Origin of the sequence: Parvibaculum sp. (assembly GCF_045863935.1) — a bacterium.
Classification (GTDB): Bacteria; Pseudomonadota; Alphaproteobacteria; order Parvibaculales; family Parvibaculaceae; genus Parvibaculum.
Genome location: NZ_BTVP01000023.1, coordinates 1 through 55,179, shown reverse-complemented (window position 1 = coordinate 55,179; position 55,179 = coordinate 1). Strand labels below are relative to the sequence as shown.

Here is a 55,179-nt window from a genome sequence, read left to right as displayed (position 1 = left end):
ACGCAGCGCACGGCGTTGGTGATCATGGCGCCGGTGAGCGTGAGACCGTCGTCCGGCCGCGCTTGATAGGTGCCGCGCGCGAAGCCGAATTCGAGGAGTGTTCCGTAGAGGAGGTCGCCCGCAAAATCTCCAGTGAAAGGCCGGCCGGTGCGATTTGCACCTTGCACGCCGGGGGCGAGCCCGACGATGAGCAGGCGGGCTTTCGCGTCACCAAAAGAGGGGACGGGCGCGTTGAACCAGTCCGGATGCGCGACATCGTTCGCCTCGCGATAGGCGACGAGCCGGGGGCAGAGCGGACAGTCGAGCGGCGCTTCGGCTTCGAGAGAAACGGGCACGAGGCGATCAGGCGCGAGCTGGACGTTCGAGTTCGTCGTCGTCCTCTTCTTCATCGTCATAATCGTAGCCGTCATCGTCGTTTCGGATCGGCGCGGCCGGGCGGTCCGCGTGGTTGCGGCCTATCGTGTCGCGAAGCGTTTCGAGGTCGATGAATTGGTCGGCCTGCCGCCGCAACTCGTCGGCAATCATGGGGGGCTGGCTGCGCATGGTCGAAACCACGGTCACGCGCTTGCCGCGGCGCTGCACGGCGTCAACCAGACGGCGGAAGTCACCATCCCCGGAAAAGAGAATCATGTGATCGAGCTTGTCGGCGATTTCGAGGGCATCGATTGCGAGTTCGATGTCCATGTTGCCCTTGATACGGCGGCGGCCGGTCGCGTCCGTGAATTCCTTGGCCGGTTTGGTCACGACGGCGTAGCCATTGTAGTCGAGCCAGTCGATCAGGGGACGGAGCGGCGAATATTCCTGATCGTCGAGGAGGGCGGTGTAGTAAAAGGCGCGGATCAGCGTACCTTTGCCGCGGAAGTGGGTGAGGAGCCGCTTGTAATCGATGTCGAAACCAAGACCACGGGCGGCCGAGTAAAGATTTGCACCGTCGATAAACAGCGCTATGCGCTCATGCGGATAGAAAATCATTGGTGAACTCCCGAAGCCCCCGGGACCCTTATGCCATAAAATATGCCGCGCTTGCCCAGCAGGAGCGGCGAAAGAGGAATACGACCGAAGCCCATGATTCCGCAAGTTTATGGCTGTTTTACAGACAAGGCAGCACGTGGCCGGGAGAGACCATGGCCAGCCGAATCCTGATCGCGCTCGGCGGCAACCTCCCAACCGTCCAGGGCCCTCCCGCCGACACGCTGCGGGCGGCGCTCGCCATGATGCCGGCCTTCGGGATCAAGGTCGTTGCGGTGGCGCCATTCTACAGGACGCCGGCGCTCGCGAGTTATATACAACCGGATTATGTGAATTCCGTGGCGGTTGTCGAAGCGGCGGACCCTCCAAGAGCCCTGCTCGACAAGCTGCACAGGCTGGAGGCGTATTTCGGCCGGGTCCGGCGGGAGCGCTGGGGGCCACGGCCGCTCGACCTCGATCTGCTGGATTTCCGCGGCAAAGTCATTGTTCCGACAGGCCCGACCGGGCGCGAGGCCGGGGCAGGGCCTCTGCCGCTCGCGCTGCCTCATCCAGGTATTTCGGGGCGGGCGTTCGTGTTGTTGCCGCTCCGGGATGTGGCGCCGGACTGGCGCCATCCCGTGACGGGGCGGAGTGTGGGGGACCTGATCGCGGCGCTGCCTGAGGGGGAAGTCCGGGCGGTCCGGCGGGCGGAGAGCTGAAATCGTCGCAGTTTGGCGCGTAAGAGCCTGTTCCGGCTTGCTTTCTACCTTTCGAACCCCTACATACAGGCCAAATCTTGATCCTGCATACCGGAGTTTCGAATGGCCCGCGTGACCGTTGAAGATTGCGTCGACAAGGTGCCCAACCGATTTGAGCTGGTTCTGCTCTCGGCGCACCGCGCGCGCGCCATGTCGGCTGGCGCTGAGCTTACTGTCGACCGCGACAACGACAAGAACCCGGTCGTGGCGCTCCGTGAGATCGCCGATAAGACGATTTTGCCGGAAGATCTTCGCGAAGACCTGATCGGCAGCCTGCAAAGCCGTGTCGAAACGGAAGAGCCGGAAGTCGAAAACATGCAGCTTCTGATGGCCGGCGAGGCGTCTGTCGAAGTGCAGGATACCTTCGGTTCTTCGGAAGAGGGCGGTGACCGCATGAGCGAAGAGGAGCTTCTGCGCGCGATTCAGAGCCAGATCGACTCGCCGCAGCAGAAGTCGGCCGACGCGGACGACATGGACGGGGAAGACTGAGGAAGGGCGAAGATAGGCCGGGAACGCGGCCCCAGGCCCAGACGTCATTCGGTTTCAAGCGCCGCCCGGCCGCAAGGTGAGGGGCGGCGCTTTTCGTTTGGGCGACGTTAGGAAGTTTGCAAGAGAGGACGCAGGAGAATTTCAGGCATGTTGCGTCAGTATGAGCTCGTCGATCGCGTGCTCGGCTACGATCCGAAAGCGGACGAAGCCCTGATCAACCGTGCCTATGTCTATGCCATGAAGCAGCATGGCAGCCAGAAGCGTGCCAGCGGCGATCCCTACTTCTCCCATCCGATCGAAGTGGCCGGCATCCTGACCGACCTGAAGCTCGATACCGCGACTATCGTGACGGCGCTGCTGCACGACACGATCGAGGATACGGGCTCGACCATGGACGAGCTTACGAAGCTCTTCGGGTCGCAGGTCGCCGGACTCGTGGACGGGGTGACGAAGCTCACGCGCATCGAACTCACCTCCGAACGTTCGAAGCAGGCAGAGAATTTCCGCAAGTTCCTGCTCGCGATGTCGAACGACATCCGGGTGTTGCTGGTGAAGCTTGCCGACCGGCTTCACAACATGCGCACGCTCCATTTCATTTCCTCGGCGGAAAAGCGGCAGCGCATCGCACTCGAGACGATGGAAATCTATGCGCCGCTTGCGGGCCGCATGGGTATCCAGGAAATTCGCGAAGAGCTCGAGGACCTTGCATTCAAGGAACTCAATCCGGAGGCGCGCGAGGCGCTCATCAAGCGGCTCAACGAGTTCCGCGAGGCGAGCGGAGACTCGGTCAAGAAGATCGCGAAGGAAATCCAGACGAAGCTCGAAGAGGGCGGCCTTTCCTGCCAGGTGCTCGGTCGAGAAAAGCGCCCCTATTCGATGTGGCGCAAGATGGAGCGGCGCGCGATTTCGCTCGAACAGCTCTCAGATATTTTCGGTTTCCGTGTCATCGTGAACGAGGTGCCGGACTGTTATACGGCCGTCGGTATTCTCCACACCAACTGGCCGATGGTGCCGGGCCGCTTCAAGGACTACATCTCGACGCCGAAGGCGAACGGATATCGTTCGATCCACACGACGATGATCGGGCCGCAGAAGAAGCGCGCCGAGGTGCAGGTACGCACCCGCAAGATGCATGAGGTTGCCGAATACGGCATCGCCGCGCACTGGATCTACAAGGAAAGCGGGGCGGGCGCCGACGCGTCGGGCGAGTTCGCGGCGACGTTCCACTGGCTTCGTCAGCTCATAGAAATGCTGGAGCACGGCGCCTCGCCGGAAGAGTTTCTGGAGCACACGAAACTCCAGATGTATTCCGACCAGGTCTTCTGCTTCACGCCGAACGGCCTTCTCATCACCCTGCCGCGCGGAGCAACGCCGATCGACTTTGCCTATGCGGTGCATACCGATGTCGGCGACACCTGCGTCGGCAGCAAGATCAATGGCCGCCACATGCCGCTTCGCACGCGCCTTGAAAACGGCGACGAGGTGGAGATCATCCGCTCGCAGGCGCAGCGTCCGTCTCCCGCATGGGAAGCCTTCGTTGCGACGGGGAAGGCGCGCTCCGCGATCCGCCGTTCGATCCGCGCGACGAAGCAGGCCGAGTTCAGCCGTCTCGGGCGCCAGATCGTGAAGAGCGCTTTCGATGCGGCGGGCAAGGATGCGAGCGATACCATCCTCGAACGCGCGCTCGGGCCGCTCCGGAAGCCCGACCTCGACGAGCTGATGGCGGCGGTCGGCGACGGGACGCTGAGCGCGCAGCAGGTGATGCAGACCGTCTACCCGACGGAGCAATCGCTGAAGAATGGGCGCAAGCGGACGATCAAGGGCAATGGCAAGGACGTGCAGGATAGCGCCGTGCGCGTGACCGGCAGGGCTGCGGGCCTGGCGATCCGTTTCGCGCCCGACATGTTCCCGCTGCCCGGCGAGCGCATCGTCGGCATCATGATGCCCGGCGAGGGGATCACCATCTACCCGATCGATACACCGGCACTCGAGGAATTCGACGGCGACACGACCCGCTGGATCGACGCCACCTGGGATATCGATCCCGAGCACCCGCAGACCTTTCCCGCGCGCTTGCGGGTCACGGCGAAAAACGAGGTGGGTTCACTCGGACATATCGCCACGTTGATCGCCGACTATGGCAGCAATATTTCGAACCTGTCTCTTGCGCAGCGCGACATGGATTTCTACGACATCCAGATCGACCTCGAGGTCAGGGACCTGAAGCATTTGACGCGCATCATGTCCGCACTGAACGGGCTTTCATGCGTCAATACCGTCATCCGTCCGCGGCGCTGAATGCCGTCCGTTCCATTCGATTTGAAGCCGGTGAAGAAAGATATGGATCAAGAAAAGGTTCTGAAGGAATTCGAGAAGGCGGGGGCGCTGCTTCGTGGCCATTTCATTCTGTCATCGGGGCTCCATAGCCCGGTTTTCCTCCAGAAGGCGCTCGTCTTCATGAACCCGGCGCGGACGGCGAAGCTTTGCAAGGAGCTTGCTGCGAAGATCCGCGAAGAAGTCGACGGCCCCATCGATGCCATTGTTTCGCCCGCTGTGGGTGGAATTATCCCCGGCTATGAGACGGCACGGCATATGAAGGTGCCGGCAATGTATGTCGAGCGGGAGAATGGCGAGTTTGCGCTGCGGCGCGGTTTCGAGCTCAAGAAGGGTATGCGGGTGGTGATGGTCGAGGACATCGTGACGACCGGGCTTTCGTCGCGCGAGTGCATCGAGGCGATCCGGAAGACGGGCGCCAGGGTCGCCGCCGCCGCCTGCCTTATCGACCGCTCCGGCGGCAAGGCGAAGGTTGGTGTGAAGCTCATCTCGCTGGCACGGATCGCCATCCCGGCCTACCCGGCAGACAAGCTGCCGAAAGATCTCGCGGCGCTGCCGGCTACCAAGCCGGGCAGCCGTCATCTGGCTTGAGAAGGAGCGCCCATATTTGTTTCGCCGCCGAGTTGAGCTGCATCCACTCGAGAAACTGAAGGAGTTCTTCTGGCCCCGTTCGGGCTGGAAGCGCACGTTCCAGTATGGGTGGCGGCGTGTGTGGCGGCTCTCGGGCACGCCGCACGCGATTGCGCTCGGCGTTTCGGCGGGGGCTTTCGCGTCCTGTACGCCGTTTTTCGGTTTCCACATCCTGATCGCGATGATGGTTGCCTGGGTGCTCCGCGGCAACCTGATCGCGAGCGCGATCGGTACCTTCATCGGCAATCCGCTGACCTTTCCGGCAATCTGGTTCGTCGTCTACGAGACCGGCCGCTACATGATGGGAACGCCGGCGCCCGCCGATCCGGACATCGCGGAGACGCTGCAGGCAGCACATGCCACCGACATGATCCTGCCATTCATCGTGCCGCTGACGATTGGCGCAATTCCTGTCGGGATCGTGTTCGGATGTATTTCCTATGTGGTTGCGCGGAGCGGCGTGGAGGCCTATCAGGCGCAAAGACGCAAGCTGCTGGCCGAGCGGGTACTGTTGCGCGGCGGTAATGTCGGCGTGCAGGCTGCGCCGGAACATCTGGGCGAACCGGCGACGCCGGACATTTCACGGGGGGATGCTGCATGAGCGGATATCTGAGGCTCGGCGTCAATATCGATCACGTGGCGACGATCCGGAACGCGCGGGGCGGCGAGCATCCCGATCCCGTGCGGGCGGCGAAGGTTGCGGCGGCGGCGGGCGCCGACGGCATCACGGCCCATCTGCGCGAGGACCGGCGGCACATTCGCGACGCGGATATCGAACGGCTGATGGCGGAAGTGGGCCTGCCGCTCAATCTCGAAATGGCGGCGACGCCCGAGATGCTCAACATTGCGCTTCGGCATTGCCCGCACGCCTGCTGCATCGTGCCGGAGCGGCGCGAGGAAGTGACGACAGAGGGCGGGCTCGATGCGGCCGGGCTCCACAACCAGTTGAAGCCCATCGTGGAACGGCTCGGCGAAGCGGGTATCCGCGTATCGCTTTTCATCAACGCGGAGCGGCGCCAGCTCGAAGCGGCGAAGTCGCTTGGGGCGCCCGTGGTGGAACTTCATACCGGCGCTTATTGCGATGTGGCCTTCGCGCGCGAAAATGCAAAGCGCGACGCGGAACTCGCGCGGCTTGCAAACGCAGCGAGAGACGGCGCCGCGCTCGGCCTTGAAGTTCATGCGGGCCATGGGCTTACATTCGACACGGTGGCGCCGGTTGCGGCGATGCCTGAACTTGCCGAACTCAATATCGGCCACTTCCTCATCGGCGAGGCGATCTTCACTGGCCTCGATGCGAGCATCCGGCGGATGCGCGCGACGATGGACGAGGCGAGGGGCGCCGCCGCGAGGCAGGATACGAAAGACCGCGCATGATCATCGGTATCGGCAACGACCTCATCGACATCAGGCGGGTTCAGAAAACGCTCGATCGCTTCGGCGACCGCTTTGTGGAGCGGATATTCACCGATGTCGAGCGAAGGAAATCCGAAGCACGGCGGATGCGCGCGGCCTCCTATGCGAAGCGTTTCGCGGCCAAGGAGGCCTGCTCGAAGGCGCTCGGCACCGGCTTCCGGCGCGGGGTCTTCTGGCGCGACATGGGCGTCGTCAATATTCGGGGCGGGCAGCCGACCATGGCGCTTACGGGCGGCGCGCTGCTGCGGCTCAACGAGATTACGCCGGCGGGCATGGAAGCCGTCATCCACGTGACGATTACCGACGACCATCCGCTGGCACAGGCTTTCGTGATCATTTCGGCCGTCCCGAAGGTCTGAGGCGCGAGGAGAGACGGAGCGGCGGATTGTGGTAAGGTCCGCCGTTTTTTGAGGAGCCGCCGCGATGAGCAGGAGTTGGAAGATGGCGATGAGCGAAAACGCTAAAAAGCTGAGCAGCAGTTCCTGGGCCGAAAATGCCCGGACGATTGCCTATGCTTTGCTGATCGCGCTTTTGATACGGGCGTTCCTGTTCCAGCCCTTTTTCATTCCGTCGAGCTCAATGGAATCGACATTGCTGATCGGCGACTACCTGTTCGTCGCGAAATACAGCTATGGCTATTCGAAGCACTCGCTGCCCTTCTCGCCGCCGCTGTTCAGCGGGCGCGTCATTGGCATGCAGCCGGAGCGCGGCGATGTGGTGGTGTTCAAGCAGCCGATCGACAACCACACCGATTTCATCAAGCGTGTCATAGGCTTACCTGGCGACACGGTGCAGATGAGAGACAGCGTTCTCTATCTCAACGGCAAGCCCGTGCCGCGTGTACGCGTCGACGATTTCATCTATCGCGACCCGACGGGGAATGTCCGCCGCATCCCGCAATACCGCGAAACGCTGCCGAACGGCGTCTCCTACATCACGCTCGACATGATCCGCGACAGCGTGTGGGACAACACCGGACCATATGTCGTGCCGCAGGGCCACTACTTCATGATGGGCGACAATCGCGATAACTCGAGCGACAGTCGTGTAGCGGATTCAGTGGGTTACGTGCCGTTCGAGAACCTGGTCGGCAAGGCGGAGATCATCTTCTTCTCCGCCAACGGGAGCGCGTCGTTCTGGCAATTCTGGAAATGGCCCTGGGCCATCCGCTGGGACCGGATGGGCAAATGGGTGGACTGAGCGCCAAACTCGGAAAGAAATTAGGTCATGATTTCAAGGAGTTGGGCCTTCTTTCCCAGGCACTGACCCATCCGAGCGCGGAGGGGCCGAATTACCAGCGCTTCGAATTCCTGGGCGACCGTGTGCTCGGCCTCGTGATCGCGGACTGGCTGGTGCGCGAATTTCCGCATGCGGACGAAGGCGAATTAGCCATCAGATTCAATGCCCTGGTGCGCAAGGAGGCGTGCGCGGAGGTGGCCTCGCGGCTCGATCTCGGCAGGTTCATCACCATGGGTGCGGGCGAGGAGAAAGCCGGCGGAAGGCAGAAACCCGCCATTCTCGGCGATGCCTGCGAGGCGATGATCGCGGCACTCTATCTTGATGGCGGGATCGAGGCGGCGCGGCGGCTGATTGAACGGGAATGGTCGCATCTCCTTGAAAAATCAGGGAAAATCCAGCAGGACGCGAAGACGGCCTTGCAGGAATGGGCACAGGCCCGCGGCAAACCCGTGCCGAGCTACACTCTGATTGCCCGGACGGGCCCGGACCACGCCCCGGAATTCACGGTGGAAGTCAGCGCAGGCGGCGCCAAGCCATTGAAGGCGCAGGGAAGTTCGAAGCGGCAGGCGGAGCAGGCGGCGGCGCAGGCGATGCTGGAAGAGCTTGGCGTCTGGCCCGAACGGGGATAAGTCCGGCCGGCTGTCATCGAAATGTCATTGAAACGTCACATGAACCACGAAGCGGAAAATATGGAATCGAAAGCGGGGATAAGCCGGTGCGGCTTCGTCGCCATCATCGGCGCGCCGAATGCGGGGAAATCCACGCTGCTCAACCAGCTCGTCGGATCGAAGGTCGCGATCGTCACCCACAAGGTGCAGACGACGCGGGCGCGCATCCGCGGCATCGCCATGGAAGGCGACACGCAGATCGTCTTCGTGGACACGCCCGGCATCTTCAAGCCGAAGCGGCGGCTCGACAGGGCGATGGTGGAGGCCGCCTGGGGCGGGGCGGGGGACGCCGACCTTATCATCCTGATGGTCGACATGGAGAGCGGCCGCGAAGAGGACCTCACCCGGATTGTCGACGGACTGAAGTCGCAGGGGCGGAAAGCGATCCTTGTGCTGAACAAGGTGGACGCCTGTCCGCGCGAGAAGCTGCTGAAGACGGCGGCGGCGCTGAACGAGACCGGTATCTTCACCGAGACCTTCATGATCTCGGCGCTGAAGGGCGACGGGGTGGCGGACCTGAAGAAATATATCGCCGGGCTGATGCCGCCGGGCCCCTGGCATTACCCGGAAGACCAGGCGGCGGACGTGCCGCTGCGCTCGCTCGCGGCGGAGGTGACGCGCGAGAAGCTCTTCCTCCGTCTCCACGACGAACTGCCCTATTCGCTGACCGTGGAGACGGAAAGCTGGGAGCAGAAGAAGGACGGCTCGATCCGCATCAGCCAAGTGATCTTCGTCGAACGCGACAGCCAGAAGAAGATCGCGCTCGGCAAGGGCGGACAGACGATCAAGACCGTCGGCCAGCTCGCGCGCGAAGAGCTTGAAGAGATGCTCGGCTGCCGCGTGCATCTGTTCCTGTTCGTGAAGGTGCGCGAGAACTGGTCGGACGACCGCGAGCGCTACCGCGAGATGGGGCTCGATTTTCCGAAGGAGTGAGACGCTCCTAGCGGGTGCGTGCGAGAACGAAGGTTCCCGCCGCCATGAGCAAGGCGGCGGCAGCGAATGCCGCTTGCGGCGCGAGAGCTGTCCATATCAGCCCCACCATCGAACTCGATATGAACTTCGCGGCGCCATTGACGGTGCCGAGCGCACCATAGCCGGTGCCGAGCATTCGCTCGGGCACCATTCCGGCGGTGACCGTTGCTTCCAGTGCTTCCTGCACGGCGACGTAGAGGCCGGCGGCGGCAAAAACGATGCAGAGAAGAACGAGACTGTCCGAGCCGTGCCAGAAGGCGAATGCCGTCAACAGCGCCGTGACGGCGCCGAGTGCATAGCCCGCGACAAGGACAGGCGCGGCGCCAATGCGATCCGCGAGGACGCCGACGGGATAGGACAGGCCGACCTGCACGATGTTTCGCCCGACATAGAGAAGCCCCGCGACCTGCGCCGCCTGCAAGACGCCCATCGACGGAGTGAGCAGGTGCGTCGCGGCGAGGATGAGCAGGGAGTGCGAAAAATCGCCCATGCCGAAAACGCCCACAGCCGCGAGATATTGCCTGAACCGGGCAGGCAGGCTCTTGATGGTCGTGAAAAGCCGCATGGCGGGGTTGGGCGAGTGTTCGGGATCGCGCACGAGGGTGAGGAAAGCGAGAACCGCCAGCAGACCGGGAACGAGCGTCAGCCAGAAGACCATGCGGAACGGACCGGCGTCGTCGTCCCACGGCAAGGTCTGTGCCCATCCAAGCAAGGCGACGCCGAGCAGCGGGCCGGCAATGGCGCCCAGCGTGTCCATTGCGCGGTGAAAGCCGAAGGCACGGCCGCGCGTATGCGGTGAAACCGCCTGTACGATGATGGCGTCGCGGAGGGGACCGCGAAGGCCTTTGCCGAACCAGGAAACGAGACGCCCGAGAAGGATCAACTGCCACCCGAGGGCAATGGCGATGAGCAACTGGCCGACAGGTGTGAGCGTATAGCCGAGCGCGACCAGCATCTTGCGATGTCCGAACTTGTCGGCGAAATAGCCTGCCGCCATCTTCGTGAAGCTCGCAATGGCGTCGGCTGTACCTTCGATGAGGCCGAGCAGGGCGGCGGGGATTCCAAGGACGGCGAGAAAGCCCGGCAGGATCACGGTGGTGGTTTCGTAGCAGAAGTCGCCGAGGGCGCTTGTCAGCCCCGCGCCAAGAACCGTCCGGTTGAGCCAGCCATTCGTTCCGGCGCTTTTGTCTTCAGGTATTTCCATGCTCGTGGAACCATGCTGCTACGGTGCCTGCGGTACCGGAGAGGAGCTTTGTGAATTCGGTTACACGCAGCGCCTTGTCCCGATCTTCGCCGAACCAGCGTTCGGAGACGCTGGCCGGGGTTGCTTGCGGCACGCCATTGCCGCATGAAATTCGCGCCCGACAAGCGGCTCATGATATCCGGTTCCGCCGATGGACAATCCGGCAAGGCAGGTGGAGGGAGCGCCGTTCTTCCGCCCGTGCAACGGACGGTACACGATTATACCGGCGAGGCCGACCTGGAAATTGACGAAATCGATGAAGGCAGGAGGGCGGGCCGAATTGCGAGAAGGGGCTCGATTTTCTGGAGGAGCGAGACGTCTTCCGCATGAGACAGACATTCGGCGCCGGAATACGGCAGGACCATCCGCGCCGGGTGGCGATCGCCTGGAAAGTTTCCTCGCGGTGGAAGACCACATGGGTCGGGTCCCTGCGATAGTGCCAATCGGCGAAGCGGGCGTCGCCGGTCTGGAAGCTTGTCATGATGCCGAGCCAGCCGCCGGGACGAAGAAGGGTGTGCAGACGGTCGAACTTCTCCGCCGGGCGACGGCGCCCGCCATTTTTGCGGTCTCATTCATCCGATACGGTTTGGGCAAGATAGACGGTCTGGGTTGCCTCCCGGTTGTCCTGCAGCTGATTGGGAAAGGTAACGGGCTCGGCGCGTGCCTTTTCGAAAACGGAAGAGAGCAGGGAAACGAAATCGTCGTCCGGCTTGTCGTTCGACCAGAGACCGAACACGCCGCCGGGCCGCAGCACGGCTGCGATTTTCCTCAATCCTTCCGCGCTGTAGAAAGTTCCGTTTTCTTCCGCGAGCCAGAAATCCGGCGCGTGGTCGATGTCCACCAATACCGCGTCGTAACGGCGGCCTCTGTGCTCGGCGACAAAGCCCTTTCCCGTGGCGGCCAGCGCGAAGAAATCTCCTCGCACGAAACGGCAGCGGGGATCTCCGGTGAGTTCCGGGCCGAGCGGCAGGAGGCCCTGTTCGTGCCATTCGGCGACCGCGTCCAGGAGTTCAACGACGACAAGCGAGTCGACGTTGGTATTTTCCAGCACGGCACGGGCCGTGTAGCCGAGACCGAGCCCGCCGACAACGACATCGAAACCGCTGCCATCGAGGTCCGCGAGCGCAAGGCGGGCGAGCGCTTCCTCGGACGCGGTAAAGAGGCTCGACATCAGATATTCATCGCCGAGCTTTATCTCGAAGAGATCCCTGCCGACCTTGGGCTCATGGCGGCGGCGAAGCGACAAGGCGCCGAGCGGCGTGGGGCGATAGTCCAGTTCCTCGAAGTGAGCACTCATCGGCCGTGCGCCGTTCTGGCTTCCGCACGCGTGTCGCCGACCATTTCCTCAAGCAGGAAGGAGAAGAGAGTAGTTGTTCTGCCGCTCGTCTGAAAGAAACTCGCGTACGCTCTTTTTTCCGTCTGTCCAGAGAGATTTGGCGTGAGAACAAGTTTGATGCGTTTCATACAATACCTATCTGGAGAATATCAGCGGACTGGGGGAATGCGCGCTTCCATCCACATGTTGTCGCCGGTCGGCAAGCGCCACGTCCACGGCTGCTTCGGGGAAAATTTCGCGGAACGAAGCATTCGCGCGAGTGAGGAGGGAGTGAAATAGTTCAGATGGTCGGGGAGGCGGAAGCCACACCATCTGCGGCCGCGCACGAGGCGATTAACTGCGGCATAATTCGGGACCTTGATAAAAAGGACGCCCCCTGGTTTCAGAATGCGTACGGCTTCGGCGAGAACCTCCGCGGGCTGAGCTTCGTGTTCGAGGTAGGAGCGCATGGAGATGGCATCGAACTTCGCCGATGGCAGCTCGCGCATGACATGAAGCGCGGGGCCGATATATGCGCTTCCACCGCGCGATTCGAAGTTCTCTTGAGCCTTCTTGCCCAGAAACTCAGAAATTTCGATGCCGTGCGGCCGGATTTCAGGAGGCAGTTTCATCAGGTGAAGTCCGGTGGCGCAGCCAACATCGAGAACATCGCCCGAGGTGCATGATCTGGCCAGAAGATCGGTCATGTTGCGGCGCTTGAAGAGGCGCATGCGCCAGCGTGTCTTTTTGCTGATCGTCTGGGCGATCCTGTCTTCTCTCATGCGCCGCTCTGTTTCGGCGCCGTGCGATTTCTCCCAAGCGAGATTGGAGGCAAGCTCTTCGTAGGCGGGTGCTTTCTCCAGGTAGACGAAGCCGCAGGTGCATCGGCGCATTGGCCAGTCGGCATTGCCGTAGGAGAGAAGCATGCCGGTCGAAGATGGCGCGCCGCAGTGAGCGCAGTTGCGGTGAACGACGTCAGGCAGCGCAGAGGGCATTCCGGCTATTTTAACGGATGAAGGTGAGTCCATATCGGTCATTCCCTGTTGTCGAAATCAGAGCGAAGGCCAATGGGTTCGGGGCCGCAGCCCGGCTCGTTGACGATGGAACCCCTGTCGAGCGCATGGTGTGTGGAGGTTTCAGCGGGACCCTGCGTATTGCCGCAATAAAACTGGGTACAAAGAGTGTTCGCGCGTCTATCCATCTGCTTCTCCAAATGCGAAGCAAAAGGCTGCGTCCGCAAAACCAACATTGTGCGGGGAACACCGGACTGACCGTCACCGGGCTACATGCATTTGCGGCAGCCGGTGGCCGGGACGCAGGCGAGATGCCTGCATTGTCCGATGTCACCGAGCCTGTCGCTTCGGATGTGCCCCGATATGCGGGGGAAAATGCGGAGCGCTAAACAAGGACTCCATCAAGTCGAGGCGGAGAGTAGACGACGCAGCAGCGCCTGTGTAGCAAAAAATTCCACTGGACCTGACCATTCCAAAAGAGGAATTTTGCCGGGAACCGGGAGCCAGCATGAGCGAGAATGAGAAGGCGGCGGCGTTCAGGCCGCTGCTTGAAAAGGAGCTTGAGGAGTTGCGCGCGCTCTCGGAGACCGGTGCCGCCTCGCGCGCGCCCGTGACACTCGACCAGCAGAGCGTGGGGCGGTTGTCGCGGATGGATGCGATTCAGGCGCAGGCCATGGCGCAGGCGACGGAGCGGCGGCGGCTCACGCGCATCCAGCAGGTGGAAGCGGCGCTGAAGCGCATCGGGGATGGCGAATTCGGCTATTGTCTCTCGTGCGGCGAGGAGATCGAAGAGCGGCGGCTTGAGACCGATCCGGCGGCGCCGCTCTGCATTGGCTGTTCGCGGGGAGAAAGCTAGAACAATCGACTGCCCCTCACCCTTCCGCCGCCTTCGGCGGCTCCCTCCCTCTCCCCGGAGGGGAGAGGGGTATAGCGGCACGATAGAAACGAAAGACTACGGCCTCACATGGACTGGCGTGACGAGGGATTCGTGCTGTCGGCACGCGCGCATGGCGAGACGAGCGCGATCCTCGAACTGTTCACGCGGGAGCAGGGGCGTACGCTCGGTCTCGTGCATGGCGGCGCGGGGCAGCGGATGCGGAGCGTGCTGCAGCCGGGCAACAAGCTCTCGGCGCATTGGCGGGCGCGGCTTTCAGAACATCTGGGCACCTATCAGGTGGAACTGGTGCGACCGCTCGCCGGGCTCCTCATGGACGATCCGCTGGCGCTGCTCGCGCTGAGCGCGGCGAGCGCCGTTTGCGGCATCGTGCCGGAGCGGGAGGCCCATCCCGCGCTTTACGATGGCTATGAAGTGCTGCTCGAAACCCTGCAGGACGAGCATGTGTGGCCCGCGATCTTCGTGCGCTTCGAACTCGGGCTGCTGCAGGAACTCGGCTTCGGGCTCGACCTCACACGCTGCGCGGCAACGGGCACCCGCGACGACCTCATCTATGTGTCGCCGAAGAGCGGCAGCGCGGTGAGCCGGGCGGCGGGCGAGCCCTACAAGGAGAGGCTGTTCCGGCTGCCGGCGTTCCTCATCGGCGCGCAGGCGGGCGAGGCGAGCCCTGGTGATGTGGCCGAGGGCTTACGGCTGACGGGGCATTTTCTGGAGCGGCATCTCTTCGCGGCGCATGACCGGCATCTGCCGGATGCGCGGATAAGGCTCATGGAGAAGATGGCCGCAAGGGCGGGGTGAGGGGCGAATCGCTGGTATAGTCGGGGCGAGGAGCGCGCGGGCGCCTGCCCGGCGGCGCCCCCGCCCCGAAATTTGTTCACTTGCGTTCTCAAATTTCGACCCTCCCCGAGGGGAGGGTGGGAAGCAAGATCAGTTACCGAGAAGATCGACACATGACCAAGGCCGTTACGCCGCCGGAACCCGAACACGAGATCAATCTGCGCGAGGCGCTGGAGGAGCGGTATCTTGCCTATGCGCTCTCGACCATCATGCACCGGGCGTTGCCGGATGTGCGCGACGGGTTGAAGCCCGTGCATCGCCGCGTACTCTTTGCGATGCGGCAGTTGCGGCTTGAACCGGGACAGGGGTTCAAGAAGTCGGCGCGCGTGGTCGGCGACGTGATCGGCCGTTATCACCCGCATGGCGATCAGTCGGTCTATGACGCGCTGGTGCGCCTCGCGCAGGATTTTTCCGTGCGCTATCCGCTGGTGGACGGGCAGGGCAATTTCGGCAATGTGGACGGCGATAACGCGGCCGCCATGCGCTACACGGAAGCGCGGCTGACGCCTGTCGCGGCGCTGCTGCTGGATGGGCTCGACGAGGACACGGTCGATTTCCGCGAGACCTACGATGGCGAGGACAAGGAACCGATCGTGCTGCCGGGCGCCTTTCCGCAGCTTCTCGCGAACGGCGCGTCGGGCATCGCGGTCGGCATGGCGACGAGCATTCCGCCGCACAATGCGGCGGAACTTTGTGACGCGGCGCTGCATCTCATCAAGCATCCGAATGCGCGGACGGAGAAGCTCGTCGAGTTCGTGAAGGGACCGGATTTCCCGACGGGTGGCATCGTCGTGGAGCCGCGCGCGGCGATTATCGACGCCTATGAGACGGGACGCGGCGGCTTTCGCGTGCGCGCGAAATGGGAGATGGAAGAACTGCCGCGCGGGCTCTGGCAGATCGTCGTCACGGAAATTCCCTATCAGGTGCAGAAGTCGAAGCTGGTGGAGAAGCTTGCCGAACTGTTGCAGGCGCGGAAATTGCCGCTGCTCGAAGATGTGCGCGACGAGAGCGCGGAAGAAATCCGCCTCGTGCTGGTGCCGAAGTCGAAGACGGTGGAACCGGAACACCTGATGGAGTCGCTGTTCCGGGCGACAGATCTCGAAAGCCGCTTTCCGCTGAACCTCAACGTGCTTTCGGCCGGTCAGGTGCCGGGCGTGATGAGCTTGCGCGGGGTGCTGCGCGCCTGGCTCGAGCACCGCAAGGAGGTGCTGGTCCGGCGGTCGCGCTTCCGGCTCGACAAGATCGAGAAGCGGCTGGAAGTTCTGGAAGGCTATCTCAAGGCCTATCTCAATCTCGACGAGGTGATCCGGATCATCCGCGAGGAGGACGAGCCGAAGCCCGCGCTGATGAAGCGCTTCAAGCTGACGGACAACCAGGCGGAAGCCATCCTCAACATGCGGCTGCGGAGCTTGCGCAAGCTCGAGGAAATGGAAATTCGCGGGGAGCACAAGACCCTCACCGCGGAGCAGAAGGAACTGAAGTCGCTCGTCCGCTCCGACGACAAGCAATGGGCGCGCGTCGCCGAGGAAATCAAGGAGGTGAAGACGACGTTCGGGCCGAAGACGAAGCTCGGTGCGCGGCGGACGAGTTTCTCCGATGCGCCGGCCGTCGAGTATGTGCCCGTGGAAGCGATGATCGAGAAGGAACCGGTGACGGTCGTCTGCTCGAAGAAGGGCTGGATCCGCACCGTGAAGGGGCATGCGGGTCCGGACACGGAGATCAAGTTCAAGGAAGGCGACGGGCCGCGCTTCACGCTTCATGCGGAGACGACCGACAAGATATTGCTGTTCGCGACGGATGGACGCTTCTACACGCTCGACGTGACGAAGCTGCCTGGCGGGCGCGGGCATGGCGAGCCGGTGCGCCTGATGATCGATCTCGACGAGAGCCGCGAGATCGTGGAGCTCTTCGTGCATCAGCCGGGGCGGAAGCTTCTCGTTGCCTCGCATGAGGGCAATGGCTTCGTGGTGCCGGAGGATGAGGTCGTCGCGATGCGGCGCGCGGGCAAGCAGGTGCTGAACGTGACGGGTACGGATGAAGCGGTCGCCTGCGCGGTGGTGCAGGGCGATCATGTGGCCGCGATCGGCGAGAACCGGAAGCTTGTCATTTTCCCGCTCAAGGAAGTGAACGAGATGACGCGCGGCAAGGGCGTGCGTCTACAGCGCTACAAGGATGGCGGGCTCGGCGACATCAAGACCTTCACGCTGAAACAGGGACTGATCGCCTATGACCGCTCGGACCGGGCGCGGACCTTCGACGGATTGAAGGAGTGGCTGGGGCAGCGTGCACAGGCGGGCCGCCTGCCGCCCAAGGGCTTCCCCGTGGGCCACAAGTTCGGCGGCGGTTTCGGGGCGGCGTGAGGCGGGCGACGGCCGTATGGATTGCCGCGTCGCTTCGCTCCTCGCAATGACGGGGTTTGTCAGTCGATCGTGACGGGCTCGCGGTGCTCGTGGCCCCAATAGCGCATGAAGAGAATGTAGCGTCCCGGCTTCACGCGGGCGGGGTCGAGCGTCAGCGTGAACTCGCCGGAGATGTTGTGCTTCGCCTCGAGGTTGCCCTGCATGGGGAGATCGACGCAGGGCTCGTCGCTGCGCTGCGACTGGACGAGGTTCTGGTCCTCGTCGGTCAGGAACCAGCGGAAGATGTCGCATTGCGAGGCGAGCGAGAGGGGCAAGGGCTCCTCTGTGTTGTTCGCCAGCGTGACGGCGACATCGAGCGTGAGCGGGCCGCTTTCCGTCCATGTCGCGGATTGCGTGACGCGGGCGGTCAATTCGACCGGCTCGCTCAGGTCGACACGGCCCGTCAGGACATAGAAGGCGATGACGCCGGCCATGGCCACGGCGACGAGGCCGAGGCGCATCATGTTGCTTTGCGCCTTCTGGGCGGCGCTTTCGCGATTGTTTGTGCTCATCAGAAAGCACTACCTCCGAACAAGACGCGCGGCAACCATGTCGCGAGGCCGGGGAAGGACGCGATGACGGCGAGCGCGAGAAGCTGCAGCATCACAAAGGGCACGGCGCCGCGATAAATCTGCATGGTGGTGACGCTCTCGGGCGCCACGCCGCGCAGGTAGAAGAGCGCGAAGCCGAAGGGCGGCGTGAGGAAGGAGGTCTGGAGGTTGACCGCCATCATGACGCCGAGCCAGACGGGGTTCACGTCCATCATCAGGAGGATGGGTGCGACGATCGGCACGACGACGAAGATGATCTCGATGAAATCGAGGAAGAAGCCGAGCGCGAACATGATGAGCATGACGGTCAAGACCGCGCCGAAAGTGCCGCCGGGCATGGAGGTGAGGAATTCATGCACCGTGTCGTCGCCGCCGAGACCCCGGAAGACGAGGCTGAACAGCGCGGCGCCGATGAGGATGACGAAGACCATGGAGGTGATGCGGGCGGTGGACTGCGTGACTTCCGAGAGGACGCCGTTCTGCCAGAGGCGGAAGACCGACGCGGCAAGGCCGAGCGCCACGCCCGCGCAGAGAATGTAGGCGAGCCAGATGCCGGCATTGTCGAGGCCGGAGATTTCGCTGCGCGCGGTGCGCAGGTCCATGACCGAGGTGAGCGCGAGAAGCGCGATGAGGCAGAGCGCGGCGAGACGCACCGCGCGTTTCATGCCGCCCGCGCGTTCGCCCGCAAGGAGGATGGAGCCGACCGCGCCGAGGGCGGCGGCCTCCGTGGGCGTGGCGATGCCGCCGAGGATCGAGCCCATGACGGCGACGATGAGCGCGATGGGCGGCACGAGGGCGCGCAGGGTACGCAGGTAGAGTTCGGAGGTCGGGATATCGTCGTCGACCGGCATGGCGGGCGATGATTTCGGATCGAGGGCAGCGCGGACGACCTGGTAGAGAATGTAGAAGCCGACAAGCATGAGGCCGGGCAGCAGCGCGCCCGCGAAGAGATCGCCGACGGAGAGGGTCTCGGGCGAGAAGATGCCCTGTTCGAGCTGCGCCTTCTGGTAGGAATTGGCGAGCGTGTCGCCGAGCAGCACGAGGACGATCGAGGGCGGGATGATCTGGCCGAGCGTGCCGGCCGCCGCGATCGAGCCGCTGGCGAGCGCGGGATCGTAGCCGCGCCGCAGCATGGTGGGGAGCGCGAGAAGGCCCATGGTGACGACCGTTGCGCCGACGATGCCGGTCGATGCGGCAAGCAGCGCGCCGACGATGGAGACGGAGAAGCCGAGGCCGCCGCGCAGGCGCCCGAAGAGGCGGCCCATGTTTTCCAGCAATTCCTCGGCGACCCTGGAGCGCTCCAGCATGGTGCCCATGAAGACGAAGAGCGGCACGGCGATGAGCACGTCGTTCGTCATGTTGCCGTAGATGCGCTGCGGGAGCGCGGCCATGAAGCCGAAGTCGAAGACGCCGAGCGCCATGCCGAGAAGGCCGAAGGCGAGCGCGACGCCCGCCAGCGTGAAGGCGACGGGAAAGCCCGTCAGCAGCACCGCGCAGGCGGCGGCGAACATCAGGACATCGAGGCTGTTGCGGAGATCCATTTAAGCGGGCCGCCTTCAGAGAATGGGCGAGGCTTCTTCCACGGGCTGTTCGGCCCCGGAAAGAATGCGCAGCGCGTGAATGACGGTGGAAAGGCCCTGGAGCGCGAGAAGCACGGCGAAGACGAGGATGACGCTCTTCAGGAGATAGACGCCCTGGATGCCGCTCGTCTCGCGGCTTCCCTCGCGCACGGCCCATGAGGCCTCGACATAGGGAAAGGCGACGTAGAAGATGAGGAAACAGACCGGCCAGAGAAGGAGCACGGTGCCGAGGAGATCGACATATGCTTTCTTCGCTGGCGACATGGTGCGGTAGAAGACGTCGACGCGGACATGGGCGTTGTGGAGCAATGTGTAGCCGGCGACGACCATGAACATGAGACCGTGCATGTAGACGATCGATTCCTGCGCCCAGATGGAGCCGATGCCGAAGACATAGCGCTGCAGGACGACGATGAACTGCACCAGCACCATGAGGATGGCCGCCCACGAGAAAAAGCGGCCCGTGCGCTCGTTGACGGCGTCGATCAGGCGGGCGATGCGTGCGAGTGCGGTCATGATCGTCAACCGCGGCGGGCCTGGACGAAGCCTTCGTCGCCGATGCGCGTCCATTCGCTCGTGGTGTCGAGGAAATTGCGGAAGCTCTCATAGACTTTGGCGGTGACGGCATCTTCCTTCGCGGCGTCTTCGAGCACCTCGCGGGAGGTTTTCTTCAGCGCGGCGACGACATCGTCCGGGAAGCGGCGGACCTCGACGCCATGCTTCTCGACAAGGGTTTTCAGCGCGTCGCCGTTATGGGCGTTGTATTCGGCGAGCGTGTAGTCGTTCTCGGCGGCGCAGGCGGCGCGGACGATCGCCTGCTGCTGCGCGGTGAGCGATTCCCAGACCTTGAGGTTGAAGCCCGCGGCGAGGGACGAACCCGGCTCGTGGAAGCCCGGCCAGTAGAAATATTTGGCGAGGCGGTAGAAGCCGAAGGCCATGTCGTTCCAGGGGCCGACCCATTCGGCGGCGTCGATGGTGCCGTTTTGCAGGGCGGGGAAGATGTCGGGACCGGCCAGCGTGACGGCGGCGGCGCCGAGACGGCGCATGACCTCGCCGCCGAGGCCCGGCATGCGGATCGAAAGGCCCTTCAGGTCGTCGAGCGAATTGATTTCCTTGCGGTACCAGCCGGGAAGCTGGACGCCGGTGTTCGCCGCCATGAAGGGCTTGATGTTGAAGCCCCTGGCGAGATCGTCCCAGAGCGCCTGTCCGCCGCCATGATAGATCCAGGCGTTGATTTCGGCGGCGGTCATGCCGAAGGGCACGGCGGTGAAGAAGTTGTAGGCCTTGGACTTGCCCTGCCAGTAATACTCCGCACCGTGATAGATGTCGGCGGCGCCGCTCGACACGGTGTCGAAGCATTCAAGCGCGGGGACCAGCTCACCGGCGCCGAACACCTTGATGTCGAGCTGGCCGTCCGTCATCTCGCGAATGCGCACCGCGAGACGCTCGGCGGACGCGCCAAGGCCCGGATAGTTCTTCGGCCAGGTGGTGACCATCTTGAGCTGGCGTTTGCCCTGCGCGATGGCAGGCGCGGGCATGGTGGCGGCGGCAAGACCCGCAAGGCCTGCGCCCGCCAGAAACGAACGGCGTTTCATCGAAGACTCCCCGATTTGCTTCCCCAGAGCCGCCCACCGTTTCATGGAAACGGTGGACGGCTCCAATTCTTTATTTTGTCGCGTTTCCGGACGGCCAAGAAAGCACCTGGCCTGGAAACGCTTCCGGGCAGCCGCGTTGCGGCCGCCTCTTCCCCATTGAAGGGGTACAATTGGCGGCCAGTATAGGCACGCGGGCGCGGGGCGCAACGGCGGCGGGAAGGGCAGCGCTCCCTAGACGGCCATACGCCGCCAGCCTTCCGGCTTGAGGGCTTCGAGGGGATGGAAGCGGGTCTTGTAGGTCATCTTGCGGGAGCCATCGACCCAGTAGCCGAGATAGACATATGGCAGGTCGGCCATGCGGGTGCGCTCGATGTGGTCGAGGACCATGAAGGTGCCGAGGCTGCGCCCGGCATCGTCCGGCTCGTAGAAACTGTAGACCATGGAGAGGCCGTCATCGAGCGTGTCGGTGAGGGCGGCGGCGATGAGCGGCCCCGTTTCGTCCGGACCGGCGGCAAGACGGTATTCGATGATGTTGGTGCGGATCGTGGTGTCCTCGATCATGGCGACATAGTCGTGCTCGGTCATGTCGGCCATGCCACCCTCTGCGTGGCGCGCATCGAGGTAGCGGCGCAGGAGATCGTATTGCTCGCCGGTCGCGGAGGCGGGGCGCACGAGGCCGCGCAGGTCGGCATTGCGCGCGACGATGCGGCGGAAGGTGCGGCCGGGCTCGAACTCGCCCGCGAGCACCCGCACGGAGACGCAGGCCTGACAATCCTCGCAGGCCGGGCGATAGGCAATGTTCTGGCTGCGGCGGAAGCCGGCCTGGGTGAGCGTGTTGTTCAGGGAGACGGGCTCGTCGCCGAGGAGATGGGTAAAGACCTTCTTCTCGTAGCGGCCCTCCAGATAGGGGCAGGGCTGCGGCGACGTGATGTAGAACTGCGGAAATCTGATGCGGGACTGGTCCGTCACTGCTCTCTCATATCAAGCCGTCAGCGTGTCTGCCGTTAGAGCCCGTAGTACCAAGGGGCGAAGAGAGAATAAGCCAACCAGAGCAAAATGACGAGAGGCGTGCCCGTGCGGACGAAATCCCGGAATTCGTAGTGGCCGGGGCCCATAACCAGGAGATTCGTCTGGTAGCCCATCGGCGTGGCGAAGGAGCAGTTCGACGCGAAGATGACGGCATAGACGAAGATCAGGGGATCGACGCCGAGCTGCGTTGCCGTGCTGATGGCGATGGGGGTGAAGAGAACGGCGGTCGCATTGTTCGTCAGCACGTTCGTCGTGACGGCGATGGCGAAGAAGAAGGCCGAGAGGATGACGGGTATGCCGTAGCCGTCGAATAGCTGGACCGAGGCCAGGGCGATGGCATGAGCACCGCCCGTCACCTCCAGCGCGGCGGCGACGCCGAGCATGGCGCCGACCATGAGGAAGATGCGGCGGTCGATCGCGCGGGCGGCCTGGCGGACATTGAGGACGCCGAAAGCGATGATCGCGAGGGCACCACCGATGGAGGCAATCTCGATGGGCAGGATGCCGGTGAGCACGGTTGCGACCATGATGCCGAAGATCGCCAGGGCACGATGCGCAAGCTTCGGGTCCGGCAGTTCCGTTGCCGACCATTCGAGAAGCAGGACGTCGCGATTGTGGCGGAGGGCCTGGATCTGGCTCGCCTTGCCGAGAACGAGAAGGACATCACCCGCTTCGAGGCGAATGTCGTTCAGCAAGGTGCGGATCATGCGGCTGCGGCGCTGGACGCCGAGCACGATGCAGCCCGTCTGGTGGCGGAAGGCGATCTGCTCGATGGTCTGGCCGATCATGCGCGAGCCCGGCGCGACGACGTTTTCGGCGAGGACGAGCTCGCCGCCGGGCTTTGCGGGACCGCCATTCGTTTCCACGCCTTCGGCGAAGCGCTCTTCCAGCATGCCTTCGAAGATGCGGGACCCGGACTTGAGTGCCTCGGTGAGCGTCAGGCGTGTGGCGGCGACGATGACGACATCGCCCGCCGAAAGCGTCACGTCCTCGAAAGGCGGGAGGATGGGATGTTCGCCGCGCTGGATCATGCGCACCGTCATGTCGCGGAGCGGCGGGAAAAGGCCCGCCATGGAACTCACGCCGAGAAGCGGGTGGCCGGGTGTGATTTCGAGCTGGGCGATGTATTGCTTGCCGCCGCCCGCGTCGCCTCCCGAAAGCTCGATGGTCGGACCGCCGCGATCCGGCACGAGGTGAGGTACGACGAGCGTCGAATAGAGGAAACCGATACCGGCGAGGAAGAGACCCGGCACGACGAAGTCGAAGATGCCGATGGGCGGCAGGTGCGAGGTGAGCACCACGCCCGCCGCGAGAAGATTGGTCGAGGAGCCGATCAGCGTGGTCATGCCGCCGAGGATCGAGACGTAGCTCAGCGTCATCATCACCTTCGGTGCGCGCTGGCCGAAGCGCCCGGCAAGCGTTGCGAGCACCGGAATGAACATGACCGCCACAGGCGTGTTGTTCAGGAAGGCGCTGATGGTGGCGACGAGCAGGAAGGTAAAGAAGATGGTGAGGCCGGGGCGCGTGGAGCCGAGATCGGCGACGTATCGCGCCGCGCCGTCGAGCGCGCCCGTTTGGAACATGCCGTGACCGATGACGAGGAGCGCGAGCACGGCGATGAGAGCCGGGTTCGCAAAGCCCGCGAGCAGCGCGGTCGGCCCGAGAAGATTGCGGCCATCGTCGCCGACGACCGGGAAGAAATAGAAGAAAAGCAGCAGCGCGCTGAGGATGGCCAGGGCGGAGACCTCAAGCGAAATCCGCTCCATGCTGAAGAGCACGACCGCGGCCAGAATGAAGCCGTAGGTCACCCACATCTGCCAGAAGAATTCCATCTCCATACGCGCGTCTTTTTAATGAGCACCACGATGCCAGTCATGGCCGTCGTGCTTGAGAAGTGAAACTGCAGGCGTCTAGCGAAAGGGCCCCGGTTCAGACTGAACTGCTGCGGACGAAGACAGTACCGCAAAGATAATCGTGGAGACAGCGGCGGCGCCGGTTGAAGAAGGGAACGAGGAGGACGAGAACCGTGCCGACGGCTACCGTGACATAGAAGAGAAGGGTCTGGAGGGCGGCTTGCAGGTAGCCGGGGCGGCGCCCGTTCCATGCGCGGAGTTCTATGCCCTGCCAGCGCATGCCGGGCGTGGCCGAATGACGCCCGCCAAGCGTGAAGGTGAAATAGGCGAGCGCGACGAGCGGCGAAAGCGCGGCGCCGGGCCAGAGAAGGCCGAGGGTCAGGGTTCCGAGAACGGCAAAAAGGGCTGTCGTCAGAACGATCAGGATGCAGACCACCAGCAGATCGGCCAGGAAAGCGAGGCTGCGGGCGAGGATGACGCCGTCGAAAGCCCCGGCTGGCCAGGCGTAGCTTTCCGAAGCAGAAAAGCCCGTTGGCGCTATATTGTTGCTTTCGCTCATCTTTTTCCTGTCGTTCCCGAAAACGGCCTTATTCACATAAGGGCAGGAAAAACGGAAAGCAAGCGGGTGTGCGGCGCCGCCGGGGAGAAATCAGGGGCTGAAACCGGGCGGGGTGACAGGGGCTTCGCGCAGAAGGACCACGGAAAGGCGGCGGTTCGCGGCCATATAGGGGTCTTCGGGGAAGAGGGGTTCGGAATCCGCCTTGCCGACGACCTGATAGATGCGGTCGCCGGAGAGGCCGCCCTTTTCCAGAATGCGCCGCACGGCGTTGGCGCGATCGGCGGTGAGCTCCCAGTTCGAATAGCCGGGACGGCCCGCCAGCGGGTTTGCATCGGTATGGCCCGAAATGCTGACGCGGTTGGGCAGGCGAACGAGAATCCTCGCCACTTCGTCGAGAAGCTGGCGGGTGCGCTCGTAAGGTTCGGCATTGCCTGAGGGGAACATGGAGCGGCCATCCTGATCGACGATCTGGATGCGCAGGCCTTCCGGCGTTTCGTCGACGATGATGTTGCGCGACAGCTCGGCAAGCGCCGGGTTCTCGCGCATGGACTGGCGGATGCTTTCCGCGGCGTTCTGGAAATTGCTCTCGTCGCGGGCCGACTTCTGGTGCATCAGCTCGTTCATTTCGGCGGCGCGCTTTGCTTCCTGCTCTTCGACCTCGGGGCTTCGCGGCTGGGCGGGCGTCGAGATCGTCATGACGACCTGCGGCTTGGTGCCCGGCATGCGCGCGCCTTCCTCGTCGAAGGCGGTGCCGCCCATGATGCCGCCGGCACCGCTGGTCGAGCGGCTGACGTTCGAGGGGGCGAAATAGTCGGCGAGACCCTGTTTCTGTTCCGGCGTCGTCATGCTGATGAGCCACATCAGCAGGAAGAAGGCCATCATCGCAGTCACGAAGTCGGCATAGGCGATCTTCCACGCGCCACCGTGATGGGCGTGAGCGGCCTTCTTGACCTTCTTGATGATGATGGGCTGTTCGTTCGACGCCATGGGAAGCTACATGCTTTCTCGGTTCGCGCGCGGGCTCAGCCGGCGGGCTGCAGGGAGGCGGTCGATTGCTCAACTTCGATGAAGGAGGGGCGGACTTCCGACATCAGCGCCTTGCGGGCGAACTCGATGGAGACGGCCGGCGCGTAGCCCGACATGTGGGCGAGGAGGCCGGCCTTCATCGACAGGAAGTATTTCGATTCCGCCTCGTAGATGTTGCGGAGCGACTGGGCCATCGGCGAGAAGAAACCATAGGCGACGAAGACGCCGAGGAAGGTACCGACGAGGGCGCCGCCGATGAGATGGCCGAGGATTTCCGGCGGCTGGTCGATCGAACCCATGGTCTTGATGACGCCGAGCACGGCGGCGACGATGCCGAGGGCGGGCGTGCCGTCGGCGAGGGCCTGCATTGCGCCGACGATGCGCTCGCGCTCCTGATGATGGGTTTCGAGTTCCTCGTCCATCAACGCTTCGAGTTCATGCGCGTTTTCGGTGCCGAGTGTGATCATGCGCAGGTAGTCGCACATGAACTCGACGGCATGGTGATCGGCGGAGAATTTCGGAAACTGCTGGAAGATGGTGCTCTCTGCGGGGTTCTCGACATGCGCTTCGAGGGCGAGGTTGCCCTTGCTCTTGGCAAGCTTGAAGAGTGTGTATTGGAGACCGAGCAATTCGAGATAGGCCGCCTTGTCGTAGCGCGCGCCGCGGAACAGCGTGCCGAAAAGGCTGCCGACGCTTTTGAGGACGGCCGGCGGATTGCCGATGACGAAGGCGCCGAGCGCGGCGCCGAGGATGATGACGCCCTCGAAAGGCTGCCAAAGAACCTCAAGGTGAGCGCCCATCGCGGCATAACCGCCGAAGACGCTCAGGATAACCACGAGAATGCCTACGATCAGCCGCATTTGCCCACGCACTTTCCTGCAGATTACTTGCGGCTGCCGATTATCAGCGAGCCCGCCTCTTCTCTGGCCCGTATTCTCACGGTGAGCGTCTTAACAGCCGGTTTAACCAAGACGTTTTGCGCGAATATCTGCCGTTTTGCGTGGGATGGTGTTGCGCGGCGCGGGCAGGCTGGCTTAAACCGGGTTCCGGCAGATTAAGAAACCGTTGACTTCGGAGCGTGCCTCCGGGGACGAGCAAGGGAGTTGAGCATCAGATGGCGGCCCAGAAGATCGTGACGGAAGGCAGCGCCGACGACGTGCGCAGGTTCCGCAATGCGCTTGGCTGCTTCACGACGGGCGTCGCCGTCGTGACGGCCCGGCCGGACGATGGCGAGCCGATCGGCATTACGGTCAACTCGTTTTCCTCCGTTTCGCTCGACCCGCCGCTGGTGCTCTGGTGCCTCGACAAGAAGTCGGACACGCTGTCCCTGTTCGAGAAGGCGACGCATTTCACGGTCAATGTGCTGCGGGAAGAACATGAGGACGTGTCGTCGCGGCTCTCACGGAAGGGTGCGCACAGCCTCGAAGGCGTGGACCTCATCGAGGGGGCAAGCGGCACACCGGCGCTGAAGGAGGCGCTTGCGCATTTCGAGTGCGAGGTCGAGGCGCGGCACGATGCGGGCGATCACATCATCATGATCGGGCGGGTGCTGAAGTTCGACTATGTGGAGGAGGGACGGCCGCTGCTTTATCACCGCGGCGGCTACAGCTTCCTGCCGCCGGCCGTCTAGCGTCCGAAAGGGTGGATTAGAGGCTCGAGGCCTGCTTCTTTTCCGTCGCGTCGAGCTCAAGCAGATTATCGCGCATCCGTTCCAGGCTTTTCAGCATGGCGAGGTAGTCCTCACGCGCGATGCCGTCGATCGCGGCGGCGTGGAGCCGTTCATAGTGATGCTGGCCGATATGCTTGTTGGCGTGGAGGAGCGGCGTCAGGTAGATGCATTTCGCGCGGCCATCCGTCGGATGAGTCCGGCGCTCGACGAGACCCATCTCCTCCAGTTCACCGACATAGATGCCGGCGGAGACCTTGTGGATCGCGAGCGCGTTCGCGAGCTCCGTCTGCGTCTGGCCGTCGCGTTCGAGAAGCTCGATGACAATGCGCGTCTGATTGCGGGTGAGGCCGGTGCGGCGATCGTAGATGGTTGCCAGCATGGTGCCGACTTCCGTGATCGCGCGAAGGAAGTGCTCCGGTGCGAAGGGATCGTTTGCCGCCGGTTCCGGCGATTCCGCTTCGGCGGTGTTGCTTTTTCCTGTCATGCCCCTCGGTCCCGTTGCGTCACGAAAGCACACGCAAAGTGACAGTATCAAGACATCACCGCCGCGCAATTTGGACTATGACGAAGAAACAAAACTGGAATTTCGTCGAAGCACTTGACGTTCGGGCGCAGCGATGATTTCGTAAAGATAGTTTACTAAAAAATCCGCCGGTGGTCACCCGTAATATCGGGGGAGGAGGCCCCGGGCAAACGGAAAGCATGGGAATCGGGGTGGGGGTCTGGAACCGCCCCCGGGAGGAGCAAGCGTATGCCTGAAGAAACGACGAGCGTGGATGCCACGGACGGCGCGGTGGAGACGGCGGCCGGTGCGGCCGACATCATCGCGCAGGGCGGCGGGGGCGATGTCTGGTATTCGATCGGTTCGCTGCTCGACAAGGGCGGCCCGATCGTTGCGATCCTGCTGGTGCTGTCGGTCATTTCGGCGGCGATCATCCTGCTCAAGATCGTGCAGTTCTGGACGGCGGGGCTTTCCAAGCGGAGCTTCGTGGACCCGGCGGTCGACAGGGTGGAGCAGGGCGACCTTGGCGGCGCGTTGGAGATATTGAAGAAGCACAAGACGCCGCTCGCGCGGGCGATGGCGGCGGGCGTGCGCGCAAAAATGCGCGGCGACCTGCGCGACGAGGACGTGGCGGCGGAAATCCAGCGCGTCGGCACGATGGAGCTCGGCGCGCTGCAGCGCTATCTGCGCTGGCTCGAAGTGATCGGCAATATCTCGCCGCTGCTCGGCCTGCTCGGCACCGTGATCGGCATGATCAACGCCTTTCAGAGCCTCGAGGCGGCGGGGACGCAGGTCGATCCGGCGCTGCTTTCGGGCGGCATCTGGGTGGCGCTGCTGACGACGGCCGTCGGCCTCATCGTGGCGCTGCCGGCCATCACGGCGCTGAACCTGCTCGAAGGAAAGATCGACCAGGTGCGGCTCTCGATGCGGGATGCTTCGTCGCGTGTGATCGCGGCGCTGCATGCGCGGCCAGGGCCGGTGCAATCGCGGGCGGCGCAATAGCCGAAGCGGGAGCGAGCAGATGTTCGACGAACCCATCCGCAAGCGAGGGATGGCCAGCCTGACGCCGCTGATCGACGTGGTGTTTCTGCTGCTCATCTTCTTCATGCTGACGACATCGTTCCTGCAGACGCAGTCGCTGTCGGTGGTGACGCCCGCGCCGAGCGCGGCCGACCTGCCGAAGGACGCACGCGTGGTCGAGATATGGCTGAACGGAGACGGCAGCATCGCCATCGACGGGAAGCCCATCGAGCGCGCCGCACTGGCGCAGGGGCTCAACGAGGCCATCGGCGAACGGAAGGACATCACCGTGACGATCCTTGCCGAACGGGGCTCGCGCACGCAGGCGCTCGTTGCCGCTGTTGAAGCGGCACGCCAGTCGGGTGCGAAGAGCGTCGGCACGGCACGTGTGGAGAAGATCACGAAATGATCGAGTTCGACGAAGAGCCGCCGCGCAGGCAATTCGAGACGCTGGTGCCGCTGATCAATGTGGTGTTCCTGCTGCTCATCTTCTTCCTGCTGGCGGGAACGATGACACCGGCGGAAAACGTCGCCGTGTCGCTGCCGGAAGGAACGCTGAACGACCGGGAGCAAGATGTGCCGACGACACTTATCGTTGAAGCGGACGGTTTCGTCTGGCTCGGCGAGCGGGTGATGGATGCGAAGCTTTCCGGCGCGATGGTGGAAAAGCACCTGAAGGACACGAATACGAAGCGCGTCGCCATCAAGGCGGATGCTGACGCGCCCGCCGAAGCCGTGCTGCAACTGATGGAAGGGTTGCGCGAGGCGGGCGTCGAGCAGGTGACGATCATGACGGAGCGGGGCTCATGAGCATGGCCGCCTCCATGTCCGGAGAAATGGAGCCGCGGGAATTCCGGCTGCGCAATTTCCTGATCGCGTCGGTCGCGCTGCACGGGCTTCTGTTCCTGTCAATGCTTCTGACCTTTGGCGGAATTTTCGGCGGGCCGGGCCCGGGCGGCGGTCAATCGGTGACGTTTCAGCTTGCGGCGGGATCGGCGAATGACCGCTATGCGGCGCCGCCGGAACCTGTGAAGAAGCCCGAAGAGGTGAAACCGGAACCGCCGAAGCCGCCCGAGCCGAAGAAGGAGACAGCGGTTCGGAAGGCGGCGAAACCGATGCCGCCGCCGGAAGAGGTTCCAGAACCGCAGCCGGAAGCCAAGCCCGTGCCGGCGACGGCGGGCGGCGGCACGCAAGGCGGCTCGGCGGGCGGCGCTGGCGGCGATGCGGAGGAAACCATCCTCAACAAGAAGGGCGATTCGCTCACTGCCGGGCAGATCCGCGCGCAGATGACGGGCAAGACCTTCGTGCTGGAGATGGGCCGCATCGATATCCAGGGCAGCAGCCGATATGTCGAAACCACTATCGAGTTGCATGCCGACGGGACGACGGATGTCGACCTGAAGCACTACTTCTTCCAGACCTATCATCGCGGCAGTTCCACGACACGGAGCGAGTCCGGCGACGGAACATGGTGGATCGAGGGCAACCGCTGGTGCCACAGCTCCAAGGCCATCCAGTATGGCACCAAGGATTGTTACGACATGACCCGCGAGGGCGACATCGTGCGGCTTTACTACGCGCCCTGCACCTTCCGGTCGTCGCAGCTTTGCCGGACCGGCCACATCGCGGGAGAAGGCCGGATCCAGTAAATTTTCCGGAATGGCTTGGAGGCTTCTGCGTATCGCGCGGGGGTCTTTTTTGCGCTGTGCGACGGGGACCTGTTAGATAGGCGATCGATACAAAACGAGGCGAGGAGGCCGCAGGTGAGCAAGGTCGCATTTATCGGGCTTGGCGTGATGGGATATCCGATGGCGGGGCATCTGCAGAAGGCCGGGCACGAGGTTACCGTCTACAATCGCACACAGGCGAAAGCGGCAAGCTGGGTGAAGGCTCATGGCGGCGCATCCGCAAGGACGCCGAAGGAGGCTGCGGCCGGCGCCGAATTCGTGTTTGCCTGTGTTGGCAATGACGACGACCTGCGCGAGGTGACGGTGGGCGCCGAGGGCGCGTTCCACGGCATGGAGAAGGGCGCGGTCTTCGCCGATCACACCACGGCATCGGCCGCCGTTGCCCGCGAGCTTTTCGCGGTGGCGGAGGCGCAGGGTTTTTCCTTCATCGACGCGCCGGTTTCGGGCGGCCAGGCGGGGGCGGAGAACGGCGTGCTGACGGTGATGGCGGGCGGCGAGGTGGCGGCTTTCGAGAGAGCCGCCCCCGTCATTGGTGCCTATGCGCGGATGGCGCGACTTATCGGACCTTCGGGCGCGGGACAGCTCACAAAGATGGTGAACCAGATCTGCATTGCGGGGTTGGTGGAGGGGCTTGCCGAGGGTCTTCACTTCGCAAAGCAGGCGGGGCTCGACGCCGAAGCCGTGATCGAGACGATCTCGAAAGGGGCGGCGCAGAGCTGGCAGATGGAAAACCGTTACAAGACGATGATAGAGGGCAAGTTCGATTTCGGCTTTGCGGTGGACTGGATGCGCAAGGATCTCTCGATCTGCCTCGACGAGGCGCGGCAGAACGGAGCGCGTCTTCCGGTGACGGCGCTTGTCGACCAGTTTTATTCGGAGGTGCAGGCGATGGGCGGCAAGCGCTGGGATACGTCGAGCCTGATTGCACGGCTCAACAAGGCATGACCAACAGCTCCCGCCAGTTGCGTTTCGCTTCGGTCCTGGATGTGATCCAGCGGCTCGATCCTTCCTATCCGGTGTTCTGCGTCTTTCCCGATGTGCTGCGGGCGCGGGCGAAGACCTTCGTGGAAGGCTTTCCGGGCACCGTTCTCTATGCCGTGAAATGCAATCCGCATGCTTTCGTTCTGAGGGCGCTGACGGAAGGCGGCGTGCAGCATTTCGATACGGCGTCGATTTCCGAGATCGCGAAGGTGACCGAGCAGCTCCCTGACGCGCATTGCTACTTCAACCATCCCGTGAAGGGGCGCGGCGCGCTCGAAGCGGCGGCGGATGTCTACGGCATCAAGGATTATGTCGTCGATCACCCGGACGAACTGGAGAAGGTCGTGTCGGTCGCGGGTACCGACATCACCATCGAAGTCCGGATCGCGACGCCGAAGGGAAGGGCCGTCTACGATCTGTCGGCAAAATTCGGGGCAACGCCGGACGTCGCCGTGGCGCTTTTGAAGCGCGCGAATGCGCTTGGCTGCCGGACGGCGATTGCCTTCCATGTCGGCAGCCAGTGCCTCGATCCGGCGGCTTTCCGGGTGGCGATGGAAATGGCGATGAAAGTTGCCGGCGAGGCGGGTGTGCCGCTCGAATATCTCGATGTGGGCGGCGGATTTCCCGCGAGCTACAAGGGCGACGTGCCGCCGCTTCAGAGTTATTTCAATGCAATTTCGGATACGAAGGAGAAGCTCGGCATCGGCGTTCCGCTGTTTGGCGAGCCGGGGCGCGCGCTTGTCGCCGAAGGATGCTCGGTGCTGACGCAGGTGCATCTGCGCAAAGGCGACGATCTTTACATCAATGACGGCATCTATGGATGTCTTTCCGAAATCCGCGACGGCGATCTCGATCCGCCGGTGCGGGCGCTACGCCGGGACGGTCCGGTGGAGGGACCGCTGCGCCCGTTCCGCCTGTTCGGCCCGACATGCGACAGCCTCGACGTGCTGAAACTGCCCTTCGATCTTCCGGAAAATATCCGCGAGGGCGACTGGATCGAGTTCGGATTGATGGGCGCTTACTCGATCGGGATGCAGACGGGATTTAACGGTTTCATAACCGACACGGTCGTGCGCATCGACGGGATGCACGAGGTTTTCGCCTCCTGATTTTCGGCTGATTATTTCGCCCGTCCGCCATTTCGCATTCTTTCATTTCTGAGGCAAAACGATTTCGTCCGTTCACGGAGCGTTCTTATATTAAGGTTGACTTAAATGTTAACATCGATAACATGTAAATTATCGAGACAAAGCGAGAACGCCGAAAGGATGGCGGGCGATGCGCGCGCGGATGCGGGGACAGAAGACGAGCTACCATCACGGCGACCTGAAACAGGGGCTGATGGAAGCGGCGGCGACGCTGATCGACATACGCGGGCGGCATGCGCTGACCATGCGGGAGGCGGCGCGCCGCGCGGGCGTTTCCGAAGCCGCGCCTTACCGGCATTTCGCAAATCTGGATGAGTTGCTCGGGGCGGTCGCCCTCGAGGGATACGACATGCTGATCGGCGACATCGAATCCGTGTCGAGCGCAAAGGCGGTCCGGGAAGCCTATTTTGCCTTCGCGGCGGATTTTCCCGGGCGTTACGAATTGATGTTCGGGAAGCTCGGCGACCGCAAGGCGGCGACGCGGCGAAAGCATCTCGTGGCGGACCTCGCCGAACTCGTGGAACGGGCAGGGGGGCTCGCCGCGCTTCACGGGGAAGCATCGCTCAGGCTGGCGGGACTGGACGGTTGATCAGCCGGCTTTCAGGAGCTTCGCCGCTTCGAGTGCGAAATAAGTGAGGACGCCATCGGCGCCCGCGCGCTTGAAGGCCACAAGGCTTTCGAGGATGACGCGGTTCCGGTCGAACCAGCCGCGCTCGATGGCGCCGGCGATCATCGAATATTCGCCGGAGACCTGATAGGCGAAGGTCGGCATGCCGAATTCCGTCTTCACGCGGGTGACGATATCGAGATAGGGCAGGCCCGGCTTCACCATGACCATGTCCGCACCTTCGGCGATGTCGAGCGCGACTTCGCGGATCGCCTCGTCGCCATTCGCCGGGTCCATCTGGTAGGTGCGCTTGTCGCCCTTCAGCGCGCCCGACGAACCGATGGCATCGCGGAAGGGGCCGTAGAAGGCGGAGGCGTATTTCGCGGCGTAGGACATGATCTGCGTGTTCGTGTGTCCGGCCGCTTCGAGGCCCGCGCGGATCGCGCCGATGCGGCCATCCATCATGTCGGACGGCGCGATGATGTCGCATCCCGCCTCGACCTGGACGAGCGCCTGTTTCACGAGCGCTTCGACCGTTTCGTCATTCAGGATGACGTCGCCGGACATCAAACCGTCATGGCCGTGGCTCGTGTAGGGATCGAGCGCGACGTCGCAGAGGACGCCGATGTTCGGGACCGCCTGCTTGATCGCGCGGGTGGCGCGGCAGACGAGATTGTCCGGATCATGGGCAAGGGAGCCTTGAGCGTCGCGCTTCTCGGCCGGCGTGTAGGGGAAAAGGGCAATGACCGGGATGCCGAGAGCGGCAGCCTCGGAGACCGCACGCACCGCCTCGTCGACGCTCAGCCGGTCGACGCCCGGCATGGTCGGCACGGCTTCGCGCTTTCCCTCGCCCTCGACCAGGAAAAGAGGCCAGAGCAGGTCGTTCACCGACAAGGCGTTTTCGGCGACAAGACGGCGCGACCAATCGCTCTTGCGGTTTCGGCGCATGCGGGTCGCGGGGAAGGATGGGGCGGGGTGTTTGTTCGTCATGCGCCACTCATAGCGCCAAAGGGGACGGCCATGCAATCCGGGCCCTCATCGGGCTGCTTGCGCGCTTTGCCGCAGCGTAAGCTTTGCTGCGGTGCGGCGCTTCGTTGACAGGGTGATGGGTGGCCAGTATCACCGCTCAAACACCCATCCAGGGTCGTCATGGGAGGCGAGGAAATGCGGTTCGAGCTCACGGAAGAGCAGCAGGCGTTTCAGGATGTCGCGCGGAACTTCGCGGCAGCGGAACTTGCGCCCCATGCAAGCGACTGGGACCGCGATCATTTCTTTCCGGTGGAGACCCTGCGCAAGGCGGCGGCGCTCGGATTTGCCGGGATTTATGTGCGCGAGGATGTGGGCGGGTCGGCGCTGAGCCGGATCGACGCCGCGCTGATTTTCGAGGCGCTGTCGGAAGGCTGCACCTCGACCGCGGCGTTTCTCTCGATCCACAATATGGCGTCGTGGATGATCGACAGCTACGGCACGGAAGAGCAGCGGCAGAAGTGGCTGCCGAAGCTGACGCCGATGGACCTCATTGCGAGCTATTGCCTGACCGAGCCGTCGAGCGGATCGGACGCGGCATCGCTGAAGACGAAGGCCGTGCGCGACGGCGATCATTATGTGCTGAACGGCGGCAAGGCCTTCATCTCGGGTGCGGGCACGTCGGACATCTATGTCTGCATGGTGCGCACGGGCGAGGCGGGGGCGAAGGGCGTTTCCTGCCTTGTCGTGGAGAAAGGAACGCCAGGACTTTCCTTCGGCGCGCCGGAACGGAAGATGGGCTGGAACAGCCAGCCGACGGCGCAGGTGATCTTCGAGGATGCCCGCGTGCCCGTCGCGAACCGGATCGGCGCGGAAGGCGAGGGCTTCAAGATCGCGATGTCGGGCCTCGACGGGGGACGCATCAATATCGGCGCCTGTTCGCTCGGCACGGCGGAGGCGGCGCTGAAGCGGGCGAAGAGCTATCTCGGCGAGCGCGAACAATTCGGCCGGAAGCTTGCCGATTTCCAGGCGCTGCAGTTCAAGCTTGCCGACATGGCGACGGAACTGGAAGCCGCCCGGCTGATGATCTACAGCGCGGCGACGAAGGTCGATGCGAAGGCGCCGGATGCGACCATGAAGGCGGCGATGGCGAAGCGCTTTGCGACGGATGCGGGCTTCCGCGTCATCAACGAGGCGCTGCAGATCCATGGCGGCTATGGTTATCTCAAGGACTTTCCGCTGGAGCGGCACCTGCGAGACGCCCGCGTGCATCAAATTCTCGAGGGCACGAACGAGATCATGCGTGTCATCATCGCGCGCGAACTTCTGAAGGGCTGAACGATGAGCGAAGAAGCCGAAGTCCTGTTCGAGAAGCGCGGCGCGGCGGGCGTCATCACGCTCAACCGGCCGAAGGCGCTCAATGCGCTGACGCTCGACATGGTGCGGCTCATCCATCCAAAACTCACGGAATGGGCGTCGGACGACAGCATCCGGTGCGTGATCGTCGATGGGGTGGGCGAAAAAGCCTTTTGCGCGGGCGGTGATATTCGCGCACTGCACGACTGGGGACGCTCGGGCGATCCTTCCGCGCTCGCCTTCTGGCGCGAGGAATACCGGCTCAATACCTTCATCAAACGCTACCCGAAGCCTTATGTGGCGCTGATGGACGGGATCAATATGGGCGGCGGCGTCGGTCTTTCCGTACACGGATCGCATCGCGTGGCGACGGAACGGCTTGTCTTTGCAATGCCGGAGACGGGGATCGGCCTCTTTCCGGATGTCGGCGGCACCTGGTTTCTGCCGCGGGCGCCGGGGGAAACAGGTCTCTATCTTGCGCTGACGGGCGCGCGGCTGAAGGCGGCGGACGCGGTCTATGCGGGGATCGCGGACACTTATGTCCCGTCCGCGCGGCTCGAAACGCTGAAGGATCGCATTGCGGGCGGCACCGCGCTTCACGAGGCACTGAGGGAAGTGGCGGAGGAGGAAGGGCCGGCGCCGCTCAGGGACATGCAGAAGGAGATTTCCGCGCATTTCTCGAAGGGATCGGTCGCCGAAATTCTCGCTTCGCTTCGCGCCGATGGCGGGGAATGGGCCATGAAGACGGCCGATACGATCGAGACGAAATCGCCGACCTCGACGCTTGTTGCCTTCGCGCAGGTGCGCGAGGGAGCATCGCTCGGCTTCGAGGAGTGCATGAGGCTCGAGTACCGTCTCATCAACGGCTTTATCAAGGGGCATGACTTCTATGAGGGCGTGCGCGCGGTGGTGATCGACAAGGATCAGTCGCCGAAGTGGAAGCCTGCCACGCTTGCCGAGATGAGCGCGGACGATGTGAAGAGCTATTTTGCGCCGCTCGGCGCAGACGAATTGACGTTCGACTAGAACGGGGAGAGCGAAATGGCGGCAATCGGATTTATCGGGCTCGGCAATATGGGCGGGCCGATGGCGCGGAACCTCGTCAAGGCGGGGCACGCTCTCAAGGTCTTCGATCTCGCACCGGCTGCCGTGGCGGCGCTGGTCGAAGCGGGGGCGACGAAAGCTGAAACCGCAAGCGACGCGGCGCGCGACGTGGATTTCGTCGTGACCATGCTGCCCGCGGGCGAGCATGTGCGTTCGGTCTATCTGGGGGCAAGCGGGCTGATCGCTTCGGCGCGTAAAGGCACCGTCTTCATCGACAGTTCCACCATCGACATTCCCTCCGCGCGCGAGACGATTGCGGCGGCGGAGAAGGCCGGCATGGCGATGCTCGATGCGCCGGTATCGGGTGGTGTCGGCGGCGCGGAGGCGGGCACGCTCACTTTCATGGTGGGCGGGACGGACGAAGCCTTTGCGAAGGCAAAGCCGATCCTCGAAAAGATGGGCAAGAACATCTTCCATGCCGGCGCGGCGGGGAACGGGCAGGTTGCCAAGGTCTGCAACAACATGATCCTCGGCATTTCGATGATCGGCGTTTCGGAAGCCTTCGTGCTAGGCGAGAAGCTCGGCCTCGATGCGCAGACGCTGTTCGATATTTCGTCGACCGCGTCCGGACAGTGCTGGTCGATGACATCCTATTGCCCGGTGCCGGGGCCGGTGCCGACGTCGCCAGCCAACAGGAACTATCAGCCCGGGTTCACGGCGGCGATGATGCTGAAGGATCTCCGGCTCGCGCAGGATGCGTCCAAAACGGCGCGAACGCCGATCCCTCTCGGCGCGCAGGCGGCGCAGCTTTATTCGCTGATGGAAGCGGCCGGAGAGGATGGCCTCGATTTTTCCGGCATCATCCGGCTCATCCGCGGCGAAATATAGTTTTAATCATATCGGGTTCGCTTCGGTATTCATGCCGGAGGACTTAAGGCCTCGTTAGTAGCCTCACGGATATTGTGACGCGTTGCAGCACAGAAGGTGCGGCAAATGATGTTTTGCGTGAGGTTTGGGGGCAACCCATGGCTATGACCAATCTTAAGAGCGAACCTGCTGTCCAGGACCAGAAGGATCCCGGCCGCAAGCAAGCCTATCTCGAGACGCTGACCTATGTGGAGCGACTCCACCGGCGGCTGCTCGACGTGATCAAGGATGAACTCGACCGCATTCGCTGTTCGGAGATCAACAGCGTTCAGGCGCTTCTCCTTTTCAATATCGGCGACTCGGAAATGACCGCCGGCGAGCTCAGGACGCGGGGCCACTATCTCGGCTCGAACGTGTCCTACAATCTCAAGAAGCTCGTCGAGGCCGGTTACATCCATCATCAGCGGTCCCGCTCGGATCGCCGTTCGGTACGCGTGCGGCTGACGGAGAAGGGGCGCTCGATCTGCGCTGCGATCGACGAGGTCTACAACAAGCACTGCATGATGCTGAACGAGGTCGGCGATATTTCGAGCGAGGAACTGCGGCAGGCGAACGCCACGCTGTTCAAGCTCGAGCGCTTCTGGACAGACCAGATCCGCTACCGCCTCTAAGCGCCGTTGACCCGATTGCGGCAAGGCCTGCGTCTCCCCCAAGACGCGGGCCTTCCGGCGTTTCTGGCGGGTGGGCCCACCGCCCGGCAGCACGGGAGTTGCATTTCCATCACTCACGACGGGAAGTCCGACCTTTTACGGGGCGGAATCCCGAATCCTGACCCTGAATGCGACAGATTTCATGACGCTTTGCGGCTACAAGATTGGCAAGATGCGGCCAGTGTCCCGAAATGGCATAACGGGGCCGTGCGTTCACGCCGGAGGGGCATCCGGTATTTTGCTGTGGGGCTGTGTGAAAAGAGTGCCTTCGATTTCATCCCTTTTGAGGCTGTTTCTGCTGGCCGGGCTTATTGCCCTGCCGTTTGCAGCGGGGCCGGTCCATGCCGAAGCTACTTCCTATGGCGCGCAGGAAACCCATTGGGTCGATCCATGGGCGGCCAATGCGGCGCCCGAAGCGGCTGCCGAGGCACCCGTTTCGGAAGCCCGCACACCGACGCTGAGCGACCGGTCCATCGCCGCGGTGACGGCCGCCATCGAACATTACCGGGCGATTGCCGTCCGAGGTGGCTGGGGACGCGTTGCGGCGGGAGAGCGCCTTGAACGCGGCGTGCGCGATCCGCGCGTCGCGCAGGTGCGCGAACGCTTGATTGCGACGGGCGACCTGGCGGCATTGCCGGGCGACCCCACTCTCTATGACGAATCCGTGGAAGAGGCGGTGGCCCGCTATCAGAAGCGGAACGGGCTGGAGCCGGACGGTATTGTCGGGCGGCGCACGATCGCGGCGATGAACGTGCCGGTGCAGACGCGCGTCCGGCAACTCGAAACAAACCTCCACCGTATTTCCGCGCTGATGCCGAAGCTGGAGCGCCGTCATGTGTTCGTGAACATCGCGGGACAGGAAGTGGAGGCGGTGAACGACGGCGTCGTCGAATTCAACGAGCGCGTCATCGTCGGCAAGCAATCGCGGCAGACGCCGGAGATCACCAGCCAGGTGACGTCGATCACCTTCAATCCCTATTGGTATGTTCCGAAGTCGATTGCGATGGCGGACATGCTGCCGAAGATCAAGAACAATCCCGGCTACCTGAGACGGCAGGGCATTCGCGTGCTGCAGGGCTGGGACCAGAATATCCGCGAGCTCGATCCGGCGAATATCGACTGGTCCAATCCGCGCGTGAACGAGGCCTATTATCTCCGGCAGGATCCGGGGCCGTGGAATTCACTCGGGTCTCTCAAGATCAACTTTCCAAACAGCGATGCGATCTTCCTGCACGACACGCCGACGAAGACCCTGTTCGGGCGGCAGGAGCGCAATTTCAGCTCCGGATGCGTGCGGGTACGCAATGTGCGCGGGCTCGTGTCCTGGCTCATGACGGCGGACAAGCCGGACTGGGATGCGACGCGGGTGGAGGCGGCGGTTGCTTCGGGGCAGTACCGCAATGTTTCGCTCGGCACGCCGGTACCGATCTATCTCGTCTACCTGACCGCCTGGGCGGAAGCGGATGGGATCGTGAACTTCCGCGACGATGTGTATGATCGCGACGGGAGCGTGAATACCAGCGCGCTCAAGAACTAGAAAAACAAAGCGGCAGGCGAGGCGGATGCGCCCGGCAAAATTCCCCTATCTCGAGCATGACGGGCTTCTCGCCTTCGCCCATCGCGGCGGTGCGGGGGCCTGGCCCGAAAACACGATGCCGGCCTTCCAGGGGGCCGTCGATCTCGGCTATCGCTATATCGAGACGGACGTGCATGCGACGCGCGACGGCGTGCTGCTTGCCTTTCACGACGACATGCTCGACCGCGTGACCGACAGCACCGGCTGCATCGCCGAGATGGACTATGTGGATGTGCACAAGGCGCGCATTGCCGGAACGGAGCCCATTCCGCTGATGGCGGACCTGTTGGCGGCCTGGCCGGAAGTCCGGATCAACATAGACCCGAAGCGCGACAATGCGGCATTGCCGCTCATCCGGCTCATCAAGGATGCGCAGGCAATCGACCGGGTGTGTGTGACCGCGTTTTCCGGGCGCCGTACCGCCGGAATCCGCGACGCCCTAGGGCCAAAGCTCTGCACCGGGATGGGGCCGCTTTCGACCACGCGGCTTCGCCTGTCGAGTTGGGCGGGACCTGCGAGGGGGCTTTTCGGGGGCTTCGCCGAAGGTTGCGCCCAGATCCCCGTCGAGCAATACGGCATCCGGCTGGTGGACCGGGAACTGGTCGGCAGGGCCCATGAAGCAGGCCTGCAGGTCCATGTCTGGACCATCGACGACGAAGCCGAGATGCGCCGCCTGATCGATCTCGGCGTGGACGGGCTGATGACCGACGAGCCGGCTCTTCTGAAAACGGTTCTCACGGAAAAAGGGCTCTGGTCTTCCTGAGCCCCCTCCCAACCCCATGTCTTAATGCGACAATTCGCTTGTGGCCGGGCTGCGGCCGGCGACTATTGTGCTATAAATGTTAAGGGTATCCCTTCAGGATTCGGAGGGGGAGGACAGGAAACGCTATGGATTATGAGCGCAAACTTGCCGAAGCGCTTGGCGCTGTGAAGGACGAAGGACGCTACCGCGTCTTCGCCGATATCGTGCGCCATCGCGGCTCGTTTCCACGTGCGACCTTCCACACGCCTGAGGGCACCAAGGACATCGTCGTCTGGTGCTCCAACGATTATCTCGGCATGGGCCAGCACCCGGCAGTGATCGAGGCGATGCACCGCGCGATCGACGAAGTTGGCGCAGGGTCCGGCGGTACACGGAACATCTCCGGCACGACGCATTACCATGTCGAACTTGAGCGCGAGCTTGCCGACCTTCACCAGAAGGAAGCGGCGCTGCTCTTCACGTCGGGTTATGCCGCGAACGATGCGACGCTCTCGACGCTGGTGCAGATTCTCGGCAATTGTACAATCATCTCGGACGAGATGAATCACGCCTCCATGATCGAGGGCATAAGGCGCGGACGTGGGCCGAAGCGGCTTTGGCGGCACAACGATCTGGCGCATCTCGAAGAGTTGCTGAGCGAACTCGATCCGGAGCAACCGAAGATCGTCGCTTTCGAGTCCGTCTATTCAATGGACGGCGATGTTGCGCCCATCGGCGCGATTTGCGATCTCGCGCGCAAGTATGGTGCGCTCACCTATCTCGATGAGGTGCATGCTGTTGGCCTCTACGGGCCGCGCGGCGGCGGTATCGCGGAGCGCGATGGCGTGCTCGACAAGGTGGATATTATCGAGGGTACGCTCGCCAAGGGCTTCGGCGTGATGGGCGGCTATATCGCGGCCTCGGCCGATCTCGTCGACGTCGTGCGCTCTTACGCACCCGGTTTCATCTTTTCCACTTCGCTTTCCCCGGTTCTCGTTGCGGGCGTTCTGGCAGCGGTACGGCATCTCAAGTCGAGCGATGCAGAGCGGGTGGCGCATCAGGAACGAGCGGCAACGCTTCGGCGGATGATGGCCGATGCCGGGCTGCCGGTGATGTGGTGCGAGAGCCATATCGTGCCTGTGATGGTGGGCGATCCGGTGATCTGCAAGCAAGTCAGCGACGAGTTGCTGAGGGACTTCGACATCTACGTTCAGCCCATCAATTACCCGACGGTTCCGCGCGGGACGGAACGGCTGCGCTTCACCCCTTGCCCGGTTCATACGGACGAGATGATGCGCGATCTGGTGACGGCGCTCGACCAGGTGTGGACGCGCCACAAGATCCGGCGTGCCGCCTGACCGGGGCGGCGATAGCCCTTCGCGGGAAGGGCAAGGCGAAAGCGGCGAGCGCCGCGAGGTAATCTTCGAATACATACCGATCGGCGGCAGCGTCAAAGTGACGGCTGTCGATGTGACGACGGGTCTGGAAGTCTCGGTGATCGGGCCGTCCATTGCCGCGCAGAGCGAACTTGAGCGCGTGGCCGTGCAGAAGCTGCGTTACATGCTCGAAAAGAAAAAGAATGAAAGCACCGTGCCCGGCAAGGACGATTCAGAACCTCCCGGAAGCGCCGGCGGCGGGATTGTGGTTTAGCCCTATTTCTTCTTGCGGCCGCGGGCCGGGGTGGTGCTGACGCGACCGAGCCCGATCTGCTTTGCGAGTTTCGAGCGCTGGGCTGCGTAATTCGGCGCCACCATCGGATAGTCATGCGGCAAGCCCCAGCGCGCCTTGTATTCTTCGGGCGTAAGCCCGTATTGCGAGCGCAGATAGCGCTTCAGCATCTTCAGCTTCTTGCCGTCTTCGAGACAGATGATGTAGTCCGCCGTCACCGATTTCTTGATCGGTACGGCGGGGGTCAGGTCGGTTTCGCGGCCCGGCGCGGCCTGGTCGAGGTTGGTCAGCGTCGCGTGAACCGTCCGGACCAGCGCGGAAAGGTCGTTTGCGGCCACGGCGTTATTGCTGACATAAGCGGCAACTATTTCAGCCGCCAGCCGCAGAATTTCCGTCGTGTCTACAGACGCGGAAGATTTTGTCTCATTCATTACGACGATTTGCCTTGCCGGGGGTGATTCTTCCGCTTGCGCGGACAAAAAAGCTTCTTTTTCTAGCGCGATATAACGACTCCAATCAAGGATATCAAGATTATCGTCTAGATCGGCGCATGTCTTAATCTAAGGAAAACAAGGTGAAGCTTTGGTTTGCAATATAGGACGGTAACGGATCAACTTGATCCAACAAGTAAACTTTCCATTTCTAGTCTTACATACACTATACTCACGCAGGTCTTCTTGCGCTGTCTGGAAAGGCAGGTCCATGGCAGTGTTGCTTTCCCGACGCGCCCGGATTTCGGAGCGGCGACCCGTTTTCGGCGAAAATTTGTGGTGAATTGGCGGCGGCCGACGAGATGTGGTATCACGCCGGATCGAAACCGGGCGGCCGTGAACAATGGCCATGGCGCGTGCGAGCGATGCGACTTTGCCGGTTCGGCGCCCCGAATGCATTCGAATTGAAACAAAAAGGTAGGTCTATGTCTTTGAGCGATGCCGCCCCCCGGCGAGGCTCCTTCTCCGGCTTCTTCACGGACGGGCTCGCGGAGAGCGATCCCGAAATCCTGGACGCCATCGAGCGCGAACTCGAGCGCCAGCAGACCCAGATCGAACTGATCGCATCGGAAAATATCGTCTCCCGCGCCGTGCTCGAGGCGCAGGGTTCGATCATGACGAACAAGTATGCAGAAGGGTATCCGGGCAAGCGCTATTACGGCGGCTGCGAGTTCGTGGACATTGCCGAGGAGCTGGCAATCGCGCGGGCGAAGAAACTCTTCGACTGCTCTTACGTCAATGTGCAGCCCAATTCCGGCTCGCAGGCGAACCAGGGCGTGATGATGGCGCTGCTCAAGCCGGGCGACACCATCATGGGCATGAGCCTCGCCGCGGGCGGCCACCTGACACATGGCGCCGCGCCCAACCAGTCCGGCAAGTGGTTCAACGCCGTGCAGTATGGCGTCAGACAGCAGGACCACCAGATCGACATGGACGAGGTGGCGGCGCTTGCGAAAGAGCACAAGCCGAAGATGATCATTGCCGGCGGTTCCGCCTATCCGCGCGTGATCGACTTCAAGGCATTCCGCGAGATTGCGGACAGTGTCGGCGCACTCTTCATGGTGGACATGGCACACTTCGCCGGTCTGGTGGCTGGCGGCGCGCATCCGAGCCCGCTACCCCATGCGGATGTCGTGACCACCACGACGCACAAGACGCTGCGCGGGCCGCGCGGCGGCATGATCCTCTCGAACAACGAGGATATCGGGAAGAAGATCAATTCGGCGATCTTCCCGGGCATCCAGGGCGGGCCGCTGATGCATGTCATTGCGGGCAAGGCCGTCGCGTTCGGTGAAGCGCTACGACCGGACTTCAAGACCTACGCGAAGTCCATCGTCGACAATGCGCGCACCCTCGCATCGACGCTTGCGGATGCCGGTCTCGCGATCGTTTCCGGCGGTACGGACACGCATCTGATGCTGGTCGATCTCCGGCCGAAGGGGCTCACCGGCAAGGTGGCGGAGGCCGCGCTCGAGCGGGCCAATATCACCTGCAACAAGAACGGCATTCCCTTCGATCCGGAAAAGCCGACAATCACGTCGGGCGTGCGTCTCGGCACGCCGGCGGGCACGACGCGCGGCTTCGGCGTCGCCGAATTCGCCCAGATCGGCAAGCTCATCACGGAAGTGCTGGACGGGCTCGCAAAGAACGGCGATGAAAAGAACGGCGAAGTGGAAGCGGCCGTCCGCACTCGTGTAATCGAGTTGTGCCGGCGCTTTCCGATCTATGGTGGGCCGAAGTAACCAATCCCGCGGCGGGGCGGGTTACGTAGCGAGGGGGCTGACGGCGCATGCGTTGTCCATATTGCGGTAACGAAGACACCCAGGTGAAGGACTCTCGTCCCACCGAAGACAATACGGCCATTCGCAGGCGGCGCTTTTGCACCGCTTGCGGCGGCCGGTTCACCACTTTCGAGCGGGTGCAGCTCCGCGAACTGACGATCATCAAGTCCAACGGCCGCAGGGTGCCGTTCGACCGGGACAAACTCATGCGTTCCGTGCAAGTCGCCATGCGCAAACGCCCGGTTGAGCAGGAGCGCGTTGAGCGTATGGTGAGCGGCATCGTGCGGCGGCTCGAGAGCATGGGGGAAAGCGAAATCCCCTCGGCCATGGTCGGCAAGCTGGTCATGGAAGGCCTCAGCTCTCTGGACGCCGTTGCCTATGTCCGCTTCGCCTCGGTTTATCGGAACTTCCGCGAGGCGAAGGATTTCGAGGAGTTTCTGGGCGAACTCAGCGGGCCGTTCGACGGTTCCCTGCGTGAGGAAGACGAGGACCGCTGATCCTTCGGGCCGCCAGCCGCGGAACCCGGAGGGAACCGCGGGCAAGCCCACCGATAGGGATGAAAATGGTTCGGCCCCACGACACTCGTTTCATGAAGATGGCACTGACGCTCGCTGAGCGAGGGCTCGGGCAGGTCGCTCCGAACCCGGCGGTCGGCTGCGTGATCGTGCGCGAGGAAGGCGACACCCCGCGCATCGTCGGGCGCGGCTGGACCCAGCCTGGAGGCCGGCCTCATGCCGAGACGGAGGCGCTTCGCCGCGCCGGTGCACTGGCAAAGGGCGCCACGGCATATGTGAGCCTCGAACCCTGTTCGCATCACGGCAAGACGGGGCCCTGCGCCGAGGCGCTGATCGAGGCGGGTATCGCGCGCGTCGTCGGGACGATCAGCGACCCCAATCCGGAGGTCGCGGGGCGCGGCTTCGCGATGTTGCAGGCGAAGGGCGTCGAGGTAACGGAGAATGTCTGCGCGGCAGACGCCTATTACCTCAATGAAGGTTTTTTTCTCACCATGTCGGAGCGGCGGCCGCTCGTCACGCTCAAGATCGCGAGCTCGCTCGATGGGCGGACCGCGACGCATGACGGCCACAGCCGGTGGATCACGGGCGAGGCTTCGCGCTACCGCGGACATCTCCTGCGAGCGACGCATGACGCGATCCTGGTCGGCAGCGCGACCGCCATCGTGGATGATCCCGAACTCACATGCCGTTTGCCGGGGCTCGAGGGACGTTCGCCAATCCGCATCGTGGCGGACGGCAGGTTGCGCTTGCCCTTGACATCGAAGCTCGTGCGCGACGCGCGCAACGTACCGGTCTGGTTGTTGACGCTGCCCGGCGGCGACGAAAACCGCCGCAAGGCGTTCGAGGAATGTGGGGTCATCCTCATCGACGTCGATCCGGACAAGGGCGGTGTCATGAACATGCGCGGTGCGATGGAAGCTCTGGCGGCGCGGGGCGTTACGCGCGTCCTTGTGGAGGGCGGCGCGCGGCTTGCTGCATCGCTTGTCCGGGACCATCTCGTTGACAGAATTGAATGGTTCCAGGCACCCAAGGTGATCGGCGGCGACGGATATCCCGCCATTGCGGCGCTCGGCATCAGGAAGGTCGATGAGGCGCCAAGTTTCGTTCTGCGTGCGACGGCATCCGCCGACGGCGACACGGTCGCAAGCTTCGTGCGCGGGAGCTGAAACATGTTCACCGGGATCGTTACCGATGTAGGACGTATCCGCACCGTCGAAAAGCGCGGCGATACGCGGTTCGTCGTCGAAACGGCCTATGATCCGGCGACCATCGACATCGGTGCGTCCATCGCCTGTTCCGGCTGCTGCCTGACAGTGATCGAGAAGGGGAACGATGCCGGAGGCAACTGGTTCGCCGTCGATGTGTCGCAGGAGTCGCTCGATTGCACGACACTCGGCACCTGGATCGAGGGTACGAGGATCAACCTCGAACGCGCGCTCAAGGCCGGGAACGAACTTGGCGGTCATATCGTGAGTGGGCATGTGGACGGGGTCGGGCGGATCGTCGACATAAGTCCGGAAGGCGATTCCATGCGCTTCACCTTCGAGGCGCCGGAGGGGCTCGGCCGGTTCATCGCTCCGAAGGGGTCTGTGACGCTCAACGGCACTTCACTTACCGTCAACGAGGTCGAAGACCCGAAATCCGGCGCAAATGCTGGGGGAACGCGCTTCGGCGTCAACATTATCCCCCATACCCAGGCGGTCACGACCTGGGGGCTGGCGAAAGCGGGCGATCCCGTTAATCTTGAAATCGACATGCTGGCCCGCTATGTCGCGCGGCTGGTTCAGAAGGATTGAGACCCGTGTACAAGGAATACCTTTCACCCATCGAGGACGTCATCGAGGACGCTCGCAACGGCAAGATGTTCATTCTCGTCGATGCCGAGGAGCGCGAGAACGAAGGCGACCTCGTGATTCCGGCGCAGATGTGCACTCCGGAAGCCGTCAACTTCATGGCGAAGTACGGGCGTGGCCTGATTTGTCTCACACTGACCGGCGAGCGCTCGAAACAGCTCAACCTGCAGCTCATGTCGTCGACGAACCAGTCGCGTCATCAGACAGCCTTCACCGTGTCGATCGAGGCGCGCGAGGGTATCTCGACAGGCATCTCGGCTCATGACCGCGCGCATACGGTGTCGGTGGCGATCGATCCCACGAAGGGCGCGACGGATATCGTGTCGCCGGGACATGTGTTCCCACTCGTCGCGCGAGACGGCGGCGTGCTGGTGCGCGCCGGGCATACGGAAGCGGCGGTCGACATTGCGCGTCTCGCCGGGCTTTATCCGGCCGGCGTCATCTGCGAGATCATGAACGACGACGGCACAATGGCGCGCCTGCCCGATCTCGTGCAGTTCGCGCAGCTCCACGGTCTCAAGATCGCGACGATTGCCGACCTCATTGCCTATCGCCGCCGCTACGACAACTTCATTCATCGTGCCATCGAAACGGAACTCGACAGCGACTTTGGCGGCGAGTTCAAGCTGATGGTCTATCTGAACACGGTCGAATATGCCGAACATATCGCGCTGGTGAAGGGCGATATTTCGGGTCCCGAGCCGGTGTTGGTGCGGGTGCATGCGATCAACGTGTTCGACGACATTCTCGGCGCCACAGGGCCACGCTCGAACATTCTGAAGGAGTCCATGCGGATCATTTCCGAAGAGGGGCGCGGCGTTATCGTTCTTATCCGCGATACGACGGCGACCGTCGTTTCCGACATGCTTCTCCGCAAGGGCGAGAGCGGCGACCACGAAATGCCGCGGCGGCTGCGCGAATACGGTGTCGGTGCCCAGATTTTGCTGGACCTCGGCATTCATGACATGGTCCTGCTGTCCGACACGGATCGAAGCATCGTTGGTCTGGAAGGATACGGGCTCCGGGTCGTCGGACAGCGCCCGCTCAGGCAGGCCGGCGGCGTCGTGTCGCGCGCGAAGGAGACGACATCGTGACAACAGAACCGCATATCCTGATTATCGAAGCGCGCTTCTACGAAGACCTCGCGGACGAACTTGCGCGAGGCGCGATAGAGGCGCTGGAAGCACGCGGCGCGACGTGGCAGCGCGCATCGGTGCCGGGTGTCCTCGAGATTCCAGCCGCCGTGAGATATGCCATCGATGCAATGGCGCATGGCGGATTTACCAAGAAGATAGACGGCTTTGTGGCGCTTGGCTGTGTCATTCGCGGCGAGACGACGCATTACGACATCGTCTCGAACGAATCCGCCCGGGCGCTGATGGACCTGGCCGTCGACCGAATGCTTGCGCTTGGCAACGGCATCCAGACCGTCGAGAACGAGGCCCAGGCCTGGGCTCGCGCCAGGGTAAGCGAAAAGAACAAGGGTGGCGGTGCCGCCAATGCCTGTCTCGACATGATCGAGCTCAAACGCAGTTTCGGCGCCTGACGCCGGTCGAGGTTTATCGAAGAAGATGGCGATTCCCGCACAGCCTGCATCCGACGGCAGTCTCGATCACAAGGCTCGTTCCGCCGCGCGCCTCGGCGCCGTGCAGGCGCTCTATCAGATGGATATCGCGTCCACACCGCTCGACGATGCGGTTGCGGAGTTCGTCGAGCATCGTCTCGAGCATGGCGACGAAGGAGGTGAGATGGCAGACGCGGATGCCGCTCACTTCGAGGATGTTGTCCGCGGTGTCGTGCGCGAGCAGCGCGAACTCGACCGCCAAGTGAACGGCGCGCTGGCCAAGGGCTGGTCGCTCGCACGGATCGACTCGACGCTGCGCGCCATCCTGCGTTGCGGAACCTACGAGCTTCGCCGTTGCAAGGATGTACCTCTCAAGGTCATCATCAACGAGTATGTCGATATCGCGCATGCCTTCTTTGAGGGAGACGAGCCGGGCGTCGTGAACGCCGTGCTCGACCGTCTCGGCCGCGACATCAGGAGCGGGGCAGGAGCGGAACATGGCTCCGGCGGAAAAAGTTGAGGGCGGACGGCCCGGCGAATTCGCGCTGATCGAGGAAGTTTTCGCGCCTCTCGCGTCGGGCGCCAAAGGCGCCTTCGCGCTGAAGGATGATGCCGCGCTTTATCGCGTGGAGGAGGGCTGCGAGACCGTCCTCACCGTCGATGCCATCGTTGCAGGCATCCACTTTCTTCCCGACGATCCTGCCGAAAGCGTCGCCCGCAAGCTCTTGCGCGTGAACCTGTCCGACCTCGCCGCGAAAGGGGCGGTGCCGAAGGGCTATCTGCTCGTGACGGCGTGGGCGGATGACACCACGTTCGACTGGATCAAGCGTTTCGCGGCCGGCCTTGCGGATGACCAGAAGCGCTATGGCGTCTCTCTCTGGGGCGGCGACACGGTGAAGACACCGGGGCCGCTGACGCTTTCGCTGACGGCCATCGGCGAGGTGCCGATTGGCGGGATGATCCCCCGCGGCGGTGCCCGGCCCGGCGACGACCTTTACGTGACCGGAACGCTCGGCGATGCGGCACTCGGCCTCGAAGTGCTGAAAGGAAGGTTCTCCGGGCTTGGCCGTGATGAAGCCAGCCAGCTCGTTCAGCGCTATCGCGAGCCCGAACCGCGCTGTTCGCTTGGGCCGAGGCTGCGGGGGCTCGTCCATGCCGCGCTCGACGTGTCGGATGGGCTTTTGGCCGATCTCGGCCATATTTGTGAAGTTTCCGGGACGGGAGCCCGAATCGAGAAGGACAAGCTGCCCCTATCGGCGGCGGCGCAAATGGCGCTGCGGCAGGACGAGGAGCTCTTTCCACTGATTGCGGGCGGCGGCGACGACTATGAAATTCTCTTTGCTGCCCCACCCGAAAAGGGGAACGAGATCGAGGCTGCCGCTGGGGAAGCCTCCGTCCGGGTAACGAAAATCGGCAGAGTGACAGGGCCGGACGAGGGCGTGATGCTTGTCGATAGCGCCGGCCGCGCGATTCCCCTCAAGCAATTGGGATATAGCCACTTTTAGGCCCGGAGCGGGCGCGGCCTGCCGGTTGCTTTCCGATGTCGTATTTGGCATCTTTCCGCGCGATTTCTGCATTCGGCAGGGGGAGGACTTCCGGCGTCAAATGCCGGAAGGAGAGTGGCAATTCCCGCCGGTCAATCCTTCAAGGGAACCTAAGGATAAAACAATGAGCACTGCTTTGTGGGCTATTATCGGCTGCGGCGTGCTTGCGCTCATCTATGGCATCTGGGCTGTGCGCTCGGTGCTGAAGCTGGACGCGGGCAATGCGCGCATGCAGGAGATCGCAGCGGCGATCCAGGAGGGCGCGGGCGCTTATCTCGCGCGTCAGTACACAACCATCGCCATCGTCGGCGCGGTGATCTTCGGCGTGGTCTGGTATCTCCTCACCCTCAAGGTCGCTGTCGGCTTCCTCGTCGGCGCGACACTCTCGGGCGCTGCCGGCTATATCGGCATGCTGGTTTCGGTCCGCGCGAACGTGCGCACGACGCAGGCATCAAGCACGAGCCTTGCAGCCGGCCTCAACGTTGCCTTCAAGTCGGGCGCCGTGACGGGCATGCTGGTTGCCGGCCTCGCGTTGCTCGCGGTTGCCGTCTACTACTCGGTGCTTACCGTTCATCTCGGCTATGCCCCCGGCTCGCGTGAAGTGATCGACGCGCTCGTGGCGCTCGGTTTCGGCGCATCGCTGATCTCGATCTTCGCGCGTCTCGGCGGCGGCATCTTCACGAAAGGTGCCGACGTAGGCGGCGACCTCGTGGGCAAGGTCGAAGCGGGTATTCCGGAAGACGATCCGCGCAACCCGGCGACCATCGCCGACAACGTGGGCGACAATGTCGGCGACTGCGCGGGCATGGCAGCCGACCTTTTCGAGACCTATGCCGTGACGGTCGTTGCGACCATGGTTCTTGCCTCGATCTTCTTCGCGGGCGAGGGGATCGCCGCGATGATGACCTATCCGCTGGCCATTGGCGGTGCGTGCATCGTGACGTCGATCATCGGCACGTTCTTCGTGCGGCTCGGCAAGAGCAACAACATCATGGGCGCGCTCTACAAGGGCTTCATCGCCTCTGCCGTTCTGTCGCTCGTCGTGCTCTACTTCGTTACCGACTGGGTGATCGGGCTCGATACGGCCTACACGGTCGGCACGCTGAACTTCACCGGCATGACGCTCTATTATTGCGGTGTCGCCGGCCTTGCCATTACCGGCCTCATCATCTGGATCACGGAATACTACACGGGCGTGACCTTCCGTCCGGTGAAGTCGATCGCCGCCGCTTCAGCCACAGGGCACGGTACGAACGTCATCCAGGGTCTGGCGATTTCGATGGAAGCGACGGCGCTGCCGGCACTCGTCATCGTGGTCGGTATCCTCGTGACCTACAGCCTTGCCGGTCTCTTCGGCATCGCCATCGCGGTGACGACGATGCTCGCGCTTGCGGGCATGGTGGTTGCGCTCGACGCGTTCGGTCCGGTGACCGACAATGCGGGCGGTATCGCGGAGATGGCCGATCTTCCGGCCGATGTGCGCAAGACGACCGATGCGCTGGACGCCGTGGGTAACACGACGAAGGCGGTCACCAAGGGCTATGCAATCGGTTCGGCGGGCCTCGGCGCGCTCGTTCTTTTCGCGGCCTATACGGAAGACCTGAAGTTCTTTGCGGCCAACTCCGTCGACTACGGCTATTTCGCGGGTGTCAGCCCCGACTTCTCGCTGTCCAACCCGTTCGTGGTGATCGGTCTCTTCATCGGTGGCCTGCTGCCCTATCTGTTCGGTTCGATGGGCATGACGGCTGTCGGCCGTGCAGCGGGCTCCGTCGTCGAGGAAGTACGGCGTCAGTTCAAGGCCGATCCGGGCATCATGGCCGGCACGTCGAAGCCGGACTATGCGCGTGCGGTCGACATGCTGACGAAAGCGGCGATCAAGGAAATGATCATCCCGTCGCTTCTGCCGGTTCTCTCGCCGATCGTTCTCTACTTCGCGGTTCTGGCGATCGCCGACAAGTCGGCGGCGTTCTCGGCCGTCGGTGCGATGCTGCTCGGCGTGATCGTGACCGGTCTCTTCGTCGCCATTTCGATGACGTCGGGTGGCGGTGCCTGGGACAACGCGAAGAAGTACATCGAAGATGGAAACTTCGGTGGCAAGGGCTCCGAGGCTCACAAGGCCGCGGTGACGGGCGACACGGTCGGCGATCCCTACAAGGACACCGCTGGTCCCGCCGTCAACCCGATGATCAAGATCACGAACATCGTGGCCCTTCTGCTTCTCGCGGTGCTCGCGCACTCGTAAGGGCATAGATCTGAAACGATGAAGCCCCGCGGAGAAATCCGCGGGGCTTTTTCTTTCGGCGGGTTCGAGGTTTCCTTTTAGCGTCGGCCGGACGGATCACTGGCGCCGCCGGGAGTGCCCGCACCCTGGTTGTTGAAGCGGCCGAGGTTGCCGAAGAGCTGGCCGAGGATCGTGAGTTCCTTGCCGCGGGTCGGCGTCTTGCGGTCGACGAAGTTCACGATCTGCCCGTCTTCGAGCCCGTAATAGGCCACTTCCTGAACGACGTCCGTCTTGTCGAAATAGACGGCGGCGACAGTGCGCTCGATTTCCTCGGGTGCATAGAAAGCGACGGTCTCGAATTTGCTCGAGATGTAGTACCAGGCCTCGCCGTCGACGGTGGAGACCGTGGACGGCGAACCCATGACGGTGCGGACCTGCTCTTTCGAGGATCCCGCCTGGAGCTTGTCGAGATCGGCGGGATCGAATATGTAGCCGCGATCCTGCACAACAGGGGCGCAGGCGGACATCGTCGCGGCGCCAAGCGCTAGACAGGCTGCTGTCAGGGCGAGACGAGTGGGGCGGCGCAGTCGGAACGATGTCATATAGAGGCCTCCTGGAGCCTGAAAGGTCTGCCGTTGACCTACCCTTGTCGCCGGTTAAATTCAATCGGCATGTGCAGCATGGGCCAAAACCTATCACCCCGGGCTGGAGCGAAGCCATGATATGGAAAAGGATTTTTGGCCGTTCCCGTGACGAGGATACACCATATGTCCTCTACGGGGTGCTGGTCGGACAGGCGCGGAGCCCGGTTTTTTACAAGGACATGGGCGTGCCGGACACGGCCGAGGGGCGATTCGAGATGGTCGCTCTCCACGTCTTTCTGGCGCTGCGGCGTTTAAGGGCATGCGGCGAGGCAGGCAAGGAGATGGGCCAGAAGCTGTTCGATGTGATGTTCGACGACATGGACCAGACATTGCGCGAGATGGGGGTCGGCGACCTGTCCGTGGGCAAGAAGATCAAGGCGATGGCGTCCTCATTCTATGGGCGGATGCAGGCCTATGACGAAGGCCTTGCCGGGATGGATGACGGCAAGCTCGAAGCCGCCCTCCGGAGGAACATCCTTCCGGAGTCTCCAACGTCAAACGCCAGTGCAGCGGCGCTTGCAGCTTACGTCCGGCGCGTCGACGGAGATCTGGCCGCGCAATCGCCGGGTGAGGTCATGGCGGGTCGCGTCGTCTTCACGTCGCCAGGGCCGCTCGCGGCTGAGGGAGCGGCGTGATGGGCCCGCGGCCGCATCCGGAGTTTCGCCTCTTTGTTTCCGCGAGCGATGTGCCGCCGGCCGGCAAGGAAGTGGTGTTCGACGCTGACGAACGCATGCTGAAGGACCTGGCGAAGCGCTTCGGCATTGTGGAGGTCGTATCGCTCTCGGGTATCGCCAAGGTGAGGCCCTACCGTAAGGCCGGCCTCACAGTCGAGGGCAGATTCAAGACGGAGGTCGTCCAATCCTGCGTCGTAACGCTCGAACCCGTTCATCAGAAGATCGAGGAAAGTTTCACGCAGCGGTATCTTCCGGAACACATGATTGTACCGGACGTCCCGGAGGTCAGCGAGCGGGAGGTCGAGATCGATCTGGAGGCCGAGGATGCGCCGGAGCCGATGATGGGGAACGGCGTCGATCTCGGGGAGGCTGTGGCCGAGAGGCTGGCGCTCGCGCTCGATCCCTACCCGCGCAAACCGGATGCTGCTTTCGAGGCCCCGGCGGAAGAGCCCGGAAACGCTCCGGAAAGCAAGCCAAATCCCTTTGCTGCATTGGAAAAACTCAAGAAAAATTATTGAGTTGGCGCGATTCGTTGGGCTATCCGGCTATTGTCTGCCCCTCGCAAGGCTGTATCTTCGGGGCGCGCCGGGTGGGCGGACGCGCTGGAGCCGGATTAACGACTGGGGGTAACCGGGTGACGCAAGGACTGACGATAGCCCTGGATGGAATGGGCGGCGACCATGGACCGGAAACGGTGATCGGTGGTGCCGAGATTGCGTCCGTTCGTCATCCCGACATCCGGTTTTTGATCTTCGGCGACGAAGCGCAAATCCGTCCGCTGCTCGACAAGCATCCGCGCGTCGCGCAAGCAAGCGAGATCGTTCATACCGACGTTTCCATTTCGATGGACGACAAGCCGAGCCAGGCGCTACGCCGGGGCCGCAAGACGAGCAGCATGTGGCTCGCGATCGATGCGGTTAAAGAAGGCAGGGCGCAGGCTGCTGTGTCGGCCGGCAATACCGGCGCGCTGATGGCGATGGCCAAAGTCATTCTGAAGACGATCCCGAACGTGGAAAGGCCGGCGCTCGCGGCGCTCTGGCCGACGGCACGCGGCGAAAGCGTGGCGCTCGATCTCGGTGCGACGGTCGGCGCGGACGCCTTCCAGCTCGTGCAGTTCGCGGCCATGGGCGAAGCCTTCGCACGGGTCATCTTCAATATCGAGCAACCGACGGTCGGCCTTCTCAATATCGGCGAGGAGGAAGTCAAGGGAACGGAAGAGGTGAAGGCGGCCGCACAGATGCTGCGCGAGGCGCAACTTCCGATCCGCTTTCATGGCTTCGTCGAAGGCGACGACATCGCGAAGGGGACCGTCGATGTCGTCGTAACGGATGGCTATACAGGCAACATCGCGCTCAAGACCGCGGAAGGTACAGCACGGCTTATTGTCAGTTATCTTCGCGGCGCGATGCAAAGCTCGCTGATGTCCCGGATCGGATATCTCTTCGCGCGCGGCGCATTCAAAGCGCTCGCGGACAAGATCGATCCGCGTTCATCGAATGGGGCCGTCTTTCTTGGCCTCAACGGTCTTGTCGTGAAAAGTCACGGCAGTACCGATCCCGTTGGCTTTGCGGCTGCGATCGACGTGGCGGCCGATGTCGCTTCGGCCGATCTGGTCAGCAAGATCGTCAGCGATCTCGATCGTCTGACCGGCCTGAAAAATGGCCACCGCATACAAAATACAGAAATAGCGGAATCCGAGGCAGCCCTGTCGTGAGTGTTATCAGAACCGTAGTAGCCGGTGTCGGCAGTTATCTGCCGTCGCGCGTCGTCACAAACGAAGACCTTTCGAAGATCGTCGATACGACCGATGAATGGATCGTCGACCGGACAGGTATTCATAGCCGCCACATTGCGGCGGATGGCGAACTGACGTCGCATCTCGCGCTGGCGGCGGCGCGGAATGCGATCGCGGATGCCGGGATCGATGTGCAGGAAATCGACACGATCATTCTGGCAACGACGACACCGGACAACACCTTTCCCGCGACGGCGGTGACGGTGC

General features: G+C 63.1%; 59 protein-coding genes and 2 pseudogenes (1 of these 61 only partly in view). 42 read left to right on the top strand and 19 right to left on the bottom strand.

Annotated features, from left to right (window positions below):
• Positions 1-395 carry the 5' portion of a uracil-DNA glycosylase gene (locus ACKUUH_RS11165; RefSeq protein ID WP_407949999.1) on the bottom strand. 313 nt of this gene lie to the left of the window's left edge, so the window shows 395 of its 708 coding nt (coding positions 1-395); its start codon is at positions 393-395; its stop codon lies beyond the left edge, outside the window.
• Positions 343-969 carry an NYN domain-containing protein gene (locus ACKUUH_RS11160; RefSeq protein WP_407949998.1) on the bottom strand — a complete coding sequence of 209 codons (627 nt, stop codon included), beginning with the start codon at positions 967-969 and terminating at the stop codon, positions 343-345. The genes ACKUUH_RS11165 and ACKUUH_RS11160 overlap by 53 nt, the downstream gene beginning before the upstream one ends.
• Before the next feature lie 155 nt (positions 970-1,124).
• Between ACKUUH_RS11160 and folK the strand changes: the two genes are divergently transcribed.
• The 10 genes from folK to era all read left to right on the top strand — a co-directional run bounded on the left by folK (position 1,125) and on the right by era (position 9,412).
• A complete protein-coding gene (folK, locus tag ACKUUH_RS11155; protein WP_407949994.1) occupies positions 1,125-1,667 on the top strand; it encodes a 2-amino-4-hydroxy-6-hydroxymethyldihydropteridine diphosphokinase in 543 nt (180 codons plus the stop codon).
• 102 nt (positions 1,668-1,769) lie between these two features.
• Positions 1,770-2,195 (top strand): DNA-directed RNA polymerase subunit omega, encoded by a 426-nt coding sequence (gene rpoZ, locus ACKUUH_RS11150; protein WP_407949993.1) that lies wholly within the window; start codon positions 1,770-1,772, stop codon positions 2,193-2,195.
• 147 nt (positions 2,196-2,342) lie between these two features.
• Positions 2,343-4,493 (top strand): RelA/SpoT family protein, encoded by a 2,151-nt coding sequence (locus ACKUUH_RS11145; RefSeq protein WP_407949992.1) that lies wholly within the window; start codon positions 2,343-2,345, stop codon positions 4,491-4,493.
• Positions 4,494-4,535: 42 nt separating this feature from the next.
• On the top strand, positions 4,536-5,120 hold the full coding sequence (gene pyrE, locus ACKUUH_RS11140) for an orotate phosphoribosyltransferase (protein ID WP_407949991.1): 585 nt from the start codon (positions 4,536-4,538) through the stop codon (positions 5,118-5,120).
• A gap of 16 nt (positions 5,121-5,136) precedes the next feature.
• Entirely contained in the window at positions 5,137-5,760 is a 624-nt protein-coding gene (locus tag ACKUUH_RS11135; RefSeq protein WP_407949990.1) for a DUF2062 domain-containing protein, read from the top strand.
• The gene (locus tag ACKUUH_RS11130) at positions 5,757-6,533 is read left to right on the top strand and encodes a pyridoxine 5'-phosphate synthase (RefSeq protein WP_407949989.1); all 777 of its coding nucleotides are present in this window, start codon (positions 5,757-5,759) and stop codon (positions 6,531-6,533) included. Before ACKUUH_RS11135 ends, ACKUUH_RS11130 begins: the two co-directional genes overlap by 4 nt.
• Complete coding sequence (acpS, locus tag ACKUUH_RS11125; RefSeq protein ID WP_407949988.1) at positions 6,530-6,931, top strand: holo-ACP synthase; 402 nt, start codon at positions 6,530-6,532, stop codon at positions 6,929-6,931. Before ACKUUH_RS11130 ends, acpS begins: the two co-directional genes overlap by 4 nt.
• An 88-nt stretch (positions 6,932-7,019) precedes the next feature.
• Positions 7,020-7,772: a signal peptidase I gene (gene lepB, locus ACKUUH_RS11120; protein WP_407949997.1), complete on the top strand. Its 753-nt coding sequence runs from the start codon at positions 7,020-7,022 to the stop codon at positions 7,770-7,772.
• The gene (gene rnc / locus ACKUUH_RS11115; RefSeq protein ID WP_407949987.1) at positions 7,760-8,440 is read left to right on the top strand and encodes a ribonuclease III; all 681 of its coding nucleotides are present in this window, start codon (positions 7,760-7,762) and stop codon (positions 8,438-8,440) included. Before lepB ends, rnc begins: the two co-directional genes overlap by 13 nt.
• Before the next feature lie 60 nt (positions 8,441-8,500).
• The gene (era, locus tag ACKUUH_RS11110; RefSeq protein ID WP_407949986.1) at positions 8,501-9,412 is read left to right on the top strand and encodes a GTPase Era; all 912 of its coding nucleotides are present in this window, start codon (positions 8,501-8,503) and stop codon (positions 9,410-9,412) included.
• Between the two features lie 7 nt (positions 9,413-9,419).
• Here the strand turns inward: era and ACKUUH_RS11105 are convergent, their stop codons facing one another.
• The 4 genes and pseudogenes from ACKUUH_RS11105 to ACKUUH_RS11090 all read right to left on the bottom strand — a co-directional run bounded on the left by ACKUUH_RS11105 (position 9,420) and on the right by ACKUUH_RS11090 (position 13,046).
• Positions 9,420-10,655: an MFS transporter gene (locus tag ACKUUH_RS11105; protein ID WP_407949985.1), complete on the bottom strand. Its 1,236-nt coding sequence runs from the start codon at positions 10,653-10,655 to the stop codon at positions 9,420-9,422.
• Positions 10,656-10,824: 169 nt separating this feature from the next.
• Positions 10,825-11,223: pseudogene (locus tag ACKUUH_RS11100) on the bottom strand (hypothetical protein); the annotation flags it as partial.
• A gap of 39 nt (positions 11,224-11,262) precedes the next feature.
• Positions 11,263-11,991, bottom strand: a complete 729-nt coding sequence (locus ACKUUH_RS11095) for a spermidine synthase (protein ID WP_407949984.1) — start codon at positions 11,989-11,991, stop codon at positions 11,263-11,265.
• A 188-nt stretch (positions 11,992-12,179) separates the two neighbouring features.
• The gene (locus ACKUUH_RS11090; protein ID WP_407949983.1) at positions 12,180-13,046 is read right to left on the bottom strand and encodes a class I SAM-dependent methyltransferase; all 867 of its coding nucleotides are present in this window, start codon (positions 13,044-13,046) and stop codon (positions 12,180-12,182) included.
• 484 nt (positions 13,047-13,530) lie between these two features.
• Here ACKUUH_RS11090 and ACKUUH_RS11085 point away from each other — a divergent pair, with 484 nt between their 5' ends.
• The 3 genes from ACKUUH_RS11085 (at position 13,531) to parC (ending at position 17,114) form a co-directional block, all read left to right on the top strand.
• The gene (locus ACKUUH_RS11085) at positions 13,531-13,878 is read left to right on the top strand and encodes a TraR/DksA family transcriptional regulator (RefSeq protein ID WP_407949982.1); all 348 of its coding nucleotides are present in this window, start codon (positions 13,531-13,533) and stop codon (positions 13,876-13,878) included.
• Between the two features lie 108 nt (positions 13,879-13,986).
• A complete protein-coding gene (gene recO / locus ACKUUH_RS11080; protein ID WP_407949981.1) occupies positions 13,987-14,715 on the top strand; it encodes a DNA repair protein RecO in 729 nt (242 codons plus the stop codon).
• 152 nt (positions 14,716-14,867) lie between these two features.
• Positions 14,868-17,114 carry a DNA topoisomerase IV subunit A gene (parC, locus tag ACKUUH_RS11075; protein WP_407949980.1) on the top strand — a complete coding sequence of 749 codons (2,247 nt, stop codon included), beginning with the start codon at positions 14,868-14,870 and terminating at the stop codon, positions 17,112-17,114.
• Between the two features lie 59 nt (positions 17,115-17,173).
• Here the strand turns inward: parC and ACKUUH_RS11070 are convergent, their stop codons facing one another.
• The 9 genes from ACKUUH_RS11070 to motA form a co-directional block, all read right to left on the bottom strand.
• On the bottom strand, positions 17,174-17,665 hold the full coding sequence (locus ACKUUH_RS11070; RefSeq protein WP_407949979.1) for a hypothetical protein: 492 nt from the start codon (positions 17,663-17,665) through the stop codon (positions 17,174-17,176).
• Entirely contained in the window at positions 17,665-19,245 is a 1,581-nt protein-coding gene (locus tag ACKUUH_RS11065; protein ID WP_407949978.1) for a TRAP transporter large permease subunit, read from the bottom strand. The genes ACKUUH_RS11070 and ACKUUH_RS11065 overlap by 1 nt, the downstream gene beginning before the upstream one ends.
• Positions 19,246-19,260: 15 nt before the next feature.
• Entirely contained in the window at positions 19,261-19,800 is a 540-nt protein-coding gene (locus ACKUUH_RS11060) for a TRAP transporter small permease subunit (RefSeq protein WP_407949977.1), read from the bottom strand.
• Between the two features lie 5 nt (positions 19,801-19,805).
• A complete protein-coding gene (locus ACKUUH_RS11055) occupies positions 19,806-20,879 on the bottom strand; it encodes a TRAP transporter substrate-binding protein (RefSeq protein WP_407949976.1) in 1,074 nt (357 codons plus the stop codon).
• Positions 20,880-21,110: 231 nt separating this feature from the next.
• The gene (locus ACKUUH_RS11050) at positions 21,111-21,848 is read right to left on the bottom strand and encodes an arginyltransferase (protein WP_407949975.1); all 738 of its coding nucleotides are present in this window, start codon (positions 21,846-21,848) and stop codon (positions 21,111-21,113) included.
• A 35-nt stretch (positions 21,849-21,883) separates the two neighbouring features.
• Positions 21,884-23,746: an SLC13 family permease gene (locus tag ACKUUH_RS11045; protein ID WP_407949974.1), complete on the bottom strand. Its 1,863-nt coding sequence runs from the start codon at positions 23,744-23,746 to the stop codon at positions 21,884-21,886.
• 91 nt (positions 23,747-23,837) lie between these two features.
• Positions 23,838-24,320: an RDD family protein gene (locus ACKUUH_RS11040; protein WP_407949973.1), complete on the bottom strand. Its 483-nt coding sequence runs from the start codon at positions 24,318-24,320 to the stop codon at positions 23,838-23,840.
• A 90-nt stretch (positions 24,321-24,410) separates the two neighbouring features.
• Positions 24,411-25,307: a flagellar motor protein MotB gene (motB, locus tag ACKUUH_RS11035; RefSeq protein WP_407949972.1), complete on the bottom strand. Its 897-nt coding sequence runs from the start codon at positions 25,305-25,307 to the stop codon at positions 24,411-24,413.
• 35 nt (positions 25,308-25,342) lie between these two features.
• Positions 25,343-26,206, bottom strand: coding sequence for a flagellar motor stator protein MotA (gene motA, locus ACKUUH_RS11030; protein WP_407949971.1), 864 nt, complete (start codon positions 26,204-26,206; stop codon positions 25,343-25,345).
• 254 nt (positions 26,207-26,460) lie between these two features.
• Between motA and ACKUUH_RS11025 the strand changes: the two genes are divergently transcribed.
• Positions 26,461-26,976 carry a flavin reductase family protein gene (locus tag ACKUUH_RS11025; RefSeq protein ID WP_407949970.1) on the top strand — a complete coding sequence of 172 codons (516 nt, stop codon included), beginning with the start codon at positions 26,461-26,463 and terminating at the stop codon, positions 26,974-26,976.
• 16 nt (positions 26,977-26,992) lie between these two features.
• On the opposite strand, the gene ACKUUH_RS11020 is transcribed toward ACKUUH_RS11025, so the two are convergent.
• Positions 26,993-27,499, bottom strand: a complete 507-nt coding sequence (locus ACKUUH_RS11020) for a MarR family winged helix-turn-helix transcriptional regulator (protein WP_407949969.1) — start codon at positions 27,497-27,499, stop codon at positions 26,993-26,995.
• A gap of 267 nt (positions 27,500-27,766) precedes the next feature.
• On the opposite strand from ACKUUH_RS11020, the gene ACKUUH_RS11015 reads away from it, so the two are divergent.
• The 7 genes from ACKUUH_RS11015 (at position 27,767) to ACKUUH_RS10985 (ending at position 32,943) form a co-directional block, all read left to right on the top strand.
• Positions 27,767-28,519, top strand: a complete 753-nt coding sequence (locus tag ACKUUH_RS11015; RefSeq protein WP_407949968.1) for a MotA/TolQ/ExbB proton channel family protein — start codon at positions 27,767-27,769, stop codon at positions 28,517-28,519.
• Positions 28,520-28,538: 19 nt separating this feature from the next.
• On the top strand, positions 28,539-28,946 hold the full coding sequence (locus ACKUUH_RS11010) for an ExbD/TolR family protein (RefSeq protein ID WP_407949967.1): 408 nt from the start codon (positions 28,539-28,541) through the stop codon (positions 28,944-28,946).
• Positions 28,943-29,347 carry a biopolymer transporter ExbD gene (locus tag ACKUUH_RS11005; protein WP_322313471.1) on the top strand — a complete coding sequence of 135 codons (405 nt, stop codon included), beginning with the start codon at positions 28,943-28,945 and terminating at the stop codon, positions 29,345-29,347. The genes ACKUUH_RS11010 and ACKUUH_RS11005 overlap by 4 nt, the downstream gene beginning before the upstream one ends.
• Positions 29,344-30,186, top strand: a complete 843-nt coding sequence (locus ACKUUH_RS11000) for a hypothetical protein (RefSeq protein ID WP_407949966.1) — start codon at positions 29,344-29,346, stop codon at positions 30,184-30,186. The genes ACKUUH_RS11005 and ACKUUH_RS11000 overlap by 4 nt, the downstream gene beginning before the upstream one ends.
• A 114-nt stretch (positions 30,187-30,300) precedes the next feature.
• On the top strand, positions 30,301-31,170 hold the full coding sequence (locus ACKUUH_RS10995; protein WP_407949965.1) for an NAD(P)-dependent oxidoreductase: 870 nt from the start codon (positions 30,301-30,303) through the stop codon (positions 31,168-31,170).
• Complete coding sequence (locus tag ACKUUH_RS10990; RefSeq protein WP_407949964.1) at positions 31,167-32,315, top strand: type III PLP-dependent enzyme; 1,149 nt, start codon at positions 31,167-31,169, stop codon at positions 32,313-32,315. The genes ACKUUH_RS10995 and ACKUUH_RS10990 overlap by 4 nt, the downstream gene beginning before the upstream one ends.
• 169 nt (positions 32,316-32,484) lie before the next feature.
• The gene (locus ACKUUH_RS10985) at positions 32,485-32,943 is read left to right on the top strand and encodes a TetR/AcrR family transcriptional regulator (protein WP_407949963.1); all 459 of its coding nucleotides are present in this window, start codon (positions 32,485-32,487) and stop codon (positions 32,941-32,943) included.
• On the opposite strand, the gene hemB is transcribed toward ACKUUH_RS10985, so the two are convergent.
• Positions 32,944-33,951, bottom strand: a complete 1,008-nt coding sequence (gene hemB, locus ACKUUH_RS10980; protein WP_407949962.1) for a porphobilinogen synthase — start codon at positions 33,949-33,951, stop codon at positions 32,944-32,946.
• 174 nt (positions 33,952-34,125) lie between these two features.
• Here hemB and ACKUUH_RS10975 point away from each other — a divergent pair, with 174 nt between their 5' ends.
• The 8 genes from ACKUUH_RS10975 (at position 34,126) to ACKUUH_RS10940 (ending at position 41,872) form a co-directional block, all read left to right on the top strand.
• The gene (locus ACKUUH_RS10975; protein ID WP_407949961.1) at positions 34,126-35,265 is read left to right on the top strand and encodes an isobutyryl-CoA dehydrogenase; all 1,140 of its coding nucleotides are present in this window, start codon (positions 34,126-34,128) and stop codon (positions 35,263-35,265) included.
• A 3-nt stretch (positions 35,266-35,268) separates the two neighbouring features.
• Complete coding sequence (locus ACKUUH_RS10970) at positions 35,269-36,309, top strand: enoyl-CoA hydratase/isomerase family protein (RefSeq protein WP_407949960.1); 1,041 nt, start codon at positions 35,269-35,271, stop codon at positions 36,307-36,309.
• 15 nt (positions 36,310-36,324) lie between these two features.
• A complete protein-coding gene (gene mmsB / locus ACKUUH_RS10965; protein ID WP_407949959.1) occupies positions 36,325-37,215 on the top strand; it encodes a 3-hydroxyisobutyrate dehydrogenase in 891 nt (296 codons plus the stop codon).
• 137 nt (positions 37,216-37,352) lie between these two features.
• A complete protein-coding gene (gene ldtR / locus ACKUUH_RS10960; RefSeq protein ID WP_407949958.1) occupies positions 37,353-37,865 on the top strand; it encodes a transcriptional regulator LdtR in 513 nt (170 codons plus the stop codon).
• 322 nt (positions 37,866-38,187) lie between these two features.
• Positions 38,188-39,441: a murein L,D-transpeptidase gene (locus ACKUUH_RS10955; protein ID WP_407949957.1), complete on the top strand. Its 1,254-nt coding sequence runs from the start codon at positions 38,188-38,190 to the stop codon at positions 39,439-39,441.
• Positions 39,442-39,466: 25 nt separating this feature from the next.
• A complete protein-coding gene (locus tag ACKUUH_RS10950; protein WP_407949956.1) occupies positions 39,467-40,243 on the top strand; it encodes a glycerophosphodiester phosphodiesterase in 777 nt (258 codons plus the stop codon).
• Positions 40,244-40,368: 125 nt separating this feature from the next.
• Positions 40,369-41,580 (top strand): 5-aminolevulinate synthase, encoded by a 1,212-nt coding sequence (gene hemA, locus ACKUUH_RS10945; protein WP_407949955.1) that lies wholly within the window; start codon positions 40,369-40,371, stop codon positions 41,578-41,580.
• Positions 41,570-41,872 carry a DUF6898 family protein gene (locus ACKUUH_RS10940; protein WP_407949954.1) on the top strand — a complete coding sequence of 101 codons (303 nt, stop codon included), beginning with the start codon at positions 41,570-41,572 and terminating at the stop codon, positions 41,870-41,872. Before hemA ends, ACKUUH_RS10940 begins: the two co-directional genes overlap by 11 nt.
• Before the next feature lie 2 nt (positions 41,873-41,874).
• On the opposite strand, the gene ACKUUH_RS10935 is transcribed toward ACKUUH_RS10940, so the two are convergent.
• Positions 41,875-42,321 (bottom strand): MucR family transcriptional regulator, encoded by a 447-nt coding sequence (locus ACKUUH_RS10935; RefSeq protein WP_407949953.1) that lies wholly within the window; start codon positions 42,319-42,321, stop codon positions 41,875-41,877.
• Positions 42,322-42,806: 485 nt separating this feature from the next.
• On the opposite strand from ACKUUH_RS10935, the gene glyA reads away from it, so the two are divergent.
• From glyA to ACKUUH_RS10890, 9 genes are all read left to right on the top strand, one after another.
• Positions 42,807-44,123, top strand: a complete 1,317-nt coding sequence (gene glyA / locus ACKUUH_RS10930; protein WP_407949952.1) for a serine hydroxymethyltransferase — start codon at positions 42,807-42,809, stop codon at positions 44,121-44,123.
• Positions 44,124-44,170: 47 nt separating this feature from the next.
• Positions 44,171-44,659 (top strand): transcriptional regulator NrdR, encoded by a 489-nt coding sequence (gene nrdR / locus ACKUUH_RS10925; RefSeq protein ID WP_407949951.1) that lies wholly within the window; start codon positions 44,171-44,173, stop codon positions 44,657-44,659.
• 92 nt (positions 44,660-44,751) lie between these two features.
• Positions 44,752-45,843 carry a bifunctional diaminohydroxyphosphoribosylaminopyrimidine deaminase/5-amino-6-(5-phosphoribosylamino)uracil reductase RibD gene (gene ribD, locus ACKUUH_RS10920; RefSeq protein ID WP_407949950.1) on the top strand — a complete coding sequence of 364 codons (1,092 nt, stop codon included), beginning with the start codon at positions 44,752-44,754 and terminating at the stop codon, positions 45,841-45,843.
• 3 nt (positions 45,844-45,846) lie between these two features.
• Positions 45,847-46,473 (top strand): riboflavin synthase, encoded by a 627-nt coding sequence (locus ACKUUH_RS10915; RefSeq protein ID WP_407949949.1) that lies wholly within the window; start codon positions 45,847-45,849, stop codon positions 46,471-46,473.
• A 5-nt stretch (positions 46,474-46,478) separates the two neighbouring features.
• The gene (ribB, locus tag ACKUUH_RS10910) at positions 46,479-47,624 is read left to right on the top strand and encodes a 3,4-dihydroxy-2-butanone-4-phosphate synthase (protein WP_407949948.1); all 1,146 of its coding nucleotides are present in this window, start codon (positions 46,479-46,481) and stop codon (positions 47,622-47,624) included.
• Positions 47,621-48,076, top strand: coding sequence for a 6,7-dimethyl-8-ribityllumazine synthase (gene ribH, locus ACKUUH_RS10905; protein ID WP_407949947.1), 456 nt, complete (start codon positions 47,621-47,623; stop codon positions 48,074-48,076). The genes ribB and ribH overlap by 4 nt, the downstream gene beginning before the upstream one ends.
• A 25-nt stretch (positions 48,077-48,101) precedes the next feature.
• Positions 48,102-48,614 carry a transcription antitermination factor NusB gene (nusB, locus tag ACKUUH_RS10900; protein ID WP_407949946.1) on the top strand — a complete coding sequence of 171 codons (513 nt, stop codon included), beginning with the start codon at positions 48,102-48,104 and terminating at the stop codon, positions 48,612-48,614.
• The gene (gene thiL, locus ACKUUH_RS10895) at positions 48,592-49,599 is read left to right on the top strand and encodes a thiamine-phosphate kinase (protein ID WP_407949945.1); all 1,008 of its coding nucleotides are present in this window, start codon (positions 48,592-48,594) and stop codon (positions 49,597-49,599) included. Before nusB ends, thiL begins: the two co-directional genes overlap by 23 nt.
• 163 nt (positions 49,600-49,762) lie before the next feature.
• Positions 49,763-51,880, top strand: coding sequence for a sodium-translocating pyrophosphatase (locus ACKUUH_RS10890; protein WP_407949944.1), 2,118 nt, complete (start codon positions 49,763-49,765; stop codon positions 51,878-51,880).
• Between the two features lie 77 nt (positions 51,881-51,957).
• Here ACKUUH_RS10890 and ACKUUH_RS10885 read toward each other — a convergent pair whose 3' ends face one another.
• Positions 51,958-52,461, bottom strand: coding sequence for an outer membrane protein assembly factor BamE (locus ACKUUH_RS10885; RefSeq protein WP_407949943.1), 504 nt, complete (start codon positions 52,459-52,461; stop codon positions 51,958-51,960).
• A gap of 116 nt (positions 52,462-52,577) precedes the next feature.
• Between ACKUUH_RS10885 and ACKUUH_RS10880 the strand changes: the two genes are divergently transcribed.
• The 4 genes and pseudogenes from ACKUUH_RS10880 to ACKUUH_RS10865 form a co-directional block, all read left to right on the top strand.
• Positions 52,578-53,138: a ubiquinol-cytochrome C chaperone family protein gene (locus ACKUUH_RS10880; protein WP_407949942.1), complete on the top strand. Its 561-nt coding sequence runs from the start codon at positions 52,578-52,580 to the stop codon at positions 53,136-53,138.
• Positions 53,138-53,695 (top strand): DUF177 domain-containing protein, encoded by a 558-nt coding sequence (locus tag ACKUUH_RS10875; protein ID WP_407949941.1) that lies wholly within the window; start codon positions 53,138-53,140, stop codon positions 53,693-53,695. The genes ACKUUH_RS10880 and ACKUUH_RS10875 overlap by 1 nt, the downstream gene beginning before the upstream one ends.
• Before the next feature lie 116 nt (positions 53,696-53,811).
• Positions 53,812-54,891 carry a phosphate acyltransferase PlsX gene (plsX, locus tag ACKUUH_RS10870; RefSeq protein WP_407949940.1) on the top strand — a complete coding sequence of 360 codons (1,080 nt, stop codon included), beginning with the start codon at positions 53,812-53,814 and terminating at the stop codon, positions 54,889-54,891.
• Positions 54,888-55,179: pseudogene (locus ACKUUH_RS10865) on the top strand (3-oxoacyl-ACP synthase); the annotation flags it as partial. The gene plsX and the pseudogene ACKUUH_RS10865, both read left to right, overlap by 4 nt.

Coding starts and splice junctions, on each gene's coding strand:
- motB (WP_407949972.1), bottom strand. CDS start 25,307: ATGGCGTCGAACGAACAGCCCATCATCATCAAGAAGGTCAAGAAGGCC.
- ACKUUH_RS10885 (WP_407949943.1), bottom strand. CDS start 52,461: ATGACATCGTTCCGACTGCGCCGCCCCACTCGTCTCGCCCTGACAGCA.
- hemA (WP_407949955.1), top strand. CDS start 40,369: ATGGATTATGAGCGCAAACTTGCCGAAGCGCTTGGCGCTGTGAAGGAC.
- ACKUUH_RS11040 (WP_407949973.1), bottom strand. CDS start 24,320: ATGAGCGAAAGCAACAATATAGCGCCAACGGGCTTTTCTGCTTCGGAA.
- ACKUUH_RS11085 (WP_407949982.1), top strand. CDS start 13,531: ATGAGCGAGAATGAGAAGGCGGCGGCGTTCAGGCCGCTGCTTGAAAAG.
- rpoZ (WP_407949993.1), top strand. CDS start 1,770: ATGGCCCGCGTGACCGTTGAAGATTGCGTCGACAAGGTGCCCAACCGA.
- ACKUUH_RS11130 (WP_407949989.1), top strand. CDS start 5,757: ATGAGCGGATATCTGAGGCTCGGCGTCAATATCGATCACGTGGCGACG.
- recO (WP_407949981.1), top strand. CDS start 13,987: ATGGACTGGCGTGACGAGGGATTCGTGCTGTCGGCACGCGCGCATGGC.
- ACKUUH_RS11090 (WP_407949983.1), bottom strand. CDS start 13,046: ATGACCGATATGGACTCACCTTCATCCGTTAAAATAGCCGGAATGCCC.
- ACKUUH_RS10950 (WP_407949956.1), top strand. CDS start 39,467: ATGCGCCCGGCAAAATTCCCCTATCTCGAGCATGACGGGCTTCTCGCC.
- ACKUUH_RS11060 (WP_407949977.1), bottom strand. CDS start 19,800: ATGACCGCACTCGCACGCATCGCCCGCCTGATCGACGCCGTCAACGAG.
- rnc (WP_407949987.1), top strand. CDS start 7,760: ATGGGTGGACTGAGCGCCAAACTCGGAAAGAAATTAGGTCATGATTTC.
- mmsB (WP_407949959.1), top strand. CDS start 36,325: ATGGCGGCAATCGGATTTATCGGGCTCGGCAATATGGGCGGGCCGATG.
- acpS (WP_407949988.1), top strand. CDS start 6,530: ATGATCATCGGTATCGGCAACGACCTCATCGACATCAGGCGGGTTCAG.
- ACKUUH_RS11005 (WP_322313471.1), top strand. CDS start 28,943: ATGATCGAGTTCGACGAAGAGCCGCCGCGCAGGCAATTCGAGACGCTG.
- ACKUUH_RS10890 (WP_407949944.1), top strand. CDS start 49,763: ATGAGCACTGCTTTGTGGGCTATTATCGGCTGCGGCGTGCTTGCGCTC.
- ACKUUH_RS11000 (WP_407949966.1), top strand. CDS start 29,344: ATGAGCATGGCCGCCTCCATGTCCGGAGAAATGGAGCCGCGGGAATTC.
- hemB (WP_407949962.1), bottom strand. CDS start 33,951: ATGACGAACAAACACCCCGCCCCATCCTTCCCCGCGACCCGCATGCGC.
- ACKUUH_RS11065 (WP_407949978.1), bottom strand. CDS start 19,245: ATGGATCTCCGCAACAGCCTCGATGTCCTGATGTTCGCCGCCGCCTGC.
- ACKUUH_RS11015 (WP_407949968.1), top strand. CDS start 27,767: ATGCCTGAAGAAACGACGAGCGTGGATGCCACGGACGGCGCGGTGGAG.
- era (WP_407949986.1), top strand. CDS start 8,501: ATGGAATCGAAAGCGGGGATAAGCCGGTGCGGCTTCGTCGCCATCATC.
- ACKUUH_RS10975 (WP_407949961.1), top strand. CDS start 34,126: ATGCGGTTCGAGCTCACGGAAGAGCAGCAGGCGTTTCAGGATGTCGCG.
- ACKUUH_RS11070 (WP_407949979.1), bottom strand. CDS start 17,665: ATGAGCACAAACAATCGCGAAAGCGCCGCCCAGAAGGCGCAAAGCAAC.
- nrdR (WP_407949951.1), top strand. CDS start 44,171: ATGCGTTGTCCATATTGCGGTAACGAAGACACCCAGGTGAAGGACTCT.
- ACKUUH_RS10970 (WP_407949960.1), top strand. CDS start 35,269: ATGAGCGAAGAAGCCGAAGTCCTGTTCGAGAAGCGCGGCGCGGCGGGC.
- ACKUUH_RS11145 (WP_407949992.1), top strand. CDS start 2,343: ATGTTGCGTCAGTATGAGCTCGTCGATCGCGTGCTCGGCTACGATCCG.
- ACKUUH_RS11095 (WP_407949984.1), bottom strand. CDS start 11,991: ATGAGTGCTCACTTCGAGGAACTGGACTATCGCCCCACGCCGCTCGGC.
- ACKUUH_RS10875 (WP_407949941.1), top strand. CDS start 53,138: ATGGGCCCGCGGCCGCATCCGGAGTTTCGCCTCTTTGTTTCCGCGAGC.
- folK (WP_407949994.1), top strand. CDS start 1,125: ATGGCCAGCCGAATCCTGATCGCGCTCGGCGGCAACCTCCCAACCGTC.
- ACKUUH_RS10880 (WP_407949942.1), top strand. CDS start 52,578: ATGATATGGAAAAGGATTTTTGGCCGTTCCCGTGACGAGGATACACCA.
- ldtR (WP_407949958.1), top strand. CDS start 37,353: ATGGCTATGACCAATCTTAAGAGCGAACCTGCTGTCCAGGACCAGAAG.
- ACKUUH_RS10990 (WP_407949964.1), top strand. CDS start 31,167: ATGACCAACAGCTCCCGCCAGTTGCGTTTCGCTTCGGTCCTGGATGTG.
- nusB (WP_407949946.1), top strand. CDS start 48,102: ATGGCGATTCCCGCACAGCCTGCATCCGACGGCAGTCTCGATCACAAG.
- parC (WP_407949980.1), top strand. CDS start 14,868: ATGACCAAGGCCGTTACGCCGCCGGAACCCGAACACGAGATCAATCTG.
- ribD (WP_407949950.1), top strand. CDS start 44,752: ATGAAGATGGCACTGACGCTCGCTGAGCGAGGGCTCGGGCAGGTCGCT.
- glyA (WP_407949952.1), top strand. CDS start 42,807: ATGTCTTTGAGCGATGCCGCCCCCCGGCGAGGCTCCTTCTCCGGCTTC.
- thiL (WP_407949945.1), top strand. CDS start 48,592: ATGGCTCCGGCGGAAAAAGTTGAGGGCGGACGGCCCGGCGAATTCGCG.
- ACKUUH_RS11025 (WP_407949970.1), top strand. CDS start 26,461: ATGGCGGCCCAGAAGATCGTGACGGAAGGCAGCGCCGACGACGTGCGC.
- ACKUUH_RS11055 (WP_407949976.1), bottom strand. CDS start 20,879: ATGAAACGCCGTTCGTTTCTGGCGGGCGCAGGCCTTGCGGGTCTTGCC.
- ACKUUH_RS10985 (WP_407949963.1), top strand. CDS start 32,485: ATGCGCGCGCGGATGCGGGGACAGAAGACGAGCTACCATCACGGCGAC.
- ACKUUH_RS10915 (WP_407949949.1), top strand. CDS start 45,847: ATGTTCACCGGGATCGTTACCGATGTAGGACGTATCCGCACCGTCGAA.
- ACKUUH_RS10935 (WP_407949953.1), bottom strand. CDS start 42,321: ATGAATGAGACAAAATCTTCCGCGTCTGTAGACACGACGGAAATTCTG.
- ACKUUH_RS11020 (WP_407949969.1), bottom strand. CDS start 27,499: ATGACAGGAAAAAGCAACACCGCCGAAGCGGAATCGCCGGAACCGGCG.
- ACKUUH_RS11045 (WP_407949974.1), bottom strand. CDS start 23,746: ATGGAGATGGAATTCTTCTGGCAGATGTGGGTGACCTACGGCTTCATT.
- ACKUUH_RS11010 (WP_407949967.1), top strand. CDS start 28,539: ATGTTCGACGAACCCATCCGCAAGCGAGGGATGGCCAGCCTGACGCCG.
- lepB (WP_407949997.1), top strand. CDS start 7,020: ATGAGCGAAAACGCTAAAAAGCTGAGCAGCAGTTCCTGGGCCGAAAAT.
- pyrE (WP_407949991.1), top strand. CDS start 4,536: ATGGATCAAGAAAAGGTTCTGAAGGAATTCGAGAAGGCGGGGGCGCTG.
- motA (WP_407949971.1), bottom strand. CDS start 26,206: ATGCGGCTGATCGTAGGCATTCTCGTGGTTATCCTGAGCGTCTTCGGC.
- ACKUUH_RS11105 (WP_407949985.1), bottom strand. CDS start 10,655: ATGGAAATACCTGAAGACAAAAGCGCCGGAACGAATGGCTGGCTCAAC.